This window comes from Paenisporosarcina quisquiliarum, from assembly GCF_043641925.1.
GTDB lineage: Bacteria > Bacillota > Bacilli > Bacillales_A > Planococcaceae > Paenisporosarcina > Paenisporosarcina quisquiliarum_A.
The window spans coordinates 288,358-339,001 of record NZ_JBHZRU010000001.1 but is presented as its reverse complement, the minus strand read 5'-3'; the positions used below and the strand labels follow the sequence as shown (position 1 = coordinate 339,001).

The following is a 50,644-nucleotide window of genomic DNA, read 5'->3' as shown; positions in this document are numbered from 1 at the left end:
TATATTTACTGGGCACTTGATGGAGTGCGTAGACGAATACAGGCTACCTGGAATGATTACGATCGTAAGAAATGTAAAAAGATGCGATATGTATTCCATCGGAATTCTCAAAAATTAACCGATGAAGATCGCTGGTATTTAGATCGATATCTTTCCATGTCAGATGAGCTTAAGCAAGCGTATGAGTTGAAAGAAAAGTTTAATGAGTGGTTTGTTCAGGCAAAAGAAAATGGTCCGGAGAAGATTCTCCAGACCAAAGAGCTTTTACATTCATTTTATCAACTCGTTACCCAAATCAATATTCCTGAATTTAACCGTGTCATCAAGACACTACAGAATTGGCAAATCGAGATCTTAAATAGCTTTGCCTATAATCTTTCCAATGGCTTTCTGGAGGGAATTAATAACCTCACAAAAGTTATGAAAAGAAATGCATTTGGCTTCAGAAGCTTCATGCGATTCCGAGCAAAGATATTATTAACACACAAGTATAAAAAAATAGGATATCACGTTGGATGAGGTGAAGTGATTTTCACTCCACCCCAACATTTGACGGAGAACCTGTTTTATTATTATCTATTCTGAACGACTCATACCAGTGTAGATTAAAATCAAACGAGTTAGCTCAAGTACAGCAACTGCAGCAGCAGCAACATAAGTCATTGCGGCAGCGTTCAGTACTTTCTTCGCATGTTTTTCTTCTTCATTGCGAATAACGCCTAGAGAAACAATTTGATTCATCGCTCTGCTTGAAGCATTAAACTCAACTGGTAAAGTTACAATTTGGAATACTACACCAATCGCTAATAAGGCGATACCTAAAAGCAACATGCCTGAAAGGTTGGCAAAAATACCGATTAAAACGAAAATCCAAGAAGCATTCGAAGAAATGTTTGCCACAGGAACTAAAGCATGACGGAATTTCAAAAATGAATAGGCTTCTTTATGTTGAATCGCATGTCCAACTTCATGGGCAGCAATTGCTGTTCCAGCAACTGATGCTTCATGGTAGTTGCTAGAAGAAAGTGCTACAATTTTTGTCATTGGATTATAATGATCACTCAAAAACCCACGGCTTTCAACAACTTTCACATCTTGTAAACCATTACTATCTAAAATCAAACGTGCCACTTGTGCACCTGTCATACCTGAAGTTGAACGTACTTTTGCATACTTTTTGTACGTACTTTTGACTTTAAATTGCGCGTAAAGTGGTAACAACAAAATTACCGCAAAGTAAATCAAAAAAGAATAACTCAAATCGACCATCCTCCTAATTTCTATCTATCTCTTATTTTATAGATATGCTATAAATTGAGCAACTATTTCGACTGCTGCAAACGTGACAATTTAATGACCATAATCGCTAATAAAATACATGCAATTGATAACCAAAACGTAAAATAGCCAATAGATTGAGTGTATTCACTCAGACTTCGATAAATTGGCATTTGTCCAAATACATAATCGATCACATCATTATGTAAGGTCCAAATAGAGGCAAGTAAGACATGAATCCATTTAAATCTGTAAAAAGGAATGTACAATACTGCTTGCAAAGCCATAGCAAAATGACTAACCACCAGCATCCATCCTTCAAATCCAATAGGACCAGTTTCTACTTGCGTCCAAATATTCATGACGACAGCCCAAAGTCCATATTTCACTAATGTGATGAGAGCAAGTGCTTCAATCAATTTAAAATTCAATTTTAATAGCCATCCAAATAAAGCAATGGTGAAAAACAAACTTGCTGTTGGTGAATCAGGAACAAAAATTAAGAAAATTGGTGGTGTAATCTCTAGTTGACTTTGATACCAATAATAACCGAATAAAGTTCCAAATAAATTTACAATGAATAAAAGCCACATAAATGATTTATGAAATAAAATGAATTTCACGTATGTAAAGATAGTATTCACTAAAAACGACTCCTTATGTATTAGAAAAACATAACACGTTCTCACTGTAGTGCATGCTATGCCTTTTCCTATACTGATATCCTCAAATTAATACTTCCAAATCTGTACAAAAAAAGAGCCAGTTTCCTGACTCTTTCTAAGTACTATCATGGACTTAATTCATCAATAAATTGTGATAATTTTTGTAAATCTTCGTCCGAACCTTCCCACTGACCAGCAGGCATTGTGCCAATACCTTCTTTTGCAATTTTTGCAATTTCTTCAGCAGTATATTCAGTCGTAGCTAGTGATGGTCCAAGTCCGCCTTCATAAGCATTACCATGACAGTTAATACAGGAAGATTCCATGTAAATCTGATGGCCCTCTGCTGAAGTATCGAACTGTGCTTCTTCACGAATTTCCCCTTGAGCTTTTGCTGCTTCCCAGTCGTGGTTCACAACAGATTCCCAAGTTAAGAAAATGATTGATGCAATAGCTAACAACATAAATGCAGTTGGCAAAGGACGTTTAAATGGACGTCGCTCTGGACCTTTGTCCAAGAATGGTACAAGCATTAATGCACCAAAAGCAAGTCCAGGCATTACGATTGCTCCAATAACATTGTATGGTCCTGAAGCAAATTCATATTTCAATAATTGATATAAAAATAAGAAATACCAGTCTGGCAATGGAATATAAGCAGTATCTGTTGGATCCGCTTGACGCTCAAGTGGTGATGGATGCGCAACAGTTAAGATTAAATAACCAATTAAGAATACAGCACCAACTAACCACTCTTTTAATAAAAAGTTAGGCCAGAAAGCTTCTGTTTTCCCTGGATACTCGGAATAGTCTTTAGGAATATTCGGTTTGCGATTAGCAGGTACACGAGAATCCCCGACAAATTTCATCCCTTTTCCGCGATGCATAGTGTCCCCTCCTTTTTGAAATCATCAAAGACGCTGTTTCTTACAACGGTCCTGAAATACCTTGTTTACGAATCATGATAAAGTGTGCTGCAAGCAACCCAAGCAAAGCAGCTGGTAAGAAGAATACATGAATCGCAAAGAATCGTGTTAACGTTTGAGCACCAAGAATGGTCTCATCTCCAGCTAACAAGGTTTTAATTGCGCCACCAATGAATGGTACAGACGCCGCAATTTCAATACCTACTTTCGTTGCAAACAACGCTTTCATGTCCCAAGGAAGTAGATAACCTGTGAAACCTAAACCTAACATAACGCCGAAAATTAATACGCCGACTACCCAGTTAAGTTCACGAGGTTTTTTATAAGAACCTGTAAAGAATACACGCAATGTGTGTAGGAACATCATCACAATTACGAGAGAAGCTCCCCAGTGATGCATTCCACGTACAATTTCACCGAATGCAACTTCATTTTGTAAATAGTAAACCGATTGCCAAGCATTTTCGATATCTGGTACATAATACATTGTTAAAAACATACCAGAAAGAATTTGTATTACAGTTACGAAGAATGTTAATCCCCCGAAACAATATACGAATGCAGAAAAATGGTGTGCAGGGTTTACGTGCTCTGGAACTTCATGGTCTGCAATATCACGCCAAATAGGAGTAATATCCAGACGTTCATCCACCCAATCATAAATCTTATTTAGCACTGACGTCGTACCCCCTTACGTTAAACTAATGTATTTGGTCGTATTTTACCGATTTCTAACAGACCGTCTTTTTCACGCACTTCGAACTCATCCAACGGACCAAGAGGTGGTGTACCTTTAATGTTTTGACCATTTTTTTCATAACGGCCAGCGTGACATGGACAGAAGAACTGATCCGGGTGACCTTTATCACCAGCCCAGTTAACCGTACATCCTAAATGCTTACAAACAGGTGAAAGGGCAATAATCTTATCCCCACTCTTGTAAACCCATGCGGTACTTGTCACTTCAGACGTATACCATGCATCAACTTGCTCAAATGAAAAGTCTACTCGTTCTGGTACTTCAGTAAGTTCAGCAACTTTTTTGCTTGTCGGAATAAAATCTCCGCCTTCTGCTTTTTGCAATACTGGATCGACTGCAAAACGTACCATCGGCATCATCATTCCCGCGGCCATAAATCCACCGACACCCATCAATGTGTAGTTAAGGAATTGACGTCTCGATACACGATTATTACTCATGTTTTTCCCCCCTCTAACTTAAAGGTCAGTCCAAATGGACATACTTGTACTAAATAGTAAAACTAGGACAGTTCTATGATATATCAATAAAAAAGGTTGGTCAATATTCCATTAGGTTCCTACTGACACTTTGTGAACATTTCTTGAAGGTTATTCAACTGTTTTCGCCCAATTATTTGCAAACACGGGAACCACCTGTCGAATTTGATCGTCCAAAATGGATTGTCTTAACTTTTGGTCCATATTTTCTAAAGGAATAGATGGCGTATATATCACATCTATCTCAGGAGCATCTGTCGCCCACTGCATATCACATGAAATAAAGAAATGATGCTTAAAACCCGCCTCAGTAAGGACTTTCTTCCATTCGGTAGCTAAAACCGAACGACTAGATTGCGGTGTATATGTAACAGGCGGCATTAATACAACGCGCCCTTTAAATTGATTTTCCATAAAAGCGGTTAAAGACATTAAGAAATCCGCTGTTCCAGCACTTTGTTGTATGTGCGAAGCTCGTCCATCTACAAGTAAGAGTGGAATGATAGCCGTATCTACAAATTCTTTTTGCTCTATAAACGTCGTTATATCTTTTGAATTCCAATACATAGTAAATTTCACCTCAAAAAGACTTCATCGAAATCGATGAAGTCAAGATTTTGTCGATTCTTTTATTCCTTGCAGAATGGTCGAAAGTTCAAAGAATCGCTCTTTATCATTTGCATCTAATGCTTCATCGATTTGTTTTAAAATATGCTCTTCACGAAAAGTGTGCATACTTTCTTCTAAAACCTCTTCAGCTAGTTTTCGATCCTTATCATTCGTATTTAAATATGTTGGCATATAAGGGTTTTCTTCAAGTACTGCTAAAAATTCTGAACTTGCAGGGACGTTCGGGAAGTTTAGTTGAATATACATATCTTCTGAAGGGTGCAATCGTAAATCGTGGAATGATTTTTCTGCATCCGCTGTCATTAAATTCCCTTTATAAAATCGAAATGGAACGCCTGAGGACTCTGTTACAGACATGACCATCGCACGAGGACAATAGTGAGCTTCTTCAACAAAATGAACTTTTTGAAGTAATTCATCGTGGCTTAGTAAATAATTCAGGATCCACACACATTCTCTACGTTTCATCTGATATCTCTTTAGAAACCATCGAACAAATTCCTTCTTTTCCATTACAGAAACAGATGCGGTCATGTTACTCCTCCTTTCAATTTAAAGAATCAATTAAGTCTTGCCAGCGCTCTTCATGTGGTTGAAGAGAAGCTAATAGTTTACCTACTTCTAGAGCTTCTGATCGTTTTCCTTCTTCTAAAAGAAAATAAACGTATTTTTCTAAAAATAGTGGATCTTCTTTATGGTCAGTATATGCCAAAGAATAAAATTCGTATGCACGTTCATAATTTTCTTCTCGTGCATATGCTTCAGCAGCAAATGGATAAAGTGCGGACCAATCATCCTGATCTTTTGATACCGTTTCAATCAGCTCAATAACATCTTCATCTCGTTCTTGGGTATGGAAAAACGATATTAGTGTAATCGTTGCTTCCATATATTCAGGATCTAAAGCAATCGCTTGACGTAAATGGTCTTCAGCCTCTTGTGTTTTCCCTAATTTCAAAGCTAGTTTACCAGCAAACAAATACAACTCTTTGTCATATTCATCACGACTAAGCCCTTCCATTATGGCTTCATACGCTCGATCATTCTCTTCAATCATCATTAAAGACTGTGCTAATAACAAATGAGCGGAGAAATAATCCGGATCTAATGTTTTTACTTCTGTTAATTTACGAATAGCTAGCTCAAATTGTTCAGCTTGAAAAGCTGCGTGCGCATAACCGAACAATAAATCAGGTGTTACATGATGGTCTAATGATTCCTCATAGTAAGGAAGAGCTTCTTCGTATGCCGCTCCAGCAGTTAAGACCTCTGCTAATCGTTCTGAAAGTCGAATGCTCGCAATTTCATCTTGGTCACGTTTCAGTTCTTCGTATAAGCGTACTGCTTCTAAGTACTTACCCGTTTCTAACATCAATTCTGCCTTAGCAAACTTTAGTAACGGTTCATCAGGCATTAAATCCAGTGCTTGATTAATTCGTTGTTCAGCCGCTTCGTAAAATCCTTGCATTTGGTAATAATCAGCTAGACTTAATAACGCTTGTGGATACACTTCTTCATGAGGCTCAATGCTCGATAACAATAAAAGAGCTTCATCTTCTTGATCAATTTCCATTAACAAATGAGCACGGTCTATTTTAATTTGTGCTTCTTCTGGAAATAAAAACTGGATATGTTGTAAAATCTGATCAGCTTCTTTTAAATAACCAGTTCCAACTAACATTTCTGCGATTTCATATTGTGTGTCGGGTTCACTAGCAAGAAGAAGTGGTTCGATTAACAATTGCACTTGCTCTAGATTACCTTCTTTAATTGCTTTTTCAAATTGACTATACTCCATTTTTCATCACCCGTTTTCTCTCTTTTCATACCATATGCTACATGACGCTTGAACCATTCACAAGAAAAAACTCCCCGTTTAGAGGAGAGTTCACGTTGTTTTCACATTTTTTAAATGTTCAAAGAAATTAGGATATGAAACTGAAATGCATGAAGGATCATCTATTTCAACTGGCTCGCTTGCAATAAGGGATGCAATAGCACCCATCATTCCAATTCGATGATCCCCATAAGAGGTCACTGTACCTCCATTTAATTGAACAGGTCCTTTAATAATCATACCATCATCTGTTGCTTCAATCGTAGCACCTAACTTTTTCAATTCATTCACAACTGCTGTAATCCGATCTGTTTCTTTTACTTTTAGTTCAGCGGCATCTCGAATCACCGTCGTTCCAAAAGCTTGTGTTGCTAATAAAGCGATAATCGGCAACTCGTCAATTAAACGAGGGATTAACTCTCCGCCAATTTCAATCCCTTTTAGCTCACTAGATTTTATTCGAATATTGCCAAAAGGTTCTTCTCCATTTGTTATGGATTCCTCAACCTTAAGATTCGCACCCATTTGTGAAAGAACATCTATAATACCGGTTCTCGTTGGATTTAATCCGACATTTTTCAACATGATATCACTAGTATCAGTAATGGCACCTGCAACTAAAAAGAACGCTGCTGAGGAAATATCTCCTGGTACATCAATATGTGTACTCACCAGTTGTTGTCCACCACTTAAATGAATTTCACCATCGACTGATTCAACTTGTACACCAAATTGTCGCATCATGCGTTCTGTATGATCTCTAGTAGGTTCGAGTTCCGTTACAATCGTTGTTCCTTCAGAGTTTAACCCTGCAAGTAAAATGGCTGACTTTACTTGTGCACTGGCTACAGGCATTTGATACGTAATGCCTTGTAAAGTTGTTCCTTGAACTGCTAGTGGCGTATACTGTCCTCCGCTTCGTCCAAGAATTTGAGCACCCATTTGGCGTAGAGGATCAATCACTCTCTTCATCGGTCTTTTCGCAATCGAATCATCACCAATCATGACAGCGTAAATTGGTGAAGCTGCTAAGATACCCAGTAGTAATCGAGTAGTAGTTCCTGAATTTCCTGTATTCAATATGTTTTGAGGTTCATTCCAGTTCTTTATTCCATCCGATTCAATCGAAACTTGGTTTCCATTAACATCTATCTTGACGCCAAGTTTTTGAAAACATGAGATGGTACTTAAACAATCGTCACCTAACAAAAAGCCATCCACTGTCGTTTTTCCTTTAGCCATTGCTCCAAACATAATCGATCGATGAGAAATAGACTTGTCCCCTGGAATTGTAATTACCCCTTTTAGGGATGCTTTTTTTGAAGACTGTATCATTTTGTCACTACCTCTCAAAATTCTAGGATATATAGGTTTCGAATGTTGTTTCTTGATTTAGATATTTTTGTGCTAATTTCTGATCATCCGCAGTTTGGAAACTGATCACCAATATTCCGAATACATCTTCTCTTGTTTCTACTATTCGTATATTTGTAATGCTAATAGCGTGCTTGGCCAGTAGACCAGTCACTTCAGAAATAACACCAGGATAATCGGGAACGTCAACGTATAAGTCATAAACTGTATAAAGTGCCCCTTGAGAAGTGATTGGTAATTCGTCCCGAACATGCTTAGCTCTAGAAAAGTAATGCTCGATATCAAGTGGTGCCGCTTCATTTAACAAGGATTTCACATGATTCATTTCGTCCTGCCATTTATCTAATTGGTTTATGAGTTCGTTACGATTTTGTACCGTAATATCTCTCCACATAATGGGATTAGACGAGGCGATTCTTGTAATATCTCGAAACCCACCAGCGGCTAATTGTTTAGTAAAGGGAAATTGCTCATTTTCACCTGATAATTGATGAACAAGAGAAGCTGCCACAATATGTGGAAAGTGGCTCACGACAGCTGTCATATGGTCATGCTCCTCAGCTGTTACACGAACAACTTTTGCTTTCGTAACAGACAATAACGACTCTAAAAACTCTATCTTTTCTTCACTTTCATCTACTAAAGGAGTCAACATAAAATAGGCATTTTCGAACAAATGTGCTTTTGCAGCATCTACACCGGATTTATGAGATCCAGCCATCGGATGACCACCGATAAACGTGATGCCTTGTTTCCTTAATGTCGTCGCTTTTTCCATGATTAACTTCTTCGTACTTCCTGTGTCCATAAGCACTACAGAGTCTTTTAATGGCCAGTCTTGTACTTCATTCATGAACTGTAATGTTGTATTAACGGGTGTAGCAAAAATTATGACGTCTGCGATCTTTGCTGAATCTTTCACATGAAAAGCCATTTCATGAATGACCCTTAATTTTTTTGCTTTTCTAATAACATGTGAATCTATATCATATCCGATAATGGTCAAGTCCTTATTCTTTTGAAGAGCTAAAGCAAGAGAACCACCTATTAAGCCAAGACCAACAATTAATATTTGTTTACTCATGTATAACGCCTAATTCTATTAGGATCTTTTCCAGTTTCTCGATGAGTTCCGTATTTTGATCGATGCTACCTACAGTAATTCTAATAAATCCAGGTACACCTAGCGCGTTGCCGCTTCGAACTATAAATCCTTTTTTCATCAATTCTTCAAAGACTTTGTCGCTATCTGTTTTAATATTGATTAGTACAAAGTTGCCTTGTGAAGGATAAATGAACAAATTGTGCTCTAAACAAAACGATTCAAACAAGTCGATTCCTTGTTTATTTTCTATACGGCACTTTTCTATAAATACTTGGTCACTTAATGCAGCACTCGCTGCTCCTTGACTAAGTGATGTATTATTAAACGGTTCTCTTAATGGATCTAAATTCGCAATCAGCTCTTCATTGCCGATTGCATATCCAACGCGAAATGCCGCTAACCCATATGCCTTTGAAAAAGTTCTCAAAACCACTACATTTTTATAGGTTTGAAGATAGTCAATCGCATTTCTGTATTCTGTATCAGTCACGTATTCGAAGTAAGCTTCATCTAAAACGATTAAAACTTCTGGAGAGACTGAGGAAATAAATTCATCAAGTTTAGCCTGCTGAATAAGATTTCCTGTTGGATTATTTGGTGAACATAACCATACGACTGACGTTTGCTCGTCTATCTGTTTAAGCATGCCCTCTAAATCATGATGTCCATCAATCAGTTCGACTTCTCGGACCTCAGCACCTTCTATTTGTGCATTGTGTCGATATTGAGGGAATGTTGGTGTTGCCATGACGGTATTCACACCAGGCTGAAGTAAAGCTCGAGAAATGATTAAGATAATTTCATCCGATCCATTTCCAAATAGCAATTGCTTCTCACTTACTTGAAGGTGTTCAGCCAAGTCCTTGCGTAAAGCCCCTGAATAACCATCAGGGTATCGCGCAAAATTTATGCCATGGTCTTCGATAAATTGAGGTACTTTAGGAGATGTGCCCAGCGGGTTTTCGTTCGATGCTAATTTAGTGATGGAGGATAATCCATACATTTTTTTTACATCATCAATCGATTTTCCTGGTTGGTATGCCTTCATTCCGGCTAATTGCTTTTTCCACTTCATCTTTTCTCGCCTCTGCTTTCTTACTTTACTAAGTCTGGTCTTAAGGTAACTGCTTCATTTAAATAAACATGATGAAGTTCTTTTTGAGATAGCTCAGTATTCACATGCATTAAAACGCGAATGCACGAGCCCATCGCGCCTGGTACGTCCATTTCATGAGTACACATAACCGGTACATACGTCCAGCCTTCAATACTTCTCACGGCTTTTGCCGGGAACGCGGAAGAAATGTCAGTTGTCGTAGATATAATGACTGATGCAACTTGTTCAGGGTCAATGTTATTTGTTTTAGCCATTTCAATAATCAATCTTTCTGTTTCTAAATGAATAGTTTCAGCTGTATCATGAGTGATTGTTGTTGCACCTCGAATCCCACGTATCAAATCGATTCCTCCCTTACCCAATTTTTTAATTGTTCATCCATTTTATGACCTTGTTCTTTTGAAATAATCTTATTAATTGGTTCACCAATCTTGTTTAATAAAACAAAATGTAAATCACCATGAGAAGCTTTTTTATCGCGAATCATCACATCAAATAACTCTTTGTATGTTTTTGTAAGAATGGCATCGAATGTATAACCTAATTTAAGGGCATGAAGAAAGAATTTATGAGCAAAACCAGATTCTAATTCAGCAAGTTCTTCACTTAACATTAATGCGTAAACCATTCCAATCATGACCGCTTCGCCGTGTGTGATGTGACCATATCCAATTGTATTTTCTATTGCATGGCCATAGGTATGACCGAAATTTAAAAATTTCCGACTTCCATGCTCGAATTCATCATCTTTGACAATTTCAGCTTTCACAACGATTCCCTTACATAAATATTCTTGTAGGTTGCTAGTTGTTAATGTAGAAAAATCTTGAACTTCGAATAGTTCATTCACCCATTGTGGATTTGAAATGAGTGCATGCTTTATCACTTCAGCCATTCCTGAACGCACTTCATTTTCAGGTAAGGTAGATAATAGTGAAATGTCGTAAAACACGGCTTCTGGCTGATAAAAAGAACCAATCATGTTTTTGCCTTGTGAATGATTGATCGCTGTCTTCCCGCCAACCGCACTATCATGCGCCAAAATTGTTGTAGGAATTTGATAAAAAGGTATGCCTCGCATAAATGTAGAAGCAACAAAACCTGTTAAATCCCCACAAGCTCCTCCACCGAATGCAAACAGTACGGATTTTCTTGAACAATTTTCATTCAGTAAAAAACTGTGGCAATCATAAAAGGTTTCTATGGTTTTACAGCTTTCTCCTGGTGGAACTTCATAAACTTTTATCAGTCCGTTTGTTATTGTTTGCAAAGGAGTTACTAGTTTATTTATATGCAAGTTCACAACTGTTCTATCTGCGATAATAACAATTTGATCGGCAGAAACAAGCTGTTCTTTGTACAAGGAAATGGCTTCTTGAATAATGTTTGTACCCATGTGAACGTCGTATTCTTTCGTGATCGTTTCAATGGTTATGTTTTGCATACTTAGAACTCCTTTGTGTAAGCTCGATGTTCATCAATTGACGTTTTCAGTTTTGATAGTTGATCGCTATTAAATTGTTCTAAAATAGCAGATGCTAATTCCCATGCAACAACATGTTCAGCAACAATTGAAGCCGCTGGTACAGCACAGCTATCTGAACGTTCTATACTTGCTTTAAAAGGCTCTTTCGTATCAATGTCAACACTTTGTAACGGTTTATAAAGAGTCGGAATAGGTTTCATTACGCCTCTGACAACGATTGGCATACCTGTTGACATTCCGCCTTCAAGACCACCCAAACGGTTCGTTTTACGTGTATAACCTTGTTCTTCCGACCAAGCTATTTCATCATGGACTTGGCTACCTGGTTTTCTTGCCATTTCAAATCCTAATCCGATTTCGACACCTTTAAAAGCATTAATACTCATCATCGCCATGGCAAGTTTGCCGTCTAGTTTGCGATCATAATGAACGTAACTTCCGATTCCAGCTGGCATATTTTCAACAACCACTTCTACTACGCCACCAATTGAGTCACCACTCTCTTTAGCATCATCAATTGCCTTAGTCATTTGTTTAGATGCATCAGGATCAACACAATAGACAGCATCTGATTCTACGATTTCTCGAATTTCTTTTACTGATAATCCTTCAATCAATGCAGGGTTCGCTTTAATCCCACCGATTTCAGTTACATGAGATACGATATGGATCCCGAGTTCTGCTAAAAGTTGTTTAGCTACTGCACCAACAGCTACTCTCACTGTAGTTTCACGTGCGGAAGAACGCTCTAGTACATTACGTAAATCGCGATGACCGTATTTCATTCCGCCAACCAAATCTGCATGACCAGGTCTTGGGCGTGTAATTTGTCGTTTAACGTCTTCTGGATTCAGTTCTTCAGATAAAGGTTCAATCCCCATAATATGAGTCCAATGTTTCCAGTCATCATTCGTTACTACAAGTGCTATTGGTGAACCAATTGTCACTCCATGCCGAACACCAGAAGTGATATTCACCGTATCTTTCTCGATTTGCATGCGACGACCTCGACCATGTCCTCCTTGTCTCCGTTTAAGATCTCTATTAATTAATTCTGAAGTAATCTGTAATCCTGATGGTAGGCCCTCGATAATCGCTGTTAGTTGTGGTCCATGAGACTCACCAGCAGTTAAATAACGCATGGCACTTTCCCCCTTCAACTCGCTAAAGTATTTTAAGTAACACTATAACATAATCTTTTTTAATTTTCATAGTAGTACTTGTAAAAAATCGTGATTCGTCTATGTTTTCTATGTAAGAAAGCTGTCCGAAAATTTTTCCGGACAGCATCTACCACTATATTTTTCGATAAAAGAAAGTATCCTCTGTTTCTAATCCGTACCGTTGTGGATTGAAAATCTGTTCGGTACTTCCTACAAATAATATTCCATCTTTTTTTAGGGAATTCCCGAAATTCGTGTAAATTTGATCCTTCGCTTCTTCCGTAAAATAAATCATGACATTTCGACAAACGATTAAATCAAAGTTTTGTTCATATGTATCGTTTAACAAGTTATGTTTTTTAAATGTAACTGTGTTTTTTATTTCTTTTTTAACTTCATAAAACGTTCCTTGCTTATCAAAGTATTTATTTTTACTATCATCAGGTACTTCAGCTAAAGATCTCTCAGGATAAATGGCTGCTTTTGCTCTTTGAATTGCATTTTCATCTAAGTCCGTGGCTAGTATAGAGATTTGAGACAAAGGGATATGATTCCCTAAAACCATCGCAATAGTATATGGCTCCTCACCAGTAGAACAAGCAGCACTCCATATTTTTAGCGTTTTTTTCGATTGTAATAACTTTGGGAATATTTTATTCTGCAAAACTTCCCATCTCTTTGCGTTTCGGTAAAATTCGGAAACGTTGATTGTCATTCGATCTAAAAATTCATTCAACAAATCACGATCCTGATCAAGTGCAAAAAAGAATTCTTCAAAGTTAGCAAATCCCTTTTTATCATATAGAGATGTAAGCCGTCTTCTCATTTGGGCTTCTTTATATAAACTGAGGTTAATCCCAGTTTTTCGATTAATTTGTTCAATGAATTTTAGATAATCTGGCATACCCGTCATTCTCCCTCTCTAACTTCCTATCCATATTATAACGTATGGAAGACTATTCTGAAATTAAAAAAAGCAGTCAAATGAATATCATTTGACTGCTTTTATAATGAAAATTAGTTAACCCAGTTATTAGAATCTTTAGCGTATGATACAAGTTCATCTTCTTTGAAGAATAAACCGATTTCACGAACAGCGCTATCAGCAGAGTCAGAACCATGAATGATGTTCTTTCCAACTGTTACAGCGAAGTCTCCACGGATAGTTCCAGGAGCAGACTCTTTAGGGTTTGTAGCCCCAACTAGTAAACGAGAAGTAGCAATTACATTTTCGCCTTCCCAAACCATTGCGAATACTGGTCCAGAAGTAATGAAATCAACAAGTTCACCGAAGAATGGGCGTTCTTTATGTTCACCGTAATGTTCACCAGCAAGTTCTGGTGTAATTTGCATTAATTTAGCTCCAACTAATTGGAAGCCTTTCTTTTCAAAACGACCAACGATTTCACCAATAAGGTTACGTTGAACTCCATCAGGTTTTACCATTAAAAACGTTCTTTCCATAATTAACACTCCTTCAATTCGATCTTAGGGTTATCCCTACCGTAAAAAATAGTACCATTCAATCAAAATTTATACAACAACTTAAAATTTACGTTTCCCCATAAATAGCGAAATTTTGCGTAAAGTTTTTTTAGCATGTTGATCGGGCAAAGCATCAATTTCTTTCATGGCTTTTTGCAAATATCGATCACTAATTTGCTTCGCTTTATCAATCGCATCTGATTGGCGCACACGTTTAACAAGGTCAAGTCTTTCAGCTTCCGTTAATTCACCTGACATCGCCCGTTCAAAATCTTTTCGGAAAACTGGATCATCTTTTAAAAACAAGATAGGTAATGTGATATTGCCTTGTAGCAAATCACTGCCAGCCGGTTTTCCAAGTTCTTTGTCTGTTGAGGTGAAATCTAAAATATCATCGATTATTTGGAATGACATACCGACGTAATACCCAAAACGTTTTAAATGCATCGTGGTCTTTGCATCTGCTCCAGATACAACTGCTCCTAGTTGACAGCTTGAAGAAATCAAAAGAGCAGTCTTTCGTTTAATACGACGGAAATAATCTTGTAGTCGCTGATCAATTTTATATTTATCCTCGATTTGAATAATTTCCCCCACACAAATTTCAACCATTGTATAGGACAAAATACGATGTGCCTCAGTATTTGAGAAATTCGTTATGTATTCGAGGGCACGGGCAAAAATAAAATCGCCAGTATACATGGCGACTCGATTATTCCATTGGGCTTTGACCGTTAACTGTCCTCTTCGCATTTCAGAATCATCAATAACATCATCATGCACTAAAGAGGCCATATGAATTAATTCTAAAGGCACGGCAACATCTTTAATGCGATCAATCTGATAATCACCAAACTTAGCAGCCAGTAATACAAATACAGGACGTATCCGTTTTCCGCCAGCATGCAACAAATGAAGAGAAGCATCATTTAGTAAGTGTGAAGACGAATTCACAGCAACCTCTAATTCTTTTTCGATGAGATCTAAATCTGAACGCATGTCAGAATAGAGCATGGATAACTTCATCTTTTCCACTTCTAAGTACCTTCTCCCACACCGAAACTTTTACAATTTAATCATGTTAAGCTTCATCCATTATTTTTGTAGCCAATATGTCTTGCAGCAGCACCGCCACTGTATGGTTTATATTCAACATTTACAAAACCGGCTTGTTCCATCATTTTTGCTAATGCTTTCATTCCAGGGAAATCTTTTGCTGATTCTTGTAACCAAGAATATTCTTTATAGCTCTTCGCAAAGAATTTACCAAAAATCGGCATAACGTATTTAAAGTAAAATCGGAAAAGTTGTTTGTAGATTGGCATTTCAGCTTGAGATGTCTCTAAACAAACGAACATTCCACCAGGCTTTAACACCCGCTCGATTTCTTTTAACACTTGCATGTAATCCGGAACATTTCTTAAACCAAAACCAATTGTTACATAATCGAACGAGTCATCGGGAAATGGAAGTTCCATTGCATTTCCATGTAACAATTCGATTTGAGGAATTTCTTTCGTCTTGTCTATTCCAACATTCAACATATTTTGACTGAAATCAAGTCCTACGGCACGTCCTGTTGAACCGACAGCTTCACCCATGGATATAGTCCAATCAGCAGTACCACAACACACATCTAGCGATGAACTACCCTTTTTGACATTCATTCGTGACATTGTATCTTCACGCCATTTTTTATGTTGTTGAAAACTAATAACGGAATTCATCTTATCGTAATTTCCAGATATTTTTTCAAACACTTCATGAACGCGTTCTTCTTTTGTTTTCGTCATGTGTGTCACCTTTCTTTAAGAACAACTGCATTTTTATTTATAGAAGTATTGATCATTTGATATAGATATTCTTTTACTGGACTCGTTAATAGAGTTGACGCTCCAATGTCTTTATTCAAATGAGCAATCCCTTCTTTACAAACAGTTTCCAACAAAGTCCCTAAACTAGACGCGTAACCAAGGGCGTGTGCACTTTCAATAAGCGCTTCTTGAAATCTAGACGATTTCCCATCTTTATATAAATCAAGTTCGTAAACAATTCTTTGAATGAATAAAGCTTGTCTCATATACGGAATATATTGTTCAAACTGATAATGTTGATAAAATTGTTCAATTGATAAACTTTCTATTGAAACAATAGTGGACATCCATTCATTGAAAGTTCGATGAAGTTGATCGTAAACCGATGCTTTTTTTTCACTAATTTCAATAATGCCATTAGATAAAGATCTAATTAAAGCAATATTCGATTGCTTCGCAAGAATTTGATAGTACATCCCACTATAATAATCCCCTGCTAACACCGTTAACTGCTGACTTTTAGAGGAAGCATTGGATTCTTTTATTTGATCGTGTGCTGACAGCGCACTGTATATAATTGCTACAGCGATTCCAGCTTGTTCGTGTTCATCAGTCCATTGTTCTCCATTTAAAAATGGGAGCAATAAAAAGAACAAGCGGTCTTCACAAACATCTGGCTCGCCAGTATATTTGTGTAGTGTCCGATGACGCACTTTTTGTATGATTTTAAATTTTAGTTGTTCAACTTGTTGTTGAATGAGAGTTTCGTTCATTCTACGTGCTCCATTTCACTAAACTACAGATGTCGTATTGTGTCATTATAGCACAGCAAGAAGGTCCAATCACTCAAATGTGCCTATTTTTTCGCTTCACTCTGCATAACGCCATGTGCAGTTTGTATTTCAGCTTTTCCTCGGATTTTTATAGCAGAAGTATGTTCAGTGAATTGAGCAACCATTACTTCGCCACGATCTAATTTTTCAGAATGATGAAATTTAGTATCTGTTCCCCTTGTTAAGCCGATAACATTTACACCATCTTCTTCTGCACGAATTACAATATACTCTGTTTGAGACATGAACTTCTCCTCCAATTGGTTTTCTGTTATTAGTTCATTTGAATGAACGATAGAATTTCTGAGCGCTTCACGTGATCGGTTTCATAGATCCCTTTTGCTACGGCTGTTACCGTTTTAGCACCAGGCTTTTTAATGCCACGCATTGTCATACACATATGTTCCGCTTCGATAACGACATAGACACCGTAAGGATTTAACATGTCCATGATTGAGTCGGCAATTGTTGAAGTAATACGTTCTTGTAGTTGGGGGCGTCTTGCAGTGGTTTCAACTGCACGTGCTAATTTACTTAATCCCGTCACAACGCCATCTCTTGGTATATAGGCAATGTGAGCTTTTCCGTAAAAAGGAACTAAATGATGCTCACACATTGAATGGAATGGAATATCTTTTACTAACACAAGCTCTTCATGATCTTCATGAAAAACTGTTTTAAAATATTCTTTTGGATCTTCTTTTAAACCCGAAAACATTTCAGCATACATCTTTGCGACACGTTTTGGCGTTTCAAGTAACCCTTCACGCGTTGGGTCTTCTCCAACAGCCTCTAATATCATGGTTACTGCATTCTCTATTTTTTTTATATCTACACTAGTCACTATTGACGCCCCCTAAAAAATAAAACAGTCCTTAAATCTATGTGAATCTTAGCATATCCCTAATCGTTACGCAAAACTCAATTTTGAGACATCAAGCGCTTTCTCTAATGGGGATGCTCTTGGTATTCGGAGAAGGAGGGATGTGAATCTAGCGATTGTTGATCATATTTTGGCGTTTGGTGGTGATAATTTGGCGATAGCAGCTAATAATACAGCGTTAAAAACCATTATTACTGGCGGTACGGTTGATTTATTTGGCGTTAGAGAATATATGTTGAAAATTTTTCAATCAGTAGATTCTTACATTTCAATAACTTTCCTATCTCAAATCTCTCTATTAAACGTAAAAAAGAACGACTTTTGTGACATAATCACAAAAGTCGTTCTATGTACGTTCAGACGCTAATTACTTAACTGCGTCCTTAAGCGCTTTACCTGGTTTGAAAGCAGGCACTTTGCTTGCAGCGATTTCGATTTCTTTACCTGTTTGTGGGTTACGACCCTTACGAGCAGCACGTTCACGAACTTCAAAGTTACCAAAACCAATAAGTTGAATTTTTTCACCTTTTGCAAGAGTATCTTGAATTGTATCAAATATTGCGTCAACCGCTTTAGAAGCATCTTTCTTTGAAAGATCTGCAGCTTCTGCTACTGAGTTTACTAATTCTGTTTTATTCACACCATTCACCTCCTCTCAAAGGGGATGGACTAACAATCATGTAAAAAGAGTATCATAACCAAAAAGGCTTCGCAACAATATTTCGACCACAATTTCCAACTTAATGCAGAAAATTTATTTTCACCAAAAAAAGAACAGGAATTTTCGCAATTTCCTTGCGAAACCCTGTTCTTTATGCTTATGTCGAAATTATTAGATTACATACTCAAATTCTAACGATTATAAAATGAAAGTTACCATGCCGCGATCTCCGTCATTCACCATACGTTCAATCGTTTCTCTCATCCGTTTCTTCGCATGTGAGGAGACTGCTTCTGTTTTAAATCTCATGCTTTCTTTTAACATTTCATGAAGTGGTGTTCCAAACAATGATGTTTGCCATAAGGCTTCTCGATCATGATAATAGGCCTCTTTTAATTCTTTTAATAATTGCTGGCTATGGAATTCGGAACCGATTAGCGGCGAAAATTCTGCATCCATATCTACACGAATAATATGGAATGAAGGTGCTTTTGCTTTCATTCGCACGCCATAAAATTTATTTTCGTTGATCTGCTCTGGTGCTGAAGGTTGGAATTCCTGCATGATAGGAAGAGCTACTCCATATCCACCATCTTTTGCTGATTCAATTGCGTCATGGAATCTTAAATATGATTTTTTTGCATGTGAAGATTCTTTTACATAGAGTAACCAATCTTTTTTCGTAACAATTGGATCTTCTAACCATTCCTCACATACCGATTGAAATACATCATCTTTCATTTCAATCTGAATGCTGGCTCTACCTTTTCCTGCATCTACTTCAATTACTTCTGCATTTTCAACAAAAGGCTCTTGTGCTAGATAATTTGCTAATTCTTTTACATCGCGGATCCTCGAAACTTGAGTGGACCATTCAGCTAAAGAATTTTGCAAAGATTGTTGAAGTGGGTGATCAAAATCTAAAACATCCATCCAATCAGGTTTTTGCAAATCAAATGATTGTAATGGAAACTCATAAAGAGCCTCTTTTAAAATTGTTTGAATTTCATGAACTGACATTTGATCAACAGCTGTTACGATAACTGGAACGCCATATTTTTCATGAAGTTCAGCTCGTAAATGTAAAGCACTTTCATGTGCAGGCATACGACTGTTTAAAACAATAACGAACGGTTTACCAATCTCTTTTAACTGATTAATAATATCCTCTTCTACTTGCTCAACTGCGTGTCGCGGAATGTCATTTACGGTTCCATCTGTGGTCATGACAATCCCGATTGTTGAATGATCTCGGATTACTTTATCCGTTCCGATTTTTGCAGCCTCTTGGAATGGGATAGGTTCATGATGCCAAGGCGTATGGACTAGTTTTGGACCATTTTCGTCTTCGTACCCTTTTGCACCTTCGATTATGTAACCAACACAATCCGCAAGGCGCACATGAAATCTGAATGCATCATCACCTACTTGAATACTTGTTCCATGAGCCGGCACAAATTTCGGTTCCGCAGTCATAATTACGGCTCCAGGTGAACTTTGTGGCAACTCATCCTGTGCGCGTAAACGCTCAATATCATCGGTCATATTTGGAATGACGATGCATTCCATTACACGTTTGACGAAAGTCGATTTCCCTACCCTCACTGGCCCTACAACACCAAGATAAACATCACCATTTGTTCGTTCAGCAATTTGTTGATAAATTTGATCAGCCATTTCCGTGCCCCCTTTCATTCGCACTTTATCGTATGCGAAAAAAAAACGTTTCATGCATATGCACGAAACGTTTTCATTGGAGTTTAGAATTTTTCAATACTTTATTATTTGTCTTTATTGAATTTTTTTTGATCGCATGAACAGCGTAAACCTACCAAGAGTATGCGTGTCCATCATCTCAAGGTCTGGCCAGCAAGTATTCCTGCGAGGTCTCACTTTGATTTGAAGGAAATTAAGCGACCTATTATTTAATTAAAAACACAGGCTCGTTCTTTTCATTCACAGTATACGGTAGTGAGTAAGCTGGTAGTACCGGGTATTTGTCTTCAAGCAAAAAGCGTATATCATCACCAGGTTTTACGTTTGGTTTGTCTTCATTCAAAATACGATTTAAATCGATCGAATAGTCAATATAGACATTTCCATCACCCGTTGCAATTAATGGCAAATTGACATCTGAATATGGACTAGGAACCGTTTGTTCTTCCTTATAACCCATAACTTCATAATTTAAGGTATAAACATTTTCAGCAATTTGTCGGTCGATTGGACCATAGCCGTTGATGCCCATTTTTAATTTTAATTCACGAATTTTTTCTGCAGTTCGTAAATCGATAAGTTTTACCGTTGGATTTTCTTCAACATCCGTTAATACATATTGAAAAATCCCACCGTTCTCATATGCATTAGACGGAATTTTGTCTAAATACAATGGAATTATGCGTTCAAATGATACTGGATATTTAATATATTGGTCGACATCTTGTTCTCTTGTTTTTATTGGCAAAAGACCGCCAGATGCTTCTTGGTATTGCTCTACGGCGTTTTGAACCGTTAATAGTTGATCTTCATACGCTTGTTGGTTTTCTGTTTTCGCCGAATCAGGGTACATACAACCTGATAACAATAGTAGACTACTTAGGATAATTCCTGCTAGAGATATTCTCTTCATTTCTTCACCTCATGCTCGACCGGTTGGTCCGCTAAATACAATATAGATCATGCTAATAAATCCAATAATTAATAATACATAGGCAACCAATGCAAATACAAATTTCACTATTTTATTATTGATTTTATATCTACTGAAATAAATTAATCCCATAGATATCATCATGAATCCCATAGACGCAAAAGATATCCACATTTTATCTAAAGATGACATAACAGTCGACCACCCTTCTATCTCTTTCAACGAATAAGTATAGCATGAAAAAACAAGAGGTGCTTATGTGCATCCTCTTGTTTTGTGACAATTCTATAGGTATTCGTACAAATCTTCCATTTCATGTTTCTTTCCACGATCCATCAGTTCATCTACGGCGGTTTTCGTATCTACTTGTTCGAATAACACTTGATATAAGGCATTCGTTATTGGCATAGGCACTTGATGATGTTGAGACAATTGATAGGCTGCCTTCGTCGTTCTGACGCCTTCTACAACCATTCCCATCTGTTCTAGCACTTCATCTAGTTTCATTCCTTTACCAAGTAGGTTTCCTGCTCGCCAATTTCGTGAATGAACGCTTGTACATGTGACAATTAAATCGCCAATTCCAGTTAAACCTGAAAAAGTTAGGGGATTTGCACCCATCTTAGTACCTAGGCGAGCAATTTCAGCTAGACCTCGCGTAATAAGAGCAGCTTTAGCGTTATCACCGTAACCTAGACCGTCTGTTATGCCTGCAGCTAGTGCAATAATATTTTTTAATGCTCCGCCCATCTCTACTCCAATTACATCGGTATTGGTATATACACGGAAATAACCATGCATAAATAGATCTTGAACAATTTCAGCATATTTAATATTCTCACATGCAGCTGTGACTGTCGTTGGATGCTTCAAAATGACTTCTTCGGCATGACTAGGACCCGATAAGACGACAATTTCTTGAATGAATTCATTCGGAATTTCTTCTCGCATCATTTCAGAGATTCGCTTTAAAGAATCGGGTTCAATCCCTTTTGAAACATGAACGAAAAGAACTGGCTCAGTTAAATGCTTCACTAAATTTTGACACACTTCTCTAATGCCTTTAGTCGGAACTGCCATAACAATAATTTTTGCGTGTTCAGCAGCTACTTGTAAAGAACATGAAGCATGTAAATTTAAAGGTAACTGGGCTTCCGGTAAATATTTATGATTTTTATGTTTTTGGTTGATTTCGTTTGCTTGATCTTCTCGATGAGACCACAAAAGACAATCATGCCCTTTTTCTGCAAGAACAATACTTAAGGCAGTGCCCCAGCTTCCCGCTCCTAATACGACTACTTTTTCGATCTGACTCACTCCTCAACTACTCGTTTAAGTACGAGCACGTGTGATTAAACGAATAGGTGTACCTTCAAAGTCAAATGAATCACGAATCCTGTTTTCTAGGAAACGCTCGTAACTAAAGTGCATAATATCCGGTTCGTTGACGAATACAACGAAAGTTGGTGGCTTAATCGCAACTTGCGTCACATAGTAAATACGTAATCTGCGCCCTTTGTCTGTAGGAGCAGGGTTACGCGCTACTGCATCTTCAATTACTTCATTTAACACACTTGAAGTAACACGCATTGCATGGTTTTCACTTACGCGATTTATGATTGGTAAGATTGCATGTACACGTTGTTTCGTTGTTGCTGATACGAAAATAATCGGAGCATAATCTAGGAATAGGAAATGTTCACGAATCGTTTTCGTCATCGTATTCATCGTTTTATCATCTTTTTCGATGGTATCCCATTTATTCACAACAATAATAATCGCTTTACCGGCCTCATGTGCATATCCAGCAATTTTCTTATCTTGTTCTTGAATTCCTTCTTCAGCATTTAAAACGACTAAAACGACGTCAGAGCGTTCAATTGCTCGTAATGCACGTAATACACTGTATTTTTCAGTTGTTTCGTACACTTTCCCTTTTTTACGCATACCTGCTGTATCAATGATGACATATGGTTGATCTTCATATTCATATTGAGAGTCAATCGCATCGCGTGTTGTTCCCGCAATTTCACTTACGATTACACGGTTATCACCAAGAAAACTATTAACTAAAGAAGACTTCCCAACATTTGGGCGTCCAATTAAAGAGAATTTAATTACGTTTTCAGGGTACTCTTCTTCTTCTTCAGTTGGGAAATTTTTTGCAACTTCATCCAATAAGTCTCCAAGACCTAAACCATGAGATCCTGAAATTGGGAAGGGTTCGCCAAAACCTAGAGAGTAAAAATCATAAATCATTTCTCTCATGTCTGGATTATCGATTTTATTAATCGCTAAAACAACAGGTTTTTTAGTTTTGTAAAGAATTTTTGCTACTTGTTCATCAGCAGCTGTGACACCTTCACGACCATTGGTCAAGAAAATAATAACATCCGCTTCTTGAATCGCGATTTCTGCTTGTTGGCGAATTTGCTCTAAGAAAGGTTCATCACCTATCTCAATTCCACCTGTATCAATTATATTAAATTCATGTGTCAGCCAATCTGCCCCACTATAAAGACGATCACGTGTAACGCCAGGAATATCCTCGACGATTGATACACGTTCACCAACGATCCGATTAAAGATTGTTGACTTCCCGACATTCGGTCGACCGACTATTGCTACTACCGGTTTTGCCATATACAATTCATCCTTCCAACTTCTTCTCTTTCGTATTATACAACAAAAGAGATGAGGACGTTAGGGATTGTCCATCATCTCTTTATATTTTTACGATTTGCAAAGCTAAATGTATCATATCCCCGTTGAGAGATATAGTGATATAATTCTCCATTAAGTATTAATGGGCTGTTTTGCAGCTCTGACACAGTTGTTGCCCCTAAAGCTACCATCATCATTTTGATATCATCTTTCATTTCCTCAATAGCTTGACATGTCTCATCTTCACCATGCTCAACTACTAATTTTAAAATAAACCCTGCGAGTCCGACAGCTGACGCGCCTAACGACAAGCACTTTACGATATCTAGAGGATTTTGTATCCCTCCAGAAGCTATGATTGACGTATCAGGAGCTTCCATTTTCGCTTCAATAACAGATGCGGCGGTTGGTATTCCCCATTGATCGAAATAAGATAGTTGCCGTTTTCTTCGTTCGTTTTCAATCATCGCAAAATTTGTTCCACCAAAACCACCAACATCTATTGCACCGACATTTAGTTGTTTAAGCTTATGTACCGTTTCTCTCGAAAGTCCAAAACCTGTTTCTTTAATAATCACGGGTACTGCAAGTCCATGGATTATTTGCTCTATTCTTTTAAGGGCATCTTTAAAATCGCGATCCCCTTCAGGCATTGTTAATTCTTGAATGACATTCAAATGAAGTTGTAAAGCATCCGCTTGAATCATTTCAATAGCTTGTTTTGCTTGTTCAACAGTTGCTTCACTACCTAGGTTTGCAAAAACTAACCCATTTGGGTTTTCTTCTCGTACAACAGCGTAAGACGTTCTTTCATCGGGATCTTTTAATGCTGCCATTTGCGAGCCAACAGCCATAGGTATGTCTACTTGTTTTGCAATTCTAGCTAATTGAGCATTGACTATTTTGGTGCGGTCACCACCACCACCAGTCATCGCATTGATGAAAAAAGGCGAACTAAAATTCAGTCCGCCTACTTGTGTATGGAGTGAGATATCTTCCCACGAAGTATCTGGCAAAGCTTGATGAATGAACGTTATATCATCTAAGCCTGTTTTTCTAGATTGACCTGTGGAAAGAGCATGTCGAATATGATCTAGTTTTCGTTCAGCTCTTGTCATGTCAAATCCCCATTATTTAAAGTCTTTTAATCGATCACCAATTACATCGCTTATTGAAAAGCCCTTATTTTCTTCAGGCATTTCATAATCATTTCCTTGATAATCGTCCTCTTTTTCAACTAAATCTTTAATACTTAAAGACAATCGTTTGTCCGTTTTATTCACATCAAGCACCTTCACAGAAACTTCTTGGCCCTCTTTAAGGACTTCATGAGGTGTTCCAATATGGGAATGAGAAATCTGAGAAATGTGAACTAAGCCTTCAATACCCGGGAACACTTCAACAAATGCGCCGTATGTAACTAAGCGTTTAACTTTCCCTTCAAGGATAGATCCTCTAGAAGCTTTTTCCTCGATTCCTTCCCATGGTCCAGGTAAGGTATCTTTGATAGATAAAGATATACGTTCGCTGTCACGATCAACGGACAACACTTTTACTTTAACTTCTTGACCTTCATTCACAACATCCGTTACATGTTCTACATGCTCATGCGAGAGTTGAGAAATATGAACTAAACCATCGACTCCGCCCAAGTCAACGAAAGCACCGAATGCAGCAATCCGCTGAACGGTCCCAGTCATCTCATCTCCTGGATGGATATGGTCGAGAATATTTTGTTTTTGTGATTCTTTTTCTTGTTCAACTACAGCTCGATGAGAAAGAATTAAACGGTTTTTTTCTTTTTCCATTTCAACAATTTTAAAAGTCAAAACTTGACCTTTATAATTTTCAAACGATTCCACAAAATGGTCTTCTACTAATGATGCAGGCACGAATCCTCTTACACCCAAATCAATAACTAATCCACCTTTTACAACATCCTTGACTTCAGCTTCAATAATGACGCCATCGTTAAATTTTTGTTCTAACGTGCCCCACGCCTCTTCTGCGTCAACTTTACGTTTTGAAAGGACAAAGTTCTCTTCTTCAACTTTTGTAATAATTAAATTTAACTCGTCACCAATTGAAACGGCGTCGGAAGCTTTTTCAATGTGCAAGCTGGACAGTTCACTAATTGGAATCACACCGTCAAATGGTGCACCATCAATTGTTACCGTAACTGCCTTTTCATCAACTTGGGCAACCGTACCTTTAACTAGATCTCCCTCACGGAATTCCTGGTTTTCCAACAAGTTCGTTTCCTCAGACATATAGCATCCTCCTTCACAACGTTTCATTTATCTATTTTATGCGAATTCTTTAATAAAAACAAAAATTTACACTTTTTTTACAGAATTATTTATTTATTTCGATTTGTTTTCATCTATTAAGTTTTGAATATGTTGCATGATTACACCGGTTACTTCTTCTGCCGAGGCTCTTCGTTCACGGAATGGTTCCATATCAATTGGTGTTCCGTATACGACTTGAACACGTTTAAATAATTTATACGGTCCAATAATTGCACATGGCACAACTACTGCCTCACCTTTTAGGGCGAAGAAACCTGCACCTGAGAACCCTTTTCCTAATTCGCCGGTTTTGCTGCGCGTTCCTTCAGGGAATAACCCCATTACTTCCCCATTTTTCAGTAAACTGATTGCTTTTCTTAGAGCTTCTCTATCGCTCATTCCACGCTTAACTGGAAATGCCCTTAACTTAGGTAAAAGACCTTTAAAGACTGGCATGTTGAATAATTCTTCTTTAGCCATGAAATTCACATCTCGGGGTGCAGTTATTCCGACTACAGGTGGATCAAGAGCATCAATATGGTTGGCACAAATAAGGACACCTCCTGTTTTCGGGAAATGTTCAAGCCCTTTCACTTCAAATCGATAGAGCGGATTGAGAACGTTCCAAACCAATGATTTTGCAAACGTATAAAGATTCATTTAAATCATCCTTTCGTGTGCTAAATGAATTATTTGATTAACCACTTCATCGATTGTTAATAACGTGGTATCTAAATAAATCGCATCTTTGGCTTGAACTAAAGGAGACGCTTCACGTTCACTATCCATTTTGTCTCGATTTGAAATTTCTAAAACCAACTGGTCGAAATGTGATGGTATGCCACGAACTTCATTGTCTAGTTGACGACGTTTTGCACGTTCTTCCACTGATGCGGACATAAATACTTTTAGTTCTGCTTCTGTTAATACATGAGTGCCAATATCACGTCCATCCATTACAATTCCGCCAACTGCAGCCATTGCTAATTGTCTTTTTACCATTTCGATTCTTAGGCTTGCATGAGCTGCAACTATAGACACTGAAGAAGTAACCTCATTTGAGCGTATTTCTTCTGAAACGTCCTGATCATCTAAAATAACTAGTTGTCCATTTTTAGATGGTTTTAGTACGATTGTGGAATCAAGCAATAATTGTGTCATTGCTAGCTCATCATTAATATCTATGTGATTCGTTAACGCTTTATACGTAATAGAACGATACATTGCACCAGTATCTATGTAAGTATAGCCAAGCTTTTCTGCCACTATTTTCGCAATGGTACTTTTACCAGCACCGGCAGGCCCATCTATAGCAATTTGAATATTTTTTTTCATCTAATCAACCCCTAATATTTATCCTGTTTATTGTATCATAATTGCACAAAAAAAAGCCCATAGACTAGGGCTTTCAGGCTGATTACAAATAAATAAATTGTGAAAGTAACTGTTTTAATATTAAAGTTCACATTTTCTTTTAAGTACAGAGTAACATTCTAAAAAAATCTAAATGTAAATTTACAGAAATAATTATGTTGTTCCGCTTCAGGCGGACGCTTTCCGCGGGCGGTCCGTGAGCCTCCTCATTCGCAAAGCTCACTGCGGGGTCTCACCTGGACCCGCTGATTCCGCTGGAGTCGCCACCTTCCACTCCACCCAATCAAAGGTTGTGTCTTTTTACTAAAGACATTTATGAAACTAAAAAAATTCAATTAGGTGTTGTAGAGCATATATAAACGTCTACACAACAAATTACTTAAATCACTTCTGTAAGCAAGACACTCCAAACTCAAAAGTATAAAAATGGTCGGCTATTTCTGAAGATTTCTGCGGAAAAACGAAACACGCTAGCCCTACAGGCTCAGCTGTCAAAGACAGACTGAGTCGGAGAGGCTGGCGTTTCGTCCGCGGAAAGCGAAAGAAATAGCCGACCACATTCATTTTTTATCAATAGCGGTAAATAAGATGTCTAATTCTTTTGATGTTTTTTAACTTTGTTATTCTACACCTTTTTTGCGTTGAAGTAATTGTCGATCGAAGCAAAATCTTACGATTAATTGTTTATCTACATCATCTGTCTCTTCAAATCGGATAGAAGCCATTTTAATTAAATCCTTTTCCCAAAAACGAACAATTAATGCATTCGTTTGGATATATTTGATATCCCCATTGGAGAAGGGTAAGACAATCGTTAAATTAACTGAATCGCCTTCTTTAAATGATACAGGTTGATTGATAATAATTGCAGAGCCACCTGCACTAATGTCTTCTGCAACAAATTGTGAAAACTCACCTTGGAATTCCACTGCCATGTCAACAGGGGTGTCTACTCGGACGAATTCTCTTCGTTGAATTTTGATCACTTGGTCTACTCCTGGAAAAGATAACGTAATCATTGGAATTTGACCTTGAACTCTTCCTAAAACTTCTGTTTGAAAAGCAAATGCGGCTTTAGCATCCTCTACAAATGACGCTCGCATTTGAGCACCTTCCATTAAAAAAGATGTTCTTTTTGTCAGCATATTAGTCGGATAATCAATTAATATGACATTGTCTTTTTCTTCGACAACTTTACACCTGAATTTCTCCTCAGTTTCTGTATATGTTGGTTCAAGCATGAGAATAGTCCCTACTTTTGGTTTCATAGCATATCACCTTCGCCTCATAAAATCGTTAATTTATTATGACATGAGACGATGTGGAATACTACATTTTATTTCCAAATTCTTTTACGATAATGGTTCTGTTTTTAGAACCTCTTTCGTTTCAGTGTCTACGAGAACTTGGAATGTTTCTGGGATATTATTGATTTCTTTTACAACTAATAGGTCATAGCACAAGCGTTGTTGCAATTCTTTATTATCCGTATAAGCAAACGCTTCATTTTCAACTCTTACATCCTCCGTGAAAAATTCGGACCAATTGATGGCAACTATTTTTTGTGAAGGGAGAGTCTCTTTTTGAATATATTCCATCGTACTGATACCAAGCACTTCTCCGTTATCTTTCGCTAATTTCATTTGAATCGCATCGTCGTAAACTCTGGCCTTATTTTCGGGAGTCACTCGGATGAATGTCACATGCCAAACCGAATGATTTTCACGCGATTCAACTAATTCTACGTCATCAAATCCATAAGTTTTTGCTGCTTGGGTTGCTTTTTCTTTAATCACTTCTGGTCCAATACGATCCTTACTGACTGGTCTTTCAACTAGCGTTGAAAGTAGGTGACCGCCTTTTACTGTAAAATCTGCATATCCTATACGTATTCCTTCTTGGAATTGCACATGATAGAAAGGATAGGTTGCACCTGGTTTACTTTTGGTCGTGACTATTTTGGCATTTTTAAATTGTGGGAAAATCTTTTTAAATTGATCTACAGCTTGTTGCTGCGTTATTTCCTTTTCGTCTATATGTTTTAATTCTCTTTTCTTTTGAACATCTGCTTCACTAGCTGTTAATGGGAAATCACTTTCTGTATAGCTCTTAACGTTTTTAGCTAAGCCCGACCAATTTTCTGAGGGTTTAGCTGTCGCTACTTGTTTACGCCATTCTTTATAAGGCTCTTTTTGTGCAAGTAAGTCAGTCGTTGCATTCTCCCATTCATTTGAGAATTCATCTAAATTTCGAGACACGTTGGCAGCAACTTTTAACCATTTATCTTCAGGAACCTTTTGTTCACTTTTCATTTTAGCAAAATCACCTAGACGTCCTAAATAATTCATCCATTCGTTTGAAAAATCTCTTTGAAGAGGCAAAGTAGCAATATCACTTTTAATTTCTGAAGATAGTCGCCATATGTCTTCTAACGGTTCTGCCTGTGCGGAAGGTTCATTGAAAACACTTGCTTTTTGGACAGCTATTTCAAGTTCTCCTAATTTATCCGAAGCATCGCTCATTCGTTCCGTATATTGAGCACGCAAGTGTCTGTTTAATTCGGTCTCACTTTGCTTCGACTGAAATAAAAAAACACCCATGACAATTAAACCTATCGCTAAAACGCTTGATAATATTTTCATCATTTGCCTCCTCAATTACAGAATATATGTTTTCCAATTGTCTTAATTTGTGGTCTTGTCCAAATCCAATCACTCGTAGCCGTCACTGGATTAAAGTAGTAAAGGGCATTCTCTGTTGGATCCCAACCATTTAGTGCATCTAATACTGCTTCTTTCGCCCGTGCGTTTGGTGTCAGCCAAATTTGACCGTCGTCAACAGCCGTAAAAGCACCTGGTTGAAAAATTACACCACTTATACTATTTGGGAATTCCGAATCCTCAATTCTGTTTAGAATGACGGCTGCTACAGCAACTTGACCTTCATAAGGCTCTCCTCTTGCCTCACCATAAACAGCATTAGCCATAAGCTGTAAATCCTGCTCTGAGTATTTAGAAGGTAATTGAACTTGCTCAGCTTTTGGTTTCCCTGTTCCTTTTTTTGTTTGTTGATCTAAAGGAACATTCCCGTAATGAGTAAATTGATTTCCTTGTTTAATTTGTGTTTGCACAAACTCTTTATGATACTTTGAGACACTTACTAATTTAGCTTTAGTATCTTTTCCAGCTAGTCCATCGATCGGTAAACCATATTGTTCTTGGAAGTTTCGAAGGGCCCAATATGTACCATATCCAAAATCACCATCGATTCTCCCTTTATAGAAACCGATGTGCTGTAGCCTTGATTGAAGTTCAATCACATCTTCACCATAAGCACCTAGTTCAATCACTTGACCTGAGAAAGCACTAATCGATTGAGGTGTATAGAGTGACATTGATAAAAGACAGAAAGTAAGTGGCCATGCTAACCATTTTTTAGATTGATTCATACACATGCTCCTTTTTTTATTAGTATGGGATAAGAACCATAATTTATACATAAAAACGGAGAGATTAAGTTAATTAGTTATGAAACAAATGTAAAGATTTGTCCAGATTAGTTTATTAAAAATAAAAAAAGCCATTAAGCAATTTGCTTAATGACTTCCTGTGAAAATATTTTTGTTATGAAAATGCTCGACCGTTAGTAAATGAGCTTTTTTAACTTTTAAAAGACCTAACCACCATAGGAATAACATAAATGGCACCATCAAATACACCCATATCCCTGGTATGGATAAAATGCCGTTGTAAACCATATGTAATCCAAATGGAACGAGTAAGGCCACAAATAAAAGCGGCCTGTATGATTGTTCCTTTGCGAATTTTGCTCGACCCAAATAATACCCCATTACAACACCGAAAATAGCATGACTAGAAACGGGAAGTAACGCACGCAAAAAGGCTGTGTCTACACCAAATGCAAATAAATATAATATATTTTCGACCGTGGCGAAACCTAATGACACACTAACACCATATAGAATTCCATCGTATGGATCATCAAAATCAAAATGTCTAAAAATCAACATCACCAGGATGAGCCATTTGAAAAATTCTTCTAAAATACTTGAAAATAAAACTTGTCGTAAAAATAAATTTTGTATGATTGCCTCCTCAACAAATACATGCTGAATAAACAGCAATGGAAATGTTAAGATAGCACCATAAATGAAAGTGTGAAACAATGTTCTTGAAGGTTCATTCGCAATGTGATTACGCAAATAAAAATAGCTAAACAAAGCGAGTCCTGGAGCGATCGCGACTGACAATATGAATATCATGTTGCTTCTCGCCCCCTTTTCACTAATTTTAATTATATCATTCTTAACTCATATGAAGACCGATTAGGAGGAAAAATTTATGAAAAAAATTGTGGTTATACATACAGGTGGAACCATCTCCATGCATGTTCACTCTCAATCTGGTGCTGTTGTACCTGGGGAAATTAATCCGTTGAGCGCTGAAATGAATAAACTGGATCAGTTTGCAGATGTGGTTGAAATTGAAGCGTTTAATTTACCTTCTCCTCATATGACAACAAAAGAAATGTTAATTCTAAAAGAAATGATCATGGAGTATTCTCAACATAATCATGTAGATGGATTTGTCATAACTCATGGCACGGATACATTAGAAGAAACCGCTTATTTTTTAGACTTAACGATTGATACGACCATCCCAATTGTGCTCACCGGAGCAATGCGTTCTTCAAATGAAATTGGTGCTGACGGGGTTTATAATTTACTTTCAGCAGTTCGAGTGGCTATTTGCAAAGATGCAATTGATAAAGGAATACTCGTGGTTCTAAATGATGAAGTTCATACTGCACAAAACGTAACCAAAACATCGACGAGCAATGTCTCTACTTTCCAAAGCCCTCAATACGGGCCGATCGGAATTATTACGAAAACTGGTGTACATTTTCACCATTCACCCATTCAACATGAAACGTTTGTTGTTCGCGAAATCACGAAAAAAGTTGCGATGTTAAAGGTATATGCTGGGATGGATGCTGATTTGATTTCATCCATTGGTGAAAATCATTATGATGGATTGATTTTAGAAGGGTTAGGTCAAGGAAACGTTCCCCCTGCAATTGTTCCAGCCATTCGAGAGTTACTGGCAAAAAACATCTATGTGGTTATTGTTTCTCGTTGTTATAACGGAATATCCCAACCGGTTTATGGTTATGAAGGTGGAGGGAAAATGCTTGCAGACCTTGGGGTCATTTTTGCACATGGTTTAAATGGTCAAAAAGCTCGTATAAAATTATTGTTGGCTTTGTCTCAAGTCGAAAAGTCACTTAATATCCCAGCGCTATTTTTAACGTACTAATAAAAAAATTCATTCAAAAGAGCTGCACAATGGCAGCTTAAGACTATTTAGTTCTATATAAATACGGAACATGGTAAATATCTGACACCGATTTATTAAAAAAGACAGTGGTCGGATATTTCTTACGCTTTCCGCGGACGAAACGCAAGCCTCCTCGGCTGTTAAAAACCTATGCTCCTGCGGTTACTCGTCGCAAACGAATTGTGCACAATTCGTTGCCTGTGGGGTCTTGCGTGTTTCGTTTTTCCGCAGGAGTCTTCAGAAATAACCGACCACTAACCTACTAAATAGACAGCAACGTCATGCTTAAAGTGAAAAAAATTTTTTTAAGTAAGTATTTATTGTCACTTTGCACATAACTTCAAAATTGAATTGATAGTTACCATATCTTTTAAGCTAACCACTCTTTGATTCGACTAAATTCCCGTAAGACTGTCTAGTAGATTGGAATGCAGGCGGCGTAAAACATCTGCTCCTGCATCGCTGCGCTAGCTTCGTCGCAAAGATTATAGTTATAATCTTTCCAGCGGAATCAGCAAGAACTGAAGACTCTGGACTGAGTATCGCGAGGGAAGCGGCTGAAGTCTTGCCCGCGGAACGCGTCCGCCGCAATGTAAATCAACGTTTTGTTTTTCAAAACTTTTAGAGCTGCACAATGGCAGCTCTTTATTTTCGTCCATTTTTTATAGACTGTGCAATTTGTTCACCATGGAATCGTCCATTTTCAATGAAGATTTCATTTGCATTATTACCTGCCGCTAAGACTCCTGCAATATATAAGTTGTCGACGTTTGACTCCATCGTTTGTTCGTTGATATATGGTCTACCTGTCTCATCATCCATTTTAACACCCATGTGTTTTAAGAATTGATGATCCGGATGGTAACCAATCATCGCAAACACGACGTCATTTTTCAATTGATGTCTTTTTCCATTTTGTACAATGTCAACCGTGTGTTCATCTATTTTTTCAACATGAGCTTCAAACATCATGCTTATTTCACCCGTTTTCACAAGTCCGGTAAATTCAGGCAAAACCCATGGTTTTATACTCGGTGAGTAGTCTTCCCCTCTGTACACGACTGTCACTTGAGCACCTGCTTTATTCAACTCCAAAGCAGCATCAATGGCAGAGTTTTTACCGCCGATAACTAGTGCGTCCATTTGAAAATAGGGATGGCCTTCTTTAAAATAATGATGTACTTTTTTAAGATCTGCGCCTGGCACTTTGAGTTCGTTTGGATGATCGTAATACCCAGTAGCGATAATGACATATTCGGATATGTATGATCCTTTTGATGTGTACACTTCGAAAACACCATTTTTCTTGATAACCTTTTCTACATTCTCATAGCGTCGGACATGAATATCTTTCAGTTTTACGACTTCACGATAATAAACAAGAGCTTGGTTCCTCTTCGGTTTCCTTTGTTCAATGATAAATGGGACGTCCCCTATTGATAATTTTTCCGATGTGCTAAAAAATGTTTGATGTGTAGGGTATTTATGTATCGCTTCAACTACATTGCCTTTTTCAATGACAATTGGTTTTAATCCGATGTTCTGCAATGATATGGCAGCTGCCAATCCACATGGGCCTCCCCCAACGACAATCGCATCTACTTTTTCCATTCCATTCACTTCCTTTTCATACTCAAACCTATGTTCATCTCAAAATTGAAATGAAAATTTTTCGTTCATGACAAATTAAAAATCTCCCATCTAATGATAGGAGATAAAATGGTTCTTCTCAACTAATTCGCATATGTGTATTTTTCTACCCAGTCATCCCACTCTACCATCGTTTGACCAACCAGATATGTTTCAATTTCTTTTTTCAGTTCTTCATGCATAGAATCGAAGCCATAGCCTCCCGCTCCAATTCGTATTTTGGGGAACTGCTCATCTAAAGACTGAATTAATTCAATTGTAGGCGATACGTTTTCTTTCATTGTACAGGATAAAAATAAGAAACCTGGCTGTACAGTTTCTAGTACAACTTGGATATCTCCTTTTTTTATACTGCTTCCAAGATAAATGACTTCAAATCCTTTGCGTCTCATATACAAAGTGAAAATAAGTAGGCCTAATTCATGCCATTCACCTGGAGCACATACCGCTACTACTTTTGGTAAAAGTCCATTATGTGGATAGGCATGCATGACAGATCCAATTCGAGAACGTAAGATAGCGGTAGAAAAATGCTCATGGGCTGTTGTGATTTCGCCATTTTCCCACAGCAGACCTATTTTCACTAAAATGGGAGCTAACAAATCGATTAGGACTTTATCCATTGTATAGATCGTAAATGCCTCATTCATGATATGTTGTGCTTTTCTTTCATCGAATTTTATTAAAGCTTCCATAAGATCGCTTTGCATACGAGTTATGCGATTTTCATCTTCTTTCACATTTGGAAGTGCAGCTTTGTTATCATTTTGGTCGAGCAATGCAACCGCCTGACTAATTGTAAATCCTGCGTTTACCTTGCTAGATAACCATTTTAATGTGCGGACATGTTCATCTGAGTATAAACGATGGCCCGCCTCATTTCGAATTGGTTCAATCATTTGATAACGTCTTTCCCACGCTCTTATTGTTCCTGGAAGGATTCCCACCATTGTGGAAACGGCTTTTATGTTATATCTTCCTATATTCGCATTATCCATATTATCTTCTCCTTCCCATACTTCAAGTACATCTATTCGGTTCAGTATAGGAAATAATTACACTCGTGTAAACATTGTATATGTTTTATTTATCCTCTGTATAGCCTTTTCCAGTAAAAGTAATCATATGACATTCCGGTGAAGCACCAAATCTAAATGGAATAAGCGATGTGCCATACCCATTACTTATCAAGGATATGGAATTAGAAGAGTCATCAAATGTACCTTTCGGATATAATCCATATTTACCGAACCTAATTTGTCCACCATGTGTGTGACCTGCCAGTAAAAGATTTGGTCTATATCTATCAACTACTTTTGAAAATACCGATGGAGTATGGGAAACAAAAATCGTATACTCTTCATTTTTTACGCCTAAAAATGCCTCTAAAATGTCTGCTTTTCCTGAAGATACATCATCGATACCAACTAACTTAATTGTAGATTGTCCTTCTTTTAAAATAAGCGAGCGGTTCTCAATAATCTTCCCTTGGACTTGATTAATCTTTTCACGGATGATTTCTTCACCAACTTCACGATCATTATTACCCCATACATACGTGATGGGGCCAATTTTAGCTAATTGGCGTAAATTAGCCTCTAGACGTTCCTTATCAACACGTCGATCAGCTAAATCACCACCTATTAGAACGAAATCCACATTGGTTCCAACTTTTTTCAACAGATGTTTCGTCACTTTACGTCGATGGATATCAGATATGAAAAAAAGCTTAAAGGATGGTTGATCATTAAAAGCTTCATGATTAATTTGATGATGCAATACGTTAATCTCAAACGCTTTTTTAAACATATACATGGGAATCAAACTTAATAAACCAAAAACACTAAATAAATAACGCATTGATCACACCTCTTTATCTTAGGACACATAATAATTTGCAGGATTTTAATAATGGTCAAAAAAAAAGGTGAAGGGAAATTTCCCCTTCCACCTTTTAAATTTTGTGGTGTACCTATTTTATCATTAATCTTCTTCCATGTGTAAAACGCGGAATCCTGATCGCTCTAATTCTTTTAAGAATTTTTGAACATTGTCTTTCTTTTCGATCTTTAAAACAATTCTTCTTAACAACTTATCTGTTTCATCAAATGTGACAAGTGATATAACCGATTCATGGAACTTCTGAATGATGTCACCAAGTCGAGCAATACGGCCTTCTGATTCTGCAGACGTGAAACTGATACGAACACCTGGACGATCCATTCCAAAAGCACTGCGGAATTGATGCATCATATCAAAACGTGTCACGATGCCAAGGAATTTCCCTTCTTCAACAACCGCGATTATAGGGAAATCATTTAACTGAAGGAATGAATTTTCAAATACATCTTCAATATGTAAGAATGTATCTGATTTACTGATTACGTCTTTAAGTAAAGTATTTGCTAAGAACTCTTCTTTGCTTAGTCCGCTAAAATAAAATGCACGGTACGCAATATAGCGATTTAGTATCCCTTTATACATTCCATTTTCACAAACTGGTAAAGCATCTAATTGATGCTTTTCTAGCAAATCCAATGCTTCATTTAAAGAAGCTGAACTTTGAATCATTATACATTTTTCTTTTGGAATCATTACACTTTTTGCAAACATTTAAACACCTCATTCTATTATCAATACTTACCCTATTCGACAGACAATTAATCTATCCCTTTTTTTAAAGTAAAAAATTAAGGCAATATTAATTTTTGTCCTTCTGAAATTGAATCCGATGTTAAACCATTCGCATCTTTTATTTTCTCCACTGCATCTGGCGAATTGTAATAATTCATCGCAATGCGGTATAGTGTTTCATTTGGTTGGACGATGTGCGTTTTCCCAGAAGTTTCAGTTTCAGTTGGTTGTTCTTCAACCACTTCTTCCTGCTCTTCCTCAGTGACTTCACCTTCGGATTCATCTTCTGTTACAACCGGTTCTACAGGTTCTGTATTTTCATCCTCATTAGATGAGTCTTCAGTATTCGTTTCTTCTGGCTCTTCCTTAACGTTCGTGTCAACAGAGTCCACTTCATTTTCTTCAAACTCAAATTCTCCAGCATCGGTAATGGCGGTTTGATTTGTGTTTGGTTGATAAAACACTTGGATATAAATCAAAAAACCTACGGGAATTAATATAAATATCGTAAACAAAATCGGTAGTAAAAGATTTCGACGCGGTTTGACTTGTTCCACGTTCTGTTTTGTTGAGCGTCTAGTCACACGCGTATTCGTTCGACTTTCATTATCTAAACTAATCGGTTTTCTATGCTCATCAATTTTATGTTTATAATCATCATTATTCATGTTGTAAAACTCCTATTCTACTGTTCTTCTCTACTTATTATGACGAAATATGTAGAAAAAGTAAATGCACCTAAGTTTGTTCTATGTTAAAAATGCGTGCTAATCTTTCATTCCAATTGAGACCATTGTCACTTAACACCTCAATAGACCTTGTCCTTAATACCTCATCATCTGTCATTCCACATACAGTACAACAGTTACTAGGGGTGTTCGTTAATGTTTGTCCAAAAAATGACACTAGTTGATGCCGAATGCACTTATTATTTGTTAATAATTCCTTCATTAAATAAATCTGTCGTATTTTTTCATACCTCAAATTTTCCATAATCTGAACCGTTTCATCTTCAGAGTGTTTTTCTAACCAATAAGTTAAAATCCGATACATCGTGTCACTTAAGAATCCATCATCAACTAACGTTTTGGGATTGGCTTGTTGTAAATAAAGATTGATTTGAGACCTATCAGGAAAGTCATTTGTCGAAATAAATATGGTCATATCTTCATCATCTGAGGAAAAAAACAAGGTAGCAATAGCGTCTTTGCCGTCACGTCCGGCGCGACCCACCTCTTGTGAGTAACTAGCAATCGAGGATGGAATATGGTCATGAATGACTTGACGAATATTGCTTTTGTGTACGCCCATACCAAAAGCATTTGTTGCACATACCCACTCTAATTCATGGTTTGCAAATTGTTGTTGCACCAAAGTCCGGTCCATTGGTTCCATTCCAGCGTGATACGATGCTGCTCGAAAGCCCGCCTCATTTAATTTCACGGCATATTCATCCGCTTTTTTTCTCGACTGCGTATAAATTATTCCTAGGCCTTCATACGTAGTGATTTGTTGCAGGATCATCTCATATTTTTCATCATGTTGGGTCGGAATTGCCTTATATCGAATATTTGGACGATCTAATGATTGAATAACGGTTTTAGGTTGTTTTAAGTGCAAAAAATGAGAAATATCGTCTAAAACCTTAGACGTTGCCGTTGCAGTTAACGCTAAAATAGGTGGTCTTTTCCAATGTCTAAACGCGTCACCTAATCTTAAATAATCTGGTCTAAAATCATATCCCCACTGTGAAATACAATGTGCTTCATCGGCTACAATTAACGAAATTGGTGTTTGAGTTAATGCTGCCAACACTTGTGGTTGCATCAACATTTCTGGAGAAATGAAAATGAATTTATATGTAGATAACTGGCTCAAAATTTGTTGCTTATCATTTGGTAATAAAAGTGAATTGAGAGCGATCACTTTTTTCTCACCAAACATCTTCATCTGCTCAACTTGATCCTGCATAAGAGAAAGTAACGGAGAAATGATTAGTACCGGGTGAGGCATCAAATAAGCTGGCAATTGATAGCATAATGATTTTCCCATCCCTGTGGGTAGAATCCCAATTACATCGACCTTTTCTAAAACTGCTTTAATTATTTCTTCTTGACCTACTTTAAAAGAATGATAGCCAAATTTCTCACTCAGAACTTGATAGATTTCACTTGTCATTCTTCTCACCTCTACTTGCTAATAATAATCTTAATTGGAAAAATGATAGCTGAGGAAACTGTTCTTTTAAAATAGACAACTTACGTGAAGATGTCGTTTGGATTTCTCGTTTTAAATCATCTATGTTTTCATTCGGAAAAAACATCAACCAATTAATCCATACGCCATTCATGGCCATCTCCACAAAATGATCTTCAATTGTACTTTGTTTCAAATGACGAATACTTGAAATAGCTTGTAACGAATTTCCGGCAGCGTATAGTTGTGCAGTTTTAGAAGCAGATTCGGTTAAAGGATTGTTCGCTTGGACTCCCTCAGCCAATGAATAAAGAATAGGATATGTATTTTTTGAACAGATTTCGTTTAGCATTTGATGTAGTCCTTCTATAAATAGCAATTGAACATCTATCGGCTCGTATTTAACATCAAAAGAAAGTTGTTGCCATGTAAGACCGGTTACTTTAAATCCACTTAATCGAAAAACAATTAATTGACGATGAGTTTCTGTTAAATATGCTTGATTTAAACAACTCTCCAGTTCCTCATACACTTTTTGAGCATATTCTGGCGATTTATATGGAACTTTTAACATAAAACTACGAATCCATCTTTGAATTTTTTCGTCCTTTTGAACAGGGATAAAATTCATAGATTGTGCCTTCACATGTGAAAGAGTTTGTACCAATAAAGATAGCCTTTGAAAAAACACCATTTCATTTCCGCGATACAACCATCCGTTAATGGCTAGTGGCTCTAGTTTATCTTTAAAAAGAATGCCCTTTTCAGTTAATGAAGGTATATTATTCTGGTCAATTTCTAGTAACTGATCTTGAATCATTTTTTCAACAATGTGATTGTATTTATTTTGAGAGAGTTTAGGGAAAATTGAAAATGTGTCTGTTAATCCATAACTTTTCACATCTTGAATGGTTTGACCTGATTTTTTCCCTCTTAGAAGATGAAATGGAGCAGCAATTGTACGCTCTCCATTTAAACGATCAATCATTTTTAAAAGAATTTGTTCAAAAAGCACGTAACAATCCTCCAATTGAAGAGTTTTTAGGTTGAAAAGTAGGGAAAACATGATTAGAATGAAAACGAAAGCTTTTACAAGCGAACGGATATAAAGGAGAGGAACAAAATGGCGAAGTATACAATTGTAGATAAAGATACATGTATAGCTTGCGGAGCATGTGGCGCTGCAGCACCTGATATTTATGATTATGATGACGAAGGGATTGCCTTTGTTATTTTAGATGATAACACGGGAACTACACAAGTTCCAGACGAATTAGAAGAAGATATGCAGGACGCTTTTGAAGGATGTCCAACAGACTCTATTAAAGTTGCTGACGATTCTTTCGATGGCGATGCACTAAAATACGAATAAAAGCTGCGGAGCAAATCCGCAGCTTTTTTATTTGTGCTTTTTACAAACCGTCCGGACCTCTTACTTTTAAAAGCAAGGAATCTTCGGTAGTCAGTCTGTATGAAAGGCACGATTCGTTCTTATTTATGAAAATTGTACACGTTGTTTGTCTAACCATGTTTTCATTGTTTTAAATAACATGAATACTACGGCTGACAACAAAATGCCTTTGATTAAATTAAATGGTAAAATTCCAAGCACGATTGTATCTCTCATAGCAGATCCAGTTAGTGCTGGTGCATTTAAGAAGTACGTATACATTGGTAAAAATACAAAATAGTTAAGTACACTCATACCAATTGTCATCGCTAAAACGCCAGCTACTAATCCAATTAATAAACCTTTGCTACTAGAAATTTTACGATAGATGGCATAGACAGGAAGCATAAACAGAATGCTCGTTGCGAAATTCGCCATTTCACCCACTGGAACCCCAGTAGGACTTCCACTGAAAATCCAATACAACACATTTTTAAACAAAGCGACTAAAATCCCAGCGACTGGCCCCATTGTAATGGCCGCAATTAATGCAGGTACATCACTGAAATCCACTTTCAAAAATGGTGGTAAAGCAGGTAATGGGAAATTCAATAGCATCAATACAAATGAGATACTACTTAACATTCCGATTACGATCATCGATCGTAGTTTGTTGTTCTTCATGTAACTCTCTCCTTTTGCGATTCACTCCACAAGAAGAAAAGTTCGTTCGTTTTGTCCCATCAAAATACCCCTAAGCCGTTATCGCTTAAGGGAGTAGAAAGGCGCACTTAAATAGGCGTCTCGTTAAATGACAGAACGAAAAACGACCGCACCTTCACCTTCTCCCATCCAGACTATACTGTCGGCTTTGGAATCGCACCAAATCCTGCCTTACGGCTCGCGGGCTTAAGAAAATTATTTTCTATTACCGCCGATCGGGAATTTCACCCTGCCCCGAAGATGAATCAATATTTACTTACATAGACTACTATAAGAAAAAATAGACCATTTGTAAACTACTTGAGCCTACAAATGGTCTATTTTATTGTATGTTTTCATAATACATTTTGTTCGGTCCTATTGGCATTGGCATTGGTTTAGTAAAATCAAAGCCATTCCAATTCGATTGAACAACATTTTCAAACTGAATGGACTGTTGAAAACTTCCACCAGTTAACAAAATCCCTTCAATCAAATGCGTAGCTACTTTAGGATCCATTGCCTCTAAATCTAATGGTTCTTCAAACGTAATTCGCACCACTTTGTCTTCTTCTTGGATTTCATATTTAACGCCTCTTGGTATCACAGTTGTATATATATCATTTGGTTTAGATTTCATTGCTTCTAACGCTTCAGTAATAGTTTTAAAAGATTGACCAAAACTTGGGCTCAAATATTCTCGACCATCTGCAGAGGTAAATAAATAATAATTTTGCATTAATTTATCTTTTGTTAATGTCATAGGTTCTTTTGGTATGCCTTCCTGATCAAATTCGATAGTTGAACCGTCTTCGTTTTGAAAACGAATCTTTTTGTATTCATCGAAAGTATACTTTAATGAAGAACCGTAAACTACCATTGTTGCACTCGCTAAATCATAGTCGTGATTTTCAGGTAACACATGAATTAAGGAATCTTCCTCTGTTGTGAATTCACCTTTATAAGGATGATATTCAGAAAAACCCAGCGCTTCTTCATTAATAAGAGGTGCATACTGTTGGTACACTTCAAGCTGAGATGGCGTATCCTTTGCAAAATCATTTTGAATCATCTCATTTGGTATTAAAATTGTCACAGGTACACTATTTGCTTGGTCTCCTGCAAGGCCAATTTGAAATGGTGTATAATTTTGGACATCTTCTTCATAAACAGCTTTGCTGAATTCCATATCACTTGAACCCATCGCTATTACAGATTCTTCATTGGAATTGTCTAAAGTACTCATTTCATTACTTGTTTCAGCTTCTTCATTCATTTTCATCATGGTTGAGCTATCGTCTGCATTCGTTGAAGCACTTTCTTTGGCATCATGTTGAACTGCCATTTCATCATTTGATGAAGAGTTATTGATATAAGTTACTCCAAGTAATGTTAAGGTGATCATTGCTGCGACACCAACTGCTGGCGGTGCCCAATATTTACGCTTCTTCTTAGGAATTATAGATGTATCAATTTCTTGCTGTAATCTGTTGAAAACATCTTCTTTCGATCTTGAATCACTCGGTTTGGGCATTTGGCTAAGTAACTGTTCAATTTTTTGTTCATTCCAGTTATTCTGACTCATGTTGAACGACCTCCCCTCTTGCATGCCCAGTTAATTTATCACGTAATTTATGAATGGCTCTATGTTGTGTCGTTTTCACTTTACCTTCGGACCAACCCAGTATCTGGGCAGTTTCAGCAATAGATAAATCTTGGAAATACCTCATGATGACGACCATCTTTTGATCTCCCGTACATTCATCTAATGCTTGCAACAAATCCTTCATTTCATCATTCATGACCGCCAGTTCTTCAGGCAAAGGACCCATCGAAGGAAGTTCTTGAGTTTCCCAGTCAAAAAAATCAAACAAATGTTTTTTTCGAACAGCTGTTTTGCGGAAATGATCAATCGCTACATTTTTAGCAATTGAAAATAGCCATGTCTTTTCAGTACTTTTCCCTTCAAAGCGACTGTATGCCTTTAAAACTCTTACATAAACTTCATGCATTAAGTCTTCTGCGGTCTGTCTATTTTTCACCAAATAAATTAAAAACTGAAAAACGTCCTGGTGAAACTCATCATACAATCGATTGAAAACGGAGTCATTCATATACTCCCCCCGTTCATAATAGTAGTCGTGTAATGGGTGTGAAAAGTTACACGTTTTTTATCGGTAAATTAAATTCAAAAGTGGTTCCTACTTGCTCTTCGCTTGTCACCCAAATTGTCCCATCATGTGCTTCTACCATATTTTTCGCTATCGCTAAGCCTAACCCAGTTCCACCCTTACCTCGAGTACGTGATTTGTCAGCTTTGTAAAAGCGTTCAAATACAAAAGGTAAGTCTTCCTTTGGAATGCCAGACCCTGTATCTTGAACCGTAATTTTTACAAATGCATTCTCTTGTTCGACAAGAACGTTCACTTTTCCTTCTTGAGGTGTATGGCGAATGGCATTATCAATTAAGTTGGTTAACACCTGTTCAATTCTGTCTTCGTCTATTTCAACCTTCAGTTCATCTGATACAGTTGATTTAAATGTCAAATGTATCGATGATTCCTTAGCCGTTTGAGCAAATTTTTGTGTAATCCTTCTGATCACTGACTCAATAGACACATTTTCTTTATATAACCTCATACGTCCAGACTCCATACGCGCAAGATCTAATAAGTCTGTAACTAAGCGTCCCATACGTTGAGATTCTTCGTAAATGATTTTCATTATTTCGCGTTGTTCTTCTTCGGACGTAACCAAATCATCCACAATTGCTTCACTGTAACCTTGTAACATCGCAATTGGTGTTCTAAGTTCATGAGAAACATTGGCAATGAAATCTGATCTCAACTTATCCAGTTTATGCTGCTCAGTCATGTCACGCAAAACTGCTACTGCTCCACGAACAGAATCTCCGCTGTATAGCGGACTAATCGAAATAGCATAATAATTACCTTGCATTTCAAGTTCTTCATTAATTTCTTCTTCTAGGTGAAGAACATGATCTAACATATGATCCATTTCAACAGGGATTGGTTGCCCTTTTGTCGTACCAATTTGGAAAAACCATTTTTGTAATAGCTTCTCGGCTTGTGGGTTACTTAATAAAATCGTGTGATCACGATTAAAGGTAATCACAGCATCTGTCATCGAAGTTAATATACTCGACAGTTGTTCCTTTTCTTGATTAATTACTTCTAAATGATGTTTTAATTGTCTGCCCATCTGATTGAAAGCTGTTGCTAATTGCCCAATTTCATCATTTTGAAGTGATGGTAATTTGGTATCAAAATTACCTTTTGACAATTCAAATGCAGCTTCACGCATTTTTCGTAGTGGCGATGTAATACGGGTAGATAAGAAAAACGCAAAAAACGTCGTTAAAATAAATCCGATAAAGGCAGATAAAAATACGATGTTTGTCGTTTCTTTTGTTGTTTGGTGAATAACATCTAAGCTTTGGTAAATAAATACCGCGCCATGCAATTCATTTTCAACATTCAACGGGCTAGCCAAAACAATATATGATTCCATTTGATTTTCGTTCTTAATAGAAGGCAATATCATTTCTTTAATAATCGGTTCAGATGACTGAAACACTTTTGAAAGGTTTTGATCATTTATTAACGCTTGTTGAATCTTTTCCCCATTCAAACCTTCATGTAAGGTAAGTGAAATTTCTTCAGGTTCTTTTGCAATAATAGCATTTGTTTCAGGACCTAAAATTTCCGAAATAATCATTAGTGATGAGTTGACGGTTTCGTGTTCATCCACAATACTCGCAATGGTTGTGGCTTCTTGGCGTAAGGAGGCTTCAGCTTGCTCACTATGATAATTACCTAAAAATTCAAGGATTAAAATGGTGATGATAAACAATACAAAACAAACGAGAAGCAATATGGTAATCCATAGCTTCCCGACAACACTGTTCCATATTCTATTCATTGATAACCTCGAATTTATACCCTACGCCCCAAACAGTTACAATCATTTTTGCAGCTTTTTCAGAAACTCGATTTAACTTCTCACGCAAGCGTTTTACATGAGTATCTACTGTACGCAAGTCCCCAAAGAAATCATAATGCCAAACTTCCTTTAGAAGTTGCTCACGATCAAATACTTTATCAGGTGCTTTAGCTAGGAAATAAAGCAATTCGTATTCTTTCGGAGTCAAATTCACTTCAGTCCCATCAGCTGTCACTCTGTGTGCATCATGATCTATTGTTAAGTGTGGAAAGACCACTAAATCTTTTGATACTGATGTGTTTGATACAGGTGCAAATGAAACCGATCTTTTTAATACCGCTTTAACTCTTAATACGACTTCTCTAGGACTAAATGGTTTAACAATATAATCATCAGCGCCAAGTTCAAATCCTTGTACTCGATTTGCCTCTTCACCCTTAGCTGTTAATAAAAGAATCGGTGTCGCTTTATGTTCACGTAATTCAGCAATAACTTCCATACCATCTTTTTCTGGCATCATCACATCAAGAATAATGGCATGGTAATCTTTTTCTACTGCCTTTTCGAGTGCTTCTGCACCATTTTCAGCTTCATCTACTTCGTACCCTTCTCGTTCTAGATACATTTTTAATAATCGACGGATACGATCCTCATCATCTGCTACTAATATTGTTATATTCTCTGACATTAAAATTACTCCTTTCGTGCCTATCACTACCATATATTGTACAAGTTAGACTTCCAAAATGAAAGAAAAGCCTTCTCCACAGAAGGAAAAGGCTTGTAAATTAAGCGTACGAATGTAATCCTGCAATAATTAAATTAACGGCAATTAAGTTAAACATAATAATTATGAAACCAATTACTGCTAACCAAGCAGATTTTTCACCATGCCATCCTCGAGATAGTCGAAGATGTAAAAATGCTGCATAAAATAACCACGTGATAAGAGCCCAAACTTCTTTTGGATCCCAGCCCCAGAAACGAGACCAAGCTTCCTGCGCCCAAATCATAGCAAATATAAGAGCACCAAGAGTAAAGACAGGGAAACCAATTAATACTGCACGATAACCGATTTCATCCATTAAGCTCGAATTCGCTTTTTTCACTAACGGTTGAAGTAAAGCAGAAATTGACTTTCTAGCAATCAGTCTAATCAATCCATATAGGACTGTACCGAATAGGAACGCCCAAGTAACAGTCGATAACTTCTTCGCATTAATGATAGGAGGCATTTCCGCTAACGGCTCCATCTTATTGGAAGTCAATGCTTTATATTCATTCATCCCAAATAACGGAGGTGTGTTATACGTAATTTGACTGTCTTTTCCTTCTTTATCAACATACGAATAGGAAGCTTCGTAATCCATTACAGAAAAAGTAGTAGTAGAAGCTACGAAACCAAGCACTAATACGAGTGTAAACATAACCGCTTCTAACCAAAATCTTTGTTTCGTGCGTTTCGTAACATCGACATGTTTTAATAAATAAATTAATCCTGCAACAGCACTAATAGCTAGAATCGCTTCTCCAAGAGCTGCTGTTATTACATGCACGTATAACCAGTAACTCTTAAGAGCCGGAATTAACGGGTTTAATTCACGCGGGAACATACTTGCATATGCAATAATGATAACCGCAATTGGTAGCGCAAATAGTCCAAGCATAGGTGTTTTATAAATAAAGTAAATTAAAATAAAAGCACCAACCACCATCATGCCAAAAGCAGTCGTAAATTCAAATAAGTTACTAACCGGAGCATGTCCAGCTGCAATCCAACGAGTGATAAAGTAGCCTAAATTTGAAATGAATCCAAGTATCGTTACAAGAATCGCTAATTTACCCCAACGCATTTCAGAAGCACCAGATTCAGACTTCGATCCTTTTACAGCTCCACCAAATAGCAAAGTAGCGACGAGATAACATACAAAGGCAAAGAATAATAGATTTCCACTAATTTCTACGAGTGTCATGACGATGTTTCACCTTCCTTTTTATCAACTTCAGAATCTATATCTTGTTGATCGGTATATCTTGGTAAAAGTGCAGCCTCAGTAACTTGGTCCAATTCTTTTTTAATTGCAAACCAGTTTTTATTCGTATGAGCTGCAATGGCAATTTCACCATTTTTTGTTTCATGAATCCAAATTCGACGATGATTGAAATAAGCTCCTTGCACGACACCAATCATAAAGATTAAACCTCCAAGCCCTAAAATCCAAAGTGTTTTATCTTTACGAATCGTTAATCCAGAAACGTCACGCGTTTCAACATTTTTGAATGCTAGTTTGTATTCATTTTCACCAAGCGGTTCAACCGTTTGTTTAATGGCTACAAAGCTTGTCTCTCCTTCAGGTGTATCAGGAGTAATCATTTTAATTAAAAATGCTGGGTTGTTTGGCAAAGGAGATTTTGTTTGAGGCTCTCCATTTTCAAAACCACTAAAATCAGGATAATAACCCAATAGTTCTACAGAAGTACCTTCTCCTAAGTCATACTGATTTTCTGGATCGATTAAATCAATTGACACATCACCAAGCGATTCTTCTGTTTGTTTATTGATCAAGTTAAAATTCATTGTTTTAAGTTCGTCTAATCTGAAATCCATTTGATAAACTGCAAACCCATCAAATTTTAATGGCTGATTTACTTGAATAGATTCTTTTTTAACTTCTTTTAGATTTTTTGTGTCACCAGGTAAAGCATTCTCTGGATTTTTATACAACACAACATCGGTTTGATAATTAGAAGCAATCGTTCCAACTCGCTCAATTGCGTCGCCAAATACTTCATCCGTTTGGTCTTTATCATACGTTTCTAATGTGAATTCTTTGCTCTCAAGGTAGTACCCTCCAGTTTCAGGAATGGCACGTGTCTCTCCTTCTCGAATCCACATCGTTTCATCCACGTAGAATCCAGGAAGCGAACGAAGCATTACGGCACCTAAGAATATAATTAATCCCGCATGATTTACATATGGACCCCATCGAGAAAACCGCCCTTTTTCGGCAAGTAAAGCTCCATTTTCACGTTTGACATTGTATCGCAATGCTTTTAATTTCTCTTCACTTTTAACAAACGTTTCTTCGTTTAAATGATTTTCACCAACACCATAAAGACGTTGACGTTTCATAAAGCTTTCATGTCTTCTTGTTCTTTGTTTTTTCAAAGATTTATACAAAGGAATGACACGATCTAGACTTGCTACGATTAATGAAATACCAAGCATTCCAATTAACGTTTGGAACCACCAAGAACCATACAAATCTGAAAGACCTAGTTGGTAATAAAGCTTTCCAAACGTGCCATATACACGCTCATAATAAGCCGCAATATCACTTTCAGTTGTTGCCGGTACGTAAAGAACTTGAGGTAAAATCGTTCCTATAGCGGCTGCGACTAAAATAATCACGATAAGCCAGATACCCACTCTCACACTTGAGAAAAAGTTCCATATCTTATCGATTACTGTTTTATTGTAGGTTTGAGATCTTCTTGCAGAACCTTCATAACGCATATCTACCATTTTTTGGTTTTCAGCTTCTGCCGTAAGAGGTCTACCACAATTCCCACATAACACTGTTCCTTCTGGATTTTCATGCCCACAAGCACATTTAATGTTGTTCATATGATTGACTCCTTATTCAGGTTTAATCTGCTCCATAAAAGTAGCGATATCCTGTTCTGTCATTTCTCCAGTAATAATGCGTTCAATTTTACCTTCTGGGTTCACTAAAATAGTTGTAGGAAGAGGATCCACATTATATGTGTGCATGACACTTTTCGTACGATCTAAAACAACTGGGAAATCCAACCCATATTGATTAGCAAATTTTTGGACCTCGAAATTAGATTGCGCAATATTAATAGCAAGAATTTGAACACCTTGGTCTTTAAATTCTGCATATTGATTATTCATGGCTGGCATTTCTTTTGCACAAGGTTTACACCAAGTTCCCCAGAAATTCAAGAATACACCTTGTCCTTTATAATCAGATAAACGATGCTCATCACCATTTAAATCTTCTAAAGTAAAATCAGGTGCTTCATCTCCAACACCTAAAATTTGAGTTCTTTCTTTCGTTGCATTGGAATAAATCGTGTAGATAATAGCTGCAGCTAAAACTGTAAGAATGACAGTTCTTAAAATAAATCTTTTTTGTTTCGACTGTGTCACTTTGTTAACCTCCTACAAGACGTACGAATGTAAACTAATTATAACAAAGAAAAAATCGTACTTTGCCTATACATTTGAAGGGTTTGTGAACGTTTAGTCATTTAAATCAAGAGCCTATTTTCCCTGTTTCAGCTTGAACTCGAAGTAATTTCACTTCATGAGAAGTAAGCTCGCGAGATTCTCCTGCATTTAAGCCGTGCAGATTTAAAAAGGCAAAACGTTCTCTTTTTAGTTTTTGGACGGGGAAACCGATCGCATCAAACATACGACGCACTTGGCGGTTTTTCCCTTCATGTATTGTAATTTCAATGATAGCTTTGTTCGCTTTTTTATCGGAAGAAAGCATTTTAACTCGCGCAGGAGCTGTTTTGCCATCTTCTAATACGACACCACGTTCAAGTGGTCGCAATTGTTCTCTTGTTGGTATACCTTTAACACGAGCAACATACGTTTTATCAATTTTAAATTTCGGGTGTGTAAGCATATATGAAAAATCACCATCATTTGTCATCAAAAGAAGACCAGATGTTTCATAATCTAAACGACCAACCGGGAAGATTCTTTCAGGTACGAAAGGAAATAAATCCGAAACGGTTTTTCTTCCTTTATCATCCGTAACAGCTGAAATAATGCCTCTAGGCTTGTACAACAAATAATACACCTTTTGCTCTTTTTCCAACTTTACTCCTGCTACTTCGATGGTGTCTGATTCAGAAACCTTCGTTCCTAATTCTCTAACAACTTTCCCATTAACTTGTACTTTTCCTTCAAGTATTAATTGTTCTGCTTTTCGTCTAGATGCTACACCTGCGTGGGCTAGCATTTTTTGTAATCTTTCCATGGTTTCACCTCATTATAATTGCTTTCTAATTAAAAAAAGTATGTCACACTTTCAACCAAATTAAAAGAAGACCGCTTTTAGAAAAAGCAGTCTTCATCTACGATTCCGCTCAATATGCACTTGTTGTGAATAAACAGGTTTTCCATCTATTTGAACAGTCCATTGACCAGTTCGAATCCCATTGTGTGATCGATTTAATAAGACCACATGCTGTACCTGTTCTTTATCTTTAACAATCAAATGGATTGGCTTATTCAGC

The 50,644-nt window shown here is 37.1% G+C and carries 56 protein-coding genes and 1 riboswitch (1 of these 57 cut by a window edge); of the genes, 4 read left to right on the top strand and 52 right to left on the bottom strand.

The genetic code is table 11. From position 1 onward, the window contains the following. Positions 1-519 (top strand): transposase (locus ACHUE4_RS01710; protein ID WP_394187547.1); only part of this gene is annotated, 519 nt, incomplete at its 5' end. 57 nt (positions 520-576) lie between these two features. Here the strand turns inward: ACHUE4_RS01710 and ACHUE4_RS01705 are convergent. The 21 genes from ACHUE4_RS01705 to folE form a co-directional block, all read right to left on the bottom strand. Continuing rightward, positions 577-1,260 carry a zinc metallopeptidase gene (locus ACHUE4_RS01705; RefSeq protein WP_394187546.1) on the bottom strand — a complete coding sequence of 228 codons (684 nt, stop codon included), beginning with the start codon at positions 1,258-1,260 and terminating at the stop codon, positions 577-579. 62 nt (positions 1,261-1,322) lie between these two features. After that, the gene (gene lhaT / locus ACHUE4_RS01700) at positions 1,323-1,922 is read right to left on the bottom strand and encodes a lipoprotein heptaprenylglyceryl N-acetyltransferase LhaT (protein WP_394187545.1); all 600 of its coding nucleotides are present in this window, start codon (positions 1,920-1,922) and stop codon (positions 1,323-1,325) included. A gap of 146 nt (positions 1,923-2,068) precedes the next feature. Then, positions 2,069-2,830, bottom strand: coding sequence for a menaquinol-cytochrome c reductase cytochrome b/c subunit (locus tag ACHUE4_RS01695; protein WP_394187544.1), 762 nt, complete (start codon positions 2,828-2,830; stop codon positions 2,069-2,071). A gap of 40 nt (positions 2,831-2,870) precedes the next feature. Continuing rightward, a complete protein-coding gene (qcrB, locus tag ACHUE4_RS01690) occupies positions 2,871-3,545 on the bottom strand; it encodes a menaquinol-cytochrome c reductase cytochrome b subunit (RefSeq protein WP_394187543.1) in 675 nt (224 codons plus the stop codon). Positions 3,546-3,565: 20 nt separating this feature from the next. Next, positions 3,566-4,069, bottom strand: coding sequence for a ubiquinol-cytochrome c reductase iron-sulfur subunit (locus tag ACHUE4_RS01685; RefSeq protein WP_394187542.1), 504 nt, complete (start codon positions 4,067-4,069; stop codon positions 3,566-3,568). A 150-nt stretch (positions 4,070-4,219) separates the two neighbouring features. Further along, a complete protein-coding gene (locus tag ACHUE4_RS01680) occupies positions 4,220-4,675 on the bottom strand; it encodes a DUF2487 family protein (RefSeq protein ID WP_394187541.1) in 456 nt (151 codons plus the stop codon). A gap of 42 nt (positions 4,676-4,717) precedes the next feature. Further along, a complete protein-coding gene (locus ACHUE4_RS01675) occupies positions 4,718-5,272 on the bottom strand; it encodes a ReoY family proteolytic degradation factor (protein WP_394187540.1) in 555 nt (184 codons plus the stop codon). Positions 5,273-5,285: 13 nt separating this feature from the next. After that, positions 5,286-6,536 (bottom strand): tetratricopeptide repeat protein, encoded by a 1,251-nt coding sequence (locus ACHUE4_RS01670; RefSeq protein WP_394187539.1) that lies wholly within the window; start codon positions 6,534-6,536, stop codon positions 5,286-5,288. A gap of 90 nt (positions 6,537-6,626) precedes the next feature. Continuing rightward, positions 6,627-7,910, bottom strand: coding sequence for a 3-phosphoshikimate 1-carboxyvinyltransferase (aroA, locus tag ACHUE4_RS01665; RefSeq protein WP_394187538.1), 1,284 nt, complete (start codon positions 7,908-7,910; stop codon positions 6,627-6,629). A 22-nt stretch (positions 7,911-7,932) separates the two neighbouring features. After that, on the bottom strand, positions 7,933-9,033 hold the full coding sequence (locus tag ACHUE4_RS01660) for a prephenate dehydrogenase (RefSeq protein ID WP_394187537.1): 1,101 nt from the start codon (positions 9,031-9,033) through the stop codon (positions 7,933-7,935). Then, the gene (hisC, locus tag ACHUE4_RS01655; RefSeq protein ID WP_394187536.1) at positions 9,026-10,129 is read right to left on the bottom strand and encodes a histidinol-phosphate transaminase; all 1,104 of its coding nucleotides are present in this window, start codon (positions 10,127-10,129) and stop codon (positions 9,026-9,028) included. Before hisC ends, ACHUE4_RS01660 begins: the two co-directional genes overlap by 8 nt. Before the next feature lie 20 nt (positions 10,130-10,149). Then, a complete protein-coding gene (gene aroH, locus ACHUE4_RS01650; protein WP_394187535.1) occupies positions 10,150-10,512 on the bottom strand; it encodes a chorismate mutase in 363 nt (120 codons plus the stop codon). Next, positions 10,509-11,615 carry a 3-dehydroquinate synthase gene (aroB, locus tag ACHUE4_RS01645; protein WP_394187534.1) on the bottom strand — a complete coding sequence of 369 codons (1,107 nt, stop codon included), beginning with the start codon at positions 11,613-11,615 and terminating at the stop codon, positions 10,509-10,511. The genes aroH and aroB overlap by 4 nt, the downstream gene beginning before the upstream one ends. A 2-nt stretch (positions 11,616-11,617) precedes the next feature. Beyond that, positions 11,618-12,799, bottom strand: coding sequence for a chorismate synthase (gene aroC / locus ACHUE4_RS01640; protein ID WP_394187533.1), 1,182 nt, complete (start codon positions 12,797-12,799; stop codon positions 11,618-11,620). 154 nt (positions 12,800-12,953) lie between these two features. Further along, positions 12,954-13,724, bottom strand: coding sequence for a CheR family methyltransferase (locus ACHUE4_RS01635; RefSeq protein ID WP_394187532.1), 771 nt, complete (start codon positions 13,722-13,724; stop codon positions 12,954-12,956). Positions 13,725-13,837: 113 nt separating this feature from the next. Next, positions 13,838-14,284, bottom strand: a complete 447-nt coding sequence (ndk, locus tag ACHUE4_RS01630; RefSeq protein ID WP_394187531.1) for a nucleoside-diphosphate kinase — start codon at positions 14,282-14,284, stop codon at positions 13,838-13,840. Positions 14,285-14,365: 81 nt separating this feature from the next. Next, on the bottom strand, positions 14,366-15,340 hold the full coding sequence (hepT, locus tag ACHUE4_RS01625) for a heptaprenyl diphosphate synthase component II (RefSeq protein WP_394187530.1): 975 nt from the start codon (positions 15,338-15,340) through the stop codon (positions 14,366-14,368). Between the two features lie 53 nt (positions 15,341-15,393). Next, positions 15,394-16,098, bottom strand: coding sequence for a demethylmenaquinone methyltransferase (locus ACHUE4_RS01620; RefSeq protein WP_394187529.1), 705 nt, complete (start codon positions 16,096-16,098; stop codon positions 15,394-15,396). A gap of 5 nt (positions 16,099-16,103) precedes the next feature. After that, positions 16,104-16,892, bottom strand: a complete 789-nt coding sequence (locus ACHUE4_RS01615; protein ID WP_394187528.1) for a heptaprenyl diphosphate synthase component 1 — start codon at positions 16,890-16,892, stop codon at positions 16,104-16,106. Between the two features lie 83 nt (positions 16,893-16,975). Next, complete coding sequence (mtrB, locus tag ACHUE4_RS01610; RefSeq protein ID WP_394187527.1) at positions 16,976-17,197, bottom strand: trp RNA-binding attenuation protein MtrB; 222 nt, start codon at positions 17,195-17,197, stop codon at positions 16,976-16,978. A 29-nt stretch (positions 17,198-17,226) separates the two neighbouring features. After that, entirely contained in the window at positions 17,227-17,796 is a 570-nt protein-coding gene (folE, locus tag ACHUE4_RS01605; RefSeq protein ID WP_394187526.1) for a GTP cyclohydrolase I FolE, read from the bottom strand. Positions 17,797-17,938: 142 nt separating this feature from the next. On the opposite strand from folE, the gene ACHUE4_RS01600 reads away from it, so the two are divergent. Continuing rightward, positions 17,939-18,202, top strand: a complete 264-nt coding sequence (locus tag ACHUE4_RS01600) for a hypothetical protein (RefSeq protein WP_394187525.1) — start codon at positions 17,939-17,941, stop codon at positions 18,200-18,202. On the opposite strand, the gene ACHUE4_RS01595 is transcribed toward ACHUE4_RS01600, so the two are convergent. The 14 genes from ACHUE4_RS01595 to prsW all read right to left on the bottom strand — a co-directional run bounded on the left by ACHUE4_RS01595 (position 18,203) and on the right by prsW (position 31,757). Further along, entirely contained in the window at positions 18,203-18,475 is a 273-nt protein-coding gene (locus ACHUE4_RS01595) for an HU family DNA-binding protein (RefSeq protein ID WP_394187524.1), read from the bottom strand. 219 nt (positions 18,476-18,694) lie between these two features. Beyond that, positions 18,695-20,173, bottom strand: a complete 1,479-nt coding sequence (spoIVA, locus tag ACHUE4_RS01590) for a stage IV sporulation protein A (protein ID WP_394187523.1) — start codon at positions 20,171-20,173, stop codon at positions 18,695-18,697. A 244-nt stretch (positions 20,174-20,417) separates the two neighbouring features. Next, positions 20,418-21,125: a hypothetical protein gene (locus tag ACHUE4_RS01585; protein ID WP_394187522.1), complete on the bottom strand. Its 708-nt coding sequence runs from the start codon at positions 21,123-21,125 to the stop codon at positions 20,418-20,420. Positions 21,126-21,134: 9 nt separating this feature from the next. After that, a complete protein-coding gene (locus ACHUE4_RS01580; RefSeq protein ID WP_394187521.1) occupies positions 21,135-21,338 on the bottom strand; it encodes a DUF2768 domain-containing protein in 204 nt (67 codons plus the stop codon). Positions 21,339-21,431: 93 nt separating this feature from the next. Further along, on the bottom strand, positions 21,432-22,454 hold the full coding sequence (locus tag ACHUE4_RS01575) for an NAD(P)H-dependent glycerol-3-phosphate dehydrogenase (RefSeq protein ID WP_394187557.1): 1,023 nt from the start codon (positions 22,452-22,454) through the stop codon (positions 21,432-21,434). A gap of 24 nt (positions 22,455-22,478) precedes the next feature. Further along, positions 22,479-23,789, bottom strand: coding sequence for a ribosome biogenesis GTPase Der (gene der / locus ACHUE4_RS01570; protein ID WP_394187520.1), 1,311 nt, complete (start codon positions 23,787-23,789; stop codon positions 22,479-22,481). A gap of 74 nt (positions 23,790-23,863) precedes the next feature. Then, complete coding sequence (gene fni, locus ACHUE4_RS01565; RefSeq protein ID WP_394187519.1) at positions 23,864-24,928, bottom strand: type 2 isopentenyl-diphosphate Delta-isomerase; 1,065 nt, start codon at positions 24,926-24,928, stop codon at positions 23,864-23,866. Positions 24,929-24,940: 12 nt separating this feature from the next. Further along, the gene (gene rpsA / locus ACHUE4_RS01560) at positions 24,941-26,080 is read right to left on the bottom strand and encodes a 30S ribosomal protein S1 (protein WP_394187518.1); all 1,140 of its coding nucleotides are present in this window, start codon (positions 26,078-26,080) and stop codon (positions 24,941-24,943) included. 93 nt (positions 26,081-26,173) lie between these two features. Beyond that, positions 26,174-26,761, bottom strand: a complete 588-nt coding sequence (locus ACHUE4_RS01555) for a lysophospholipid acyltransferase family protein (protein WP_394187517.1) — start codon at positions 26,759-26,761, stop codon at positions 26,174-26,176. Beyond that, on the bottom strand, positions 26,762-27,436 hold the full coding sequence (gene cmk / locus ACHUE4_RS01550; protein WP_394187516.1) for a (d)CMP kinase: 675 nt from the start codon (positions 27,434-27,436) through the stop codon (positions 26,762-26,764). A 659-nt stretch (positions 27,437-28,095) separates the two neighbouring features. Continuing rightward, the gene (locus ACHUE4_RS01545) at positions 28,096-28,743 is read right to left on the bottom strand and encodes a flagellar brake protein (protein ID WP_394187515.1); all 648 of its coding nucleotides are present in this window, start codon (positions 28,741-28,743) and stop codon (positions 28,096-28,098) included. Between the two features lie 84 nt (positions 28,744-28,827). Beyond that, on the bottom strand, positions 28,828-30,117 hold the full coding sequence (locus tag ACHUE4_RS01540) for a PepSY1/2 domain-containing protein (protein WP_394187514.1): 1,290 nt from the start codon (positions 30,115-30,117) through the stop codon (positions 28,828-28,830). Positions 30,118-30,128: 11 nt separating this feature from the next. After that, positions 30,129-30,923 (bottom strand): spore cortex-lytic enzyme, encoded by a 795-nt coding sequence (gene sleB / locus ACHUE4_RS01535; protein ID WP_394187513.1) that lies wholly within the window; start codon positions 30,921-30,923, stop codon positions 30,129-30,131. Between the two features lie 147 nt (positions 30,924-31,070). Continuing rightward, a complete protein-coding gene (gene prsW / locus ACHUE4_RS01530) occupies positions 31,071-31,757 on the bottom strand; it encodes a glutamic-type intramembrane protease PrsW (protein WP_394187512.1) in 687 nt (228 codons plus the stop codon). A 79-nt stretch (positions 31,758-31,836) separates the two neighbouring features. Between prsW and ACHUE4_RS01525 the strand changes: the two genes are divergently transcribed. Then, positions 31,837-32,811, top strand: coding sequence for an asparaginase (locus tag ACHUE4_RS01525; protein WP_394187511.1), 975 nt, complete (start codon positions 31,837-31,839; stop codon positions 32,809-32,811). 666 nt (positions 32,812-33,477) lie between these two features. On the opposite strand, the gene ACHUE4_RS01520 is transcribed toward ACHUE4_RS01525, so the two are convergent. From ACHUE4_RS01520 to ACHUE4_RS01490, 7 genes are all read right to left on the bottom strand, one after another. Beyond that, entirely contained in the window at positions 33,478-34,443 is a 966-nt protein-coding gene (locus ACHUE4_RS01520) for a YpdA family putative bacillithiol disulfide reductase (RefSeq protein ID WP_394187510.1), read from the bottom strand. Positions 34,444-34,565: 122 nt separating this feature from the next. After that, complete coding sequence (locus ACHUE4_RS01515; RefSeq protein WP_394187509.1) at positions 34,566-35,480, bottom strand: MerR family transcriptional regulator; 915 nt, start codon at positions 35,478-35,480, stop codon at positions 34,566-34,568. A gap of 85 nt (positions 35,481-35,565) precedes the next feature. Further along, positions 35,566-36,342, bottom strand: coding sequence for a metallophosphoesterase (locus ACHUE4_RS01510; protein ID WP_394187508.1), 777 nt, complete (start codon positions 36,340-36,342; stop codon positions 35,566-35,568). A gap of 123 nt (positions 36,343-36,465) precedes the next feature. Next, positions 36,466-37,095: a CBS domain-containing protein gene (locus ACHUE4_RS01505; protein ID WP_394187507.1), complete on the bottom strand. Its 630-nt coding sequence runs from the start codon at positions 37,093-37,095 to the stop codon at positions 36,466-36,468. A 77-nt stretch (positions 37,096-37,172) separates the two neighbouring features. Then, the gene (locus ACHUE4_RS01500) at positions 37,173-37,784 is read right to left on the bottom strand and encodes a LysM peptidoglycan-binding domain-containing protein (RefSeq protein WP_394187506.1); all 612 of its coding nucleotides are present in this window, start codon (positions 37,782-37,784) and stop codon (positions 37,173-37,175) included. A 70-nt stretch (positions 37,785-37,854) separates the two neighbouring features. Continuing rightward, entirely contained in the window at positions 37,855-39,294 is a 1,440-nt protein-coding gene (locus ACHUE4_RS01495) for a RecQ family ATP-dependent DNA helicase (protein ID WP_394187505.1), read from the bottom strand. Beyond that, on the bottom strand, positions 39,284-40,327 hold the full coding sequence (locus ACHUE4_RS01490; RefSeq protein ID WP_394187504.1) for a YpbB family protein: 1,044 nt from the start codon (positions 40,325-40,327) through the stop codon (positions 39,284-39,286). Before ACHUE4_RS01490 ends, ACHUE4_RS01495 begins: the two co-directional genes overlap by 11 nt. Positions 40,328-40,435: 108 nt before the next feature. Here ACHUE4_RS01490 and ACHUE4_RS01485 point away from each other — a divergent pair, with 108 nt between their 5' ends. Next, positions 40,436-40,684: a ferredoxin gene (locus ACHUE4_RS01485; protein WP_394187503.1), complete on the top strand. Its 249-nt coding sequence runs from the start codon at positions 40,436-40,438 to the stop codon at positions 40,682-40,684. Between the two features lie 123 nt (positions 40,685-40,807). Here the strand turns inward: ACHUE4_RS01485 and ACHUE4_RS01480 are convergent, their stop codons facing one another. The 10 genes from ACHUE4_RS01480 to ACHUE4_RS01435 form a co-directional block, all read right to left on the bottom strand. Beyond that, entirely contained in the window at positions 40,808-41,386 is a 579-nt protein-coding gene (locus tag ACHUE4_RS01480; RefSeq protein WP_394187502.1) for an ECF transporter S component, read from the bottom strand. Between the two features lie 152 nt (positions 41,387-41,538). Further along, a riboswitch (FMN riboswitch) is annotated at positions 41,539-41,671 on the bottom strand. Between the two features lie 76 nt (positions 41,672-41,747). Next, positions 41,748-42,989 (bottom strand): hypothetical protein, encoded by a 1,242-nt coding sequence (locus tag ACHUE4_RS01475; RefSeq protein WP_394187501.1) that lies wholly within the window; start codon positions 42,987-42,989, stop codon positions 41,748-41,750. Next, a complete protein-coding gene (gene sigX, locus ACHUE4_RS01470; protein ID WP_394187500.1) occupies positions 42,976-43,518 on the bottom strand; it encodes an RNA polymerase sigma factor SigX in 543 nt (180 codons plus the stop codon). Before sigX ends, ACHUE4_RS01475 begins: the two co-directional genes overlap by 14 nt. A gap of 46 nt (positions 43,519-43,564) precedes the next feature. Continuing rightward, a complete protein-coding gene (locus tag ACHUE4_RS01465) occupies positions 43,565-45,346 on the bottom strand; it encodes an ATP-binding protein (protein WP_394187499.1) in 1,782 nt (593 codons plus the stop codon). Continuing rightward, a complete protein-coding gene (locus ACHUE4_RS01460; RefSeq protein WP_394187498.1) occupies positions 45,339-46,055 on the bottom strand; it encodes a response regulator transcription factor in 717 nt (238 codons plus the stop codon). The genes ACHUE4_RS01465 and ACHUE4_RS01460 overlap by 8 nt, the downstream gene beginning before the upstream one ends. A 100-nt stretch (positions 46,056-46,155) precedes the next feature. Next, entirely contained in the window at positions 46,156-47,340 is a 1,185-nt protein-coding gene (gene ccsB / locus ACHUE4_RS01455) for a c-type cytochrome biogenesis protein CcsB (protein WP_394187497.1), read from the bottom strand. Next, on the bottom strand, positions 47,337-48,995 hold the full coding sequence (resB, locus tag ACHUE4_RS01450; RefSeq protein ID WP_394187496.1) for a cytochrome c biogenesis protein ResB: 1,659 nt from the start codon (positions 48,993-48,995) through the stop codon (positions 47,337-47,339). Before resB ends, ccsB begins: the two co-directional genes overlap by 4 nt. 12 nt (positions 48,996-49,007) lie before the next feature. Further along, positions 49,008-49,544 (bottom strand): thiol-disulfide oxidoreductase ResA, encoded by a 537-nt coding sequence (gene resA, locus ACHUE4_RS01445; protein ID WP_394187495.1) that lies wholly within the window; start codon positions 49,542-49,544, stop codon positions 49,008-49,010. A 106-nt stretch (positions 49,545-49,650) separates the two neighbouring features. Then, positions 49,651-50,385, bottom strand: coding sequence for a pseudouridine synthase (locus ACHUE4_RS01440; RefSeq protein WP_394187494.1), 735 nt, complete (start codon positions 50,383-50,385; stop codon positions 49,651-49,653). Positions 50,386-50,478: 93 nt separating this feature from the next. Further along, a protein-coding gene (locus tag ACHUE4_RS01435) for a D-alanyl-D-alanine carboxypeptidase family protein (protein ID WP_394187493.1) crosses the window boundary here: on the bottom strand, positions 50,479-50,644 show its 3' end. 827 nt of this gene lie beyond the right edge of the window; only the last 166 of its 993 coding nucleotides appear in the window; its start codon lies beyond the right edge, outside the window — the gene reads right to left on this strand; its stop codon occupies positions 50,479-50,481.

Coding starts and splice junctions, on each gene's coding strand:
- ACHUE4_RS01695 (WP_394187544.1), bottom strand. CDS start 2,830: ATGCATCGCGGAAAAGGGATGAAATTTGTCGGGGATTCTCGTGTACCT.
- ACHUE4_RS01685 (WP_394187542.1), bottom strand. CDS start 4,069: ATGAGTAATAATCGTGTATCGAGACGTCAATTCCTTAACTACACATTG.
- ACHUE4_RS01680 (WP_394187541.1), bottom strand. CDS start 4,675: ATGTATTGGAATTCAAAAGATATAACGACGTTTATAGAGCAAAAAGAA.
- ACHUE4_RS01675 (WP_394187540.1), bottom strand. CDS start 5,272: ATGACCGCATCTGTTTCTGTAATGGAAAAGAAGGAATTTGTTCGATGG.
- ACHUE4_RS01670 (WP_394187539.1), bottom strand. CDS start 6,536: ATGGAGTATAGTCAATTTGAAAAAGCAATTAAAGAAGGTAATCTAGAG.
- aroA (WP_394187538.1), bottom strand. CDS start 7,910: ATGATACAGTCTTCAAAAAAAGCATCCCTAAAAGGGGTAATTACAATT.
- ACHUE4_RS01660 (WP_394187537.1), bottom strand. CDS start 9,033: ATGAGTAAACAAATATTAATTGTTGGTCTTGGCTTAATAGGTGGTTCT.
- hisC (WP_394187536.1), bottom strand. CDS start 10,129: ATGAAGTGGAAAAAGCAATTAGCCGGAATGAAGGCATACCAACCAGGA.
- aroB (WP_394187534.1), bottom strand. CDS start 11,615: ATGCAAAACATAACCATTGAAACGATCACGAAAGAATACGACGTTCAC.
- aroC (WP_394187533.1), bottom strand. CDS start 12,799: ATGCGTTATTTAACTGCTGGTGAGTCTCATGGACCACAACTAACAGCG.
- ACHUE4_RS01635 (WP_394187532.1), bottom strand. CDS start 13,724: ATGCCAGATTATCTAAAATTCATTGAACAAATTAATCGAAAAACTGGG.
- ndk (WP_394187531.1), bottom strand. CDS start 14,284: ATGGAAAGAACGTTTTTAATGGTAAAACCTGATGGAGTTCAACGTAAC.
- ACHUE4_RS01620 (WP_394187529.1), bottom strand. CDS start 16,098: ATGACGAAAACAAAAGAAGAACGCGTTCATGAAGTGTTTGAAAAAATA.
- ACHUE4_RS01615 (WP_394187528.1), bottom strand. CDS start 16,892: ATGAACGAAACTCTCATTCAACAACAAGTTGAACAACTAAAATTTAAA.
- mtrB (WP_394187527.1), bottom strand. CDS start 17,197: ATGTCTCAAACAGAGTATATTGTAATTCGTGCAGAAGAAGATGGTGTA.
- spoIVA (WP_394187523.1), bottom strand. CDS start 20,173: ATGGCTGATCAAATTTATCAACAAATTGCTGAACGAACAAATGGTGAT.
- ACHUE4_RS01585 (WP_394187522.1), bottom strand. CDS start 21,125: ATGAAGAGAATATCTCTAGCAGGAATTATCCTAAGTAGTCTACTATTG.
- ACHUE4_RS01580 (WP_394187521.1), bottom strand. CDS start 21,338: ATGTCATCTTTAGATAAAATGTGGATATCTTTTGCGTCTATGGGATTC.
- der (WP_394187520.1), bottom strand. CDS start 23,789: ATGGCAAAACCGGTAGTAGCAATAGTCGGTCGACCGAATGTCGGGAAG.
- fni (WP_394187519.1), bottom strand. CDS start 24,928: ATGACAAGAGCTGAACGAAAACTAGATCATATTCGACATGCTCTTTCC.
- rpsA (WP_394187518.1), bottom strand. CDS start 26,080: ATGTCTGAGGAAACGAACTTGTTGGAAAACCAGGAATTCCGTGAGGGA.
- ACHUE4_RS01555 (WP_394187517.1), bottom strand. CDS start 26,761: ATGAATCTTTATACGTTTGCAAAATCATTGGTTTGGAACGTTCTCAAT.
- cmk (WP_394187516.1), bottom strand. CDS start 27,436: ATGAAAAAAAATATTCAAATTGCTATAGATGGGCCTGCCGGTGCTGGT.
- ACHUE4_RS01545 (WP_394187515.1), bottom strand. CDS start 28,743: ATGAAACCAAAAGTAGGGACTATTCTCATGCTTGAACCAACATATACA.
- ACHUE4_RS01540 (WP_394187514.1), bottom strand. CDS start 30,117: ATGAAAATATTATCAAGCGTTTTAGCGATAGGTTTAATTGTCATGGGT.
- sleB (WP_394187513.1), bottom strand. CDS start 30,923: ATGAATCAATCTAAAAAATGGTTAGCATGGCCACTTACTTTCTGTCTT.
- prsW (WP_394187512.1), bottom strand. CDS start 31,757: ATGATATTCATATTGTCAGTCGCGATCGCTCCAGGACTCGCTTTGTTT.
- ACHUE4_RS01525 (WP_394187511.1), top strand. CDS start 31,837: ATGAAAAAAATTGTGGTTATACATACAGGTGGAACCATCTCCATGCAT.
- ACHUE4_RS01520 (WP_394187510.1), bottom strand. CDS start 34,443: ATGGAAAAAGTAGATGCGATTGTCGTTGGGGGAGGCCCATGTGGATTG.
- ACHUE4_RS01515 (WP_394187509.1), bottom strand. CDS start 35,480: ATGGATAATGCGAATATAGGAAGATATAACATAAAAGCCGTTTCCACA.
- ACHUE4_RS01510 (WP_394187508.1), bottom strand. CDS start 36,342: ATGCGTTATTTATTTAGTGTTTTTGGTTTATTAAGTTTGATTCCCATG.
- ACHUE4_RS01505 (WP_394187507.1), bottom strand. CDS start 37,095: ATGTTTGCAAAAAGTGTAATGATTCCAAAAGAAAAATGTATAATGATT.
- ACHUE4_RS01500 (WP_394187506.1), bottom strand. CDS start 37,784: ATGAATAATGATGATTATAAACATAAAATTGATGAGCATAGAAAACCG.
- ACHUE4_RS01495 (WP_394187505.1), bottom strand. CDS start 39,294: ATGACAAGTGAAATCTATCAAGTTCTGAGTGAGAAATTTGGCTATCAT.
- ACHUE4_RS01485 (WP_394187503.1), top strand. CDS start 40,436: ATGGCGAAGTATACAATTGTAGATAAAGATACATGTATAGCTTGCGGA.
- ACHUE4_RS01480 (WP_394187502.1), bottom strand. CDS start 41,386: ATGAAGAACAACAAACTACGATCGATGATCGTAATCGGAATGTTAAGT.
- ACHUE4_RS01475 (WP_394187501.1), bottom strand. CDS start 42,989: ATGAGTCAGAATAACTGGAATGAACAAAAAATTGAACAGTTACTTAGC.
- sigX (WP_394187500.1), bottom strand. CDS start 43,518: ATGAATGACTCCGTTTTCAATCGATTGTATGATGAGTTTCACCAGGAC.
- ACHUE4_RS01465 (WP_394187499.1), bottom strand. CDS start 45,346: ATGAATAGAATATGGAACAGTGTTGTCGGGAAGCTATGGATTACCATA.
- ACHUE4_RS01460 (WP_394187498.1), bottom strand. CDS start 46,055: ATGTCAGAGAATATAACAATATTAGTAGCAGATGATGAGGATCGTATC.
- ccsB (WP_394187497.1), bottom strand. CDS start 47,340: ATGACACTCGTAGAAATTAGTGGAAATCTATTATTCTTTGCCTTTGTA.
- resB (WP_394187496.1), bottom strand. CDS start 48,995: ATGAACAACATTAAATGTGCTTGTGGGCATGAAAATCCAGAAGGAACA.
- ACHUE4_RS01440 (WP_394187494.1), bottom strand. CDS start 50,385: ATGGAAAGATTACAAAAAATGCTAGCCCACGCAGGTGTAGCATCTAGA.